The sequence below is a fragment of the Citrobacter sp. MGH100 genome (assembly GCF_001034465.1).
Lineage (GTDB): Bacteria > Pseudomonadota > Gammaproteobacteria > Enterobacterales > Enterobacteriaceae > Citrobacter > Citrobacter youngae.
In genome coordinates this window covers 2,442,395-2,492,828 of the sequence record NZ_KQ089800.1, presented here as the reverse complement: position 1 = coordinate 2,492,828, position 50,434 = coordinate 2,442,395, and the positions used below count along the sequence as shown (strand labels likewise).

50 protein-coding genes, 3 tRNA genes and 3 pseudogenes (1 of these 56 only partly in view) are annotated in these 50,434 nt (G+C 49.6%); 28 read left to right on the top strand and 28 right to left on the bottom strand.

Features of this window, described 5'->3' with window-relative positions; genetic code table 11:
• Positions 1–11 precede the first annotated feature (11 nt).
• Together SK32_RS11735 and dkgB are read left to right on the top strand one after the other, a co-directional pair.
• Positions 12–88, top strand: a tRNA-Asp gene (locus tag SK32_RS11735).
• Between the two features lie 164 nt (positions 89–252).
• On the top strand, positions 253–1,056 hold the full coding sequence (dkgB, locus tag SK32_RS11730; protein ID WP_048212547.1) for a 2,5-didehydrogluconate reductase DkgB: 804 nt from the start codon (positions 253–255) through the stop codon (positions 1,054–1,056).
• 21 nt (positions 1,057–1,077) lie between these two features.
• On the opposite strand, the gene yafC is transcribed toward dkgB, so the two are convergent.
• Positions 1,078–1,992: a DNA-binding transcriptional regulator YafC gene (gene yafC, locus SK32_RS11725; RefSeq protein ID WP_048212546.1), complete on the bottom strand. Its 915-nt coding sequence runs from the start codon at positions 1,990–1,992 to the stop codon at positions 1,078–1,080.
• A gap of 104 nt (positions 1,993–2,096) precedes the next feature.
• Between yafC and SK32_RS11720 the strand changes: the two genes are divergently transcribed.
• From SK32_RS11720 to SK32_RS11710, 3 genes are all read left to right on the top strand, one after another.
• Positions 2,097–3,272 (top strand): MFS transporter, encoded by a 1,176-nt coding sequence (locus tag SK32_RS11720; protein WP_048212628.1) that lies wholly within the window; start codon positions 2,097–2,099, stop codon positions 3,270–3,272.
• Between the two features lie 131 nt (positions 3,273–3,403).
• On the top strand, positions 3,404–4,204 hold the full coding sequence (locus tag SK32_RS11715; RefSeq protein WP_048212545.1) for an endonuclease/exonuclease/phosphatase family protein: 801 nt from the start codon (positions 3,404–3,406) through the stop codon (positions 4,202–4,204).
• Between the two features lie 76 nt (positions 4,205–4,280).
• Positions 4,281–5,051 carry a class I SAM-dependent methyltransferase gene (locus SK32_RS11710; RefSeq protein WP_048212544.1) on the top strand — a complete coding sequence of 257 codons (771 nt, stop codon included), beginning with the start codon at positions 4,281–4,283 and terminating at the stop codon, positions 5,049–5,051.
• A 49-nt stretch (positions 5,052–5,100) separates the two neighbouring features.
• Here the strand turns inward: SK32_RS11710 and mltD are convergent, their stop codons facing one another.
• Positions 5,101–6,459, bottom strand: coding sequence for a murein transglycosylase D (gene mltD / locus SK32_RS11705; RefSeq protein WP_048212543.1), 1,359 nt, complete (start codon positions 6,457–6,459; stop codon positions 5,101–5,103).
• Between the two features lie 71 nt (positions 6,460–6,530).
• Positions 6,531–7,286, bottom strand: a complete 756-nt coding sequence (gene gloB, locus SK32_RS11700; protein WP_048212542.1) for a hydroxyacylglutathione hydrolase — start codon at positions 7,284–7,286, stop codon at positions 6,531–6,533.
• A gap of 33 nt (positions 7,287–7,319) precedes the next feature.
• On the opposite strand from gloB, the gene SK32_RS11695 reads away from it, so the two are divergent.
• Positions 7,320–8,042: a class I SAM-dependent methyltransferase gene (locus tag SK32_RS11695; protein ID WP_048212541.1), complete on the top strand. Its 723-nt coding sequence runs from the start codon at positions 7,320–7,322 to the stop codon at positions 8,040–8,042.
• On the opposite strand, the pseudogene rnhA reads toward SK32_RS11695, so the two are convergent.
• Positions 8,039–8,617, bottom strand: a pseudogene (gene rnhA, locus SK32_RS11690) (ribonuclease HI). The gene SK32_RS11695 and the pseudogene rnhA overlap by 4 nt on opposite strands.
• Between rnhA and dnaQ the strand changes: the two are divergent.
• Both dnaQ and SK32_RS11680 read left to right on the top strand, forming a co-directional pair.
• Complete coding sequence (dnaQ, locus tag SK32_RS11685; protein ID WP_075551413.1) at positions 8,571–9,299, top strand: DNA polymerase III subunit epsilon; 729 nt, start codon at positions 8,571–8,573, stop codon at positions 9,297–9,299. The pseudogene rnhA and the gene dnaQ overlap by 47 nt on opposite strands.
• 134 nt (positions 9,300–9,433) lie before the next feature.
• Positions 9,434–9,510: transfer RNA gene (locus SK32_RS11680), tRNA-Asp, on the top strand.
• Positions 9,511–9,609: 99 nt separating this feature from the next.
• Here the strand turns inward: SK32_RS11680 and SK32_RS11675 are convergent.
• The 3 genes from SK32_RS11675 to fadE all read right to left on the bottom strand — a co-directional run bounded on the left by SK32_RS11675 (position 9,610) and on the right by fadE (position 13,522).
• Complete coding sequence (locus tag SK32_RS11675; RefSeq protein WP_048212538.1) at positions 9,610–10,020, bottom strand: Spy/CpxP family protein refolding chaperone; 411 nt, start codon at positions 10,018–10,020, stop codon at positions 9,610–9,612.
• Between the two features lie 180 nt (positions 10,021–10,200).
• Entirely contained in the window at positions 10,201–10,968 is a 768-nt protein-coding gene (locus SK32_RS11670; RefSeq protein WP_048212537.1) for an amidohydrolase, read from the bottom strand.
• A 109-nt stretch (positions 10,969–11,077) separates the two neighbouring features.
• Complete coding sequence (gene fadE, locus SK32_RS11665; RefSeq protein WP_048212536.1) at positions 11,078–13,522, bottom strand: acyl-CoA dehydrogenase FadE; 2,445 nt, start codon at positions 13,520–13,522, stop codon at positions 11,078–11,080.
• 239 nt (positions 13,523–13,761) lie between these two features.
• On the opposite strand from fadE, the gene lpcA reads away from it, so the two are divergent.
• Together lpcA and SK32_RS11655 are read left to right on the top strand one after the other, a co-directional pair.
• Positions 13,762–14,340, top strand: coding sequence for a D-sedoheptulose 7-phosphate isomerase (lpcA, locus tag SK32_RS11660; RefSeq protein WP_016151815.1), 579 nt, complete (start codon positions 13,762–13,764; stop codon positions 14,338–14,340).
• Positions 14,341–14,552: 212 nt separating this feature from the next.
• On the top strand, positions 14,553–15,320 hold the full coding sequence (locus SK32_RS11655) for a class II glutamine amidotransferase (protein ID WP_044702507.1): 768 nt from the start codon (positions 14,553–14,555) through the stop codon (positions 15,318–15,320).
• Here SK32_RS11655 and dpaA read toward each other — a convergent pair.
• Complete coding sequence (dpaA, locus tag SK32_RS11650) at positions 15,291–16,031, bottom strand: peptidoglycan meso-diaminopimelic acid protein amidase (RefSeq protein WP_003843847.1); 741 nt, start codon at positions 16,029–16,031, stop codon at positions 15,291–15,293. The two genes, SK32_RS11655 and dpaA, sit on opposite strands and share 30 nt — an antisense overlap.
• 349 nt (positions 16,032–16,380) lie before the next feature.
• Here dpaA and SK32_RS11645 point away from each other — a divergent pair, with 349 nt between their 5' ends.
• Positions 16,381–17,142 carry a C40 family peptidase gene (locus SK32_RS11645; protein ID WP_048212535.1) on the top strand — a complete coding sequence of 254 codons (762 nt, stop codon included), beginning with the start codon at positions 16,381–16,383 and terminating at the stop codon, positions 17,140–17,142.
• Positions 17,143–17,180: 38 nt separating this feature from the next.
• Here SK32_RS11645 and SK32_RS11640 read toward each other — a convergent pair.
• Positions 17,181–18,899: pseudogene (locus SK32_RS11640) on the bottom strand (flagellar biosynthesis protein FlhA); the annotation flags it as partial.
• On the opposite strand from SK32_RS11640, the gene lafU reads away from it, so the two are divergent.
• From lafU to dinB, 3 genes are all read left to right on the top strand, one after another.
• Positions 18,811–19,725: a putative lateral flagellar export/assembly protein LafU gene (lafU, locus tag SK32_RS11635; RefSeq protein ID WP_197081314.1), complete on the top strand. Its 915-nt coding sequence runs from the start codon at positions 18,811–18,813 to the stop codon at positions 19,723–19,725. The pseudogene SK32_RS11640 and the gene lafU sit on opposite strands and share 89 nt — an antisense overlap.
• A gap of 55 nt (positions 19,726–19,780) precedes the next feature.
• Positions 19,781–20,428, top strand: a complete 648-nt coding sequence (locus tag SK32_RS11630) for a hypothetical protein (RefSeq protein WP_048212533.1) — start codon at positions 19,781–19,783, stop codon at positions 20,426–20,428.
• 66 nt (positions 20,429–20,494) lie between these two features.
• Positions 20,495–21,550: a DNA polymerase IV gene (gene dinB, locus SK32_RS11625; RefSeq protein WP_048212532.1), complete on the top strand. Its 1,056-nt coding sequence runs from the start codon at positions 20,495–20,497 to the stop codon at positions 21,548–21,550.
• Positions 21,551–21,651: 101 nt separating this feature from the next.
• Here the strand turns inward: dinB and pepD are convergent, their stop codons facing one another.
• A complete protein-coding gene (gene pepD, locus SK32_RS11620; protein ID WP_048212531.1) occupies positions 21,652–23,109 on the bottom strand; it encodes a cytosol nonspecific dipeptidase in 1,458 nt (485 codons plus the stop codon).
• 261 nt (positions 23,110–23,370) lie between these two features.
• Here pepD and gpt point away from each other — a divergent pair, with 261 nt between their 5' ends.
• The 3 genes from gpt (at position 23,371) to crl (ending at position 25,631) form a co-directional block, all read left to right on the top strand.
• Complete coding sequence (gene gpt, locus SK32_RS11615) at positions 23,371–23,829, top strand: xanthine phosphoribosyltransferase (RefSeq protein WP_048212530.1); 459 nt, start codon at positions 23,371–23,373, stop codon at positions 23,827–23,829.
• A gap of 98 nt (positions 23,830–23,927) precedes the next feature.
• Positions 23,928–25,172 carry an esterase FrsA gene (gene frsA, locus SK32_RS11610; RefSeq protein ID WP_048212529.1) on the top strand — a complete coding sequence of 415 codons (1,245 nt, stop codon included), beginning with the start codon at positions 23,928–23,930 and terminating at the stop codon, positions 25,170–25,172.
• Between the two features lie 57 nt (positions 25,173–25,229).
• The gene (gene crl / locus SK32_RS11605) at positions 25,230–25,631 is read left to right on the top strand and encodes a sigma factor-binding protein Crl (RefSeq protein ID WP_005133595.1); all 402 of its coding nucleotides are present in this window, start codon (positions 25,230–25,232) and stop codon (positions 25,629–25,631) included.
• Positions 25,632–25,687: 56 nt separating this feature from the next.
• On the opposite strand, the gene phoE is transcribed toward crl, so the two are convergent.
• Positions 25,688–26,743 carry a phosphoporin PhoE gene (gene phoE / locus SK32_RS11600; RefSeq protein WP_048212528.1) on the bottom strand — a complete coding sequence of 352 codons (1,056 nt, stop codon included), beginning with the start codon at positions 26,741–26,743 and terminating at the stop codon, positions 25,688–25,690.
• 289 nt (positions 26,744–27,032) lie between these two features.
• On the opposite strand from phoE, the gene proB reads away from it, so the two are divergent.
• From proB to SK32_RS11575, 5 genes are all read left to right on the top strand, one after another.
• A complete protein-coding gene (proB, locus tag SK32_RS11595) occupies positions 27,033–28,136 on the top strand; it encodes a glutamate 5-kinase (RefSeq protein ID WP_003031373.1) in 1,104 nt (367 codons plus the stop codon).
• Between the two features lie 11 nt (positions 28,137–28,147).
• Positions 28,148–29,401 (top strand): glutamate-5-semialdehyde dehydrogenase, encoded by a 1,254-nt coding sequence (gene proA / locus SK32_RS11590; RefSeq protein WP_048212527.1) that lies wholly within the window; start codon positions 28,148–28,150, stop codon positions 29,399–29,401.
• Between the two features lie 114 nt (positions 29,402–29,515).
• Positions 29,516–29,591, top strand: a tRNA-Thr gene (locus SK32_RS11585).
• 163 nt (positions 29,592–29,754) lie between these two features.
• On the top strand, positions 29,755–30,960 hold the full coding sequence (locus SK32_RS11580) for a tyrosine-type recombinase/integrase (protein WP_023303126.1): 1,206 nt from the start codon (positions 29,755–29,757) through the stop codon (positions 30,958–30,960).
• Between the two features lie 225 nt (positions 30,961–31,185).
• Entirely contained in the window at positions 31,186–32,121 is a 936-nt protein-coding gene (locus SK32_RS11575) for a hypothetical protein (protein WP_023303127.1), read from the top strand.
• Between the two features lie 75 nt (positions 32,122–32,196).
• On the opposite strand, the gene SK32_RS11570 is transcribed toward SK32_RS11575, so the two are convergent.
• The 3 genes from SK32_RS11570 to SK32_RS11560 are packed head-to-tail and all read right to left on the bottom strand — an operon-like array spanning position 32,197 to position 35,104.
• Complete coding sequence (locus SK32_RS11570) at positions 32,197–33,900, bottom strand: DUF2326 domain-containing protein (protein ID WP_023303128.1); 1,704 nt, start codon at positions 33,898–33,900, stop codon at positions 32,197–32,199.
• The gene (locus SK32_RS26725; protein WP_350029641.1) at positions 33,901–34,173 is read right to left on the bottom strand and encodes an ABC-three component system middle component 6; all 273 of its coding nucleotides are present in this window, start codon (positions 34,171–34,173) and stop codon (positions 33,901–33,903) included. It lies immediately after the preceding gene.
• Positions 34,157–35,104, bottom strand: a complete 948-nt coding sequence (locus SK32_RS11560; RefSeq protein WP_032649950.1) for an ABC-three component system protein — start codon at positions 35,102–35,104, stop codon at positions 34,157–34,159. Before SK32_RS11560 ends, SK32_RS26725 begins: the two co-directional genes overlap by 17 nt.
• Positions 35,105–35,189: 85 nt before the next feature.
• On the opposite strand from SK32_RS11560, the pseudogene arsR reads away from it, so the two are divergent.
• A pseudogene (gene arsR, locus SK32_RS24730) lies at positions 35,190–35,444 on the top strand (As(III)-sensing metalloregulatory transcriptional repressor ArsR); the annotation flags it as partial.
• A 140-nt stretch (positions 35,445–35,584) separates the two neighbouring features.
• On the opposite strand, the gene SK32_RS11555 reads toward arsR, so the two are convergent.
• The 13 genes from SK32_RS11555 to SK32_RS11500 all read right to left on the bottom strand — a co-directional run bounded on the left by SK32_RS11555 (position 35,585) and on the right by SK32_RS11500 (position 45,277).
• Positions 35,585–36,025: a YgiW/YdeI family stress tolerance OB fold protein gene (locus SK32_RS11555; protein WP_135702047.1), complete on the bottom strand. Its 441-nt coding sequence runs from the start codon at positions 36,023–36,025 to the stop codon at positions 35,585–35,587.
• Between the two features lie 162 nt (positions 36,026–36,187).
• The gene (locus SK32_RS11550; RefSeq protein WP_023303132.1) at positions 36,188–37,324 is read right to left on the bottom strand and encodes a nickel/cobalt efflux protein RcnA; all 1,137 of its coding nucleotides are present in this window, start codon (positions 37,322–37,324) and stop codon (positions 36,188–36,190) included.
• 12 nt (positions 37,325–37,336) lie between these two features.
• A complete protein-coding gene (locus tag SK32_RS11545) occupies positions 37,337–37,606 on the bottom strand; it encodes a metal-sensing transcriptional repressor (RefSeq protein ID WP_023303133.1) in 270 nt (89 codons plus the stop codon).
• 104 nt (positions 37,607–37,710) lie between these two features.
• On the bottom strand, positions 37,711–38,997 hold the full coding sequence (gene nirA, locus SK32_RS11540) for an MFS transporter (RefSeq protein WP_023303134.1): 1,287 nt from the start codon (positions 38,995–38,997) through the stop codon (positions 37,711–37,713).
• Positions 38,998–39,232: 235 nt separating this feature from the next.
• Positions 39,233–39,991 carry a hypothetical protein gene (locus SK32_RS11535; protein ID WP_023303135.1) on the bottom strand — a complete coding sequence of 253 codons (759 nt, stop codon included), beginning with the start codon at positions 39,989–39,991 and terminating at the stop codon, positions 39,233–39,235.
• A 53-nt stretch (positions 39,992–40,044) separates the two neighbouring features.
• The gene (locus SK32_RS11530) at positions 40,045–40,965 is read right to left on the bottom strand and encodes a class I SAM-dependent methyltransferase (RefSeq protein WP_023303136.1); all 921 of its coding nucleotides are present in this window, start codon (positions 40,963–40,965) and stop codon (positions 40,045–40,047) included.
• Positions 40,966–41,028: 63 nt separating this feature from the next.
• Positions 41,029–41,400 carry a hypothetical protein gene (locus SK32_RS11525; protein WP_023303137.1) on the bottom strand — a complete coding sequence of 124 codons (372 nt, stop codon included), beginning with the start codon at positions 41,398–41,400 and terminating at the stop codon, positions 41,029–41,031.
• Positions 41,401–41,540: 140 nt separating this feature from the next.
• The gene (locus SK32_RS11520; protein ID WP_023303138.1) at positions 41,541–42,230 is read right to left on the bottom strand and encodes a hypothetical protein; all 690 of its coding nucleotides are present in this window, start codon (positions 42,228–42,230) and stop codon (positions 41,541–41,543) included.
• A gap of 13 nt (positions 42,231–42,243) precedes the next feature.
• Complete coding sequence (locus tag SK32_RS11515; RefSeq protein ID WP_023303139.1) at positions 42,244–42,981, bottom strand: HupE/UreJ family protein; 738 nt, start codon at positions 42,979–42,981, stop codon at positions 42,244–42,246.
• Positions 42,982–43,025: 44 nt separating this feature from the next.
• Positions 43,026–43,391: a hypothetical protein gene (locus SK32_RS11510; protein ID WP_029463789.1), complete on the bottom strand. Its 366-nt coding sequence runs from the start codon at positions 43,389–43,391 to the stop codon at positions 43,026–43,028.
• 152 nt (positions 43,392–43,543) lie between these two features.
• Positions 43,544–43,846 carry a putative zinc ribbon protein gene (locus tag SK32_RS24725; RefSeq protein ID WP_237767850.1) on the bottom strand — a complete coding sequence of 101 codons (303 nt, stop codon included), beginning with the start codon at positions 43,844–43,846 and terminating at the stop codon, positions 43,544–43,546.
• A 192-nt stretch (positions 43,847–44,038) separates the two neighbouring features.
• Positions 44,039–44,683: an inovirus Gp2 family protein gene (locus tag SK32_RS11505; protein ID WP_023303141.1), complete on the bottom strand. Its 645-nt coding sequence runs from the start codon at positions 44,681–44,683 to the stop codon at positions 44,039–44,041.
• Positions 44,684–45,040: 357 nt separating this feature from the next.
• The gene (locus SK32_RS11500) at positions 45,041–45,277 is read right to left on the bottom strand and encodes a helix-turn-helix transcriptional regulator (RefSeq protein ID WP_023303142.1); all 237 of its coding nucleotides are present in this window, start codon (positions 45,275–45,277) and stop codon (positions 45,041–45,043) included.
• A 429-nt stretch (positions 45,278–45,706) separates the two neighbouring features.
• Between SK32_RS11500 and SK32_RS11495 the strand changes: the two genes are divergently transcribed.
• The 3 genes from SK32_RS11495 to SK32_RS11485 all read left to right on the top strand — a co-directional run bounded on the left by SK32_RS11495 (position 45,707) and on the right by SK32_RS11485 (position 48,613).
• Entirely contained in the window at positions 45,707–46,972 is a 1,266-nt protein-coding gene (locus SK32_RS11495) for a hypothetical protein (protein ID WP_023303143.1), read from the top strand.
• A gap of 308 nt (positions 46,973–47,280) precedes the next feature.
• Positions 47,281–47,715 (top strand): hypothetical protein, encoded by a 435-nt coding sequence (locus SK32_RS11490; RefSeq protein ID WP_048212526.1) that lies wholly within the window; start codon positions 47,281–47,283, stop codon positions 47,713–47,715.
• A gap of 58 nt (positions 47,716–47,773) precedes the next feature.
• Positions 47,774–48,613, top strand: coding sequence for a hypothetical protein (locus SK32_RS11485; protein ID WP_023303145.1), 840 nt, complete (start codon positions 47,774–47,776; stop codon positions 48,611–48,613).
• 511 nt (positions 48,614–49,124) lie between these two features.
• On the opposite strand, the gene SK32_RS26595 is transcribed toward SK32_RS11485, so the two are convergent.
• Positions 49,125–49,247: a hypothetical protein gene (locus tag SK32_RS26595; protein WP_255740893.1), complete on the bottom strand. Its 123-nt coding sequence runs from the start codon at positions 49,245–49,247 to the stop codon at positions 49,125–49,127.
• Between the two features lie 55 nt (positions 49,248–49,302).
• Here SK32_RS26595 and SK32_RS11475 point away from each other — a divergent pair, with 55 nt between their 5' ends.
• Positions 49,303–50,124, top strand: coding sequence for a DUF932 domain-containing protein (locus tag SK32_RS11475; RefSeq protein ID WP_023303146.1), 822 nt, complete (start codon positions 49,303–49,305; stop codon positions 50,122–50,124).
• 65 nt (positions 50,125–50,189) lie between these two features.
• A protein-coding gene (radC, locus tag SK32_RS11470) for a RadC family protein (protein ID WP_023303147.1) crosses the window boundary here: on the top strand, positions 50,190–50,434 show its 5' portion. It continues 226 nt past the right edge of the window; only the first 245 of its 471 coding nucleotides appear in the window; its start codon is at positions 50,190–50,192; its stop codon lies off the right edge, out of view.

Below are 50,434 nucleotides of genomic sequence, written 5' to 3'. Positions count from 1 at the left end.
AGAAATTCGGTGGAGCGGTAGTTCAGTTGGTTAGAATACCTGCCTGTCACGCAGGGGGTCGCGGGTTCGAGTCCCGTCCGTTCCGCCACTTATTAAGAGCCCTGAGCATTTGCTCAGGGCTTTTTCTTTGCCTGTAACTTTATTATTGCTGAATTCGCAAAAATCCTCTGCATTGTTCGCTCTTTTTCTATAAAGAGCAGAAGGTCATAATCCCCTCAGTTAACGAACATTGTGATTAAAAAGAGGAATTCTATGACAATCCCTGCATTTGGTTTAGGTACTTTCCGCCTGAAAGACGACGTGGTTATCGCTTCTGTTAAAACGGCGCTTGATCTGGGCTACCGTGCTGTCGACACTGCACAAATATATGATAATGAAGCGGCTGTTGGTCAGGCGATTGCCGAAAGTGGCGTACCGCGTAATGAGTTGTACATCACAACTAAGATCTGGATTGAAAATCTTGGCAAAGATAAGCTGATCCCAAGCCTGAAAGAGAGCCTGAAAAAACTGCGCACAGATTATGTTGATCTGACGCTGATCCACTGGCCATCACCAAGTGATGCCGTCTCTGTTGAAGAGTTTATGCAAGCATTGCTCGAAGCTAAAGAGCAAGGGCTGACTCGTGAAATTGGTATCTCTAACTTCACTATCCCATTGATGGAAAAAGCTATTGCTGCTGTGGGTGCAGAGAATATTGCGACTAACCAGATTGAGTTATCTCCATATCTGCAAAGCCGTAAGGTTGTTGACTGGGCGAAAGAGCACGGTATCCACATCACCTCATACATGACGCTGGCTTACGGTAAGGCGCTGAAAGATGAAGTGATTGCTGGCATTGCGGCTAAACATAACGCGACGCCGGCCCAGGTGATTCTGGCATGGGCGATGGGGGAAGGTTACTCTGTGATCCCTTCTTCTACCAAGCGTGAAAACCTGGCAAGCAACCTGCTGGCGCTGGAACTGCACCTTGATGCGGAAGACAAAGCGGCAATCGCTGCTCTGGATTGCAACGACCGCCTGGTTAGCCCGGAAGGTCTGGCGCCTGAGTGGGATTAATTGCCTGACCCCTCTGGGCCTTTAACCCTCTTTTACAGCTCCTTCGGGAGCTGTTCTTATATATTCACTTAAAAAATCGATGAATGCCCGAATACGAGTACTGACGGCACGATCGCTGTAATACACCGCGCTGAAAGGCATCTCGACTGGCAGTCGTTTATCCGCCATCAATTCGACCAGCTTACCCTGAGCGATCTCCTTATCAATCATATAATCTGAAAGACAAGCAATACCGTTGCCGTTCAGGCAAAGCTGCTTCAGCGTTTCGCCACTGTTCGAAGACAGGCCGCACTCAACCTCATGTAATTGTCCGTCACTACAGGCAATGGGCCATGTATTGAGCGAAATGGGTTCAGAAAACCCCAGACACAGATGCTGCTTTAACTCTTCAGCAGTCTCTGGCTTACCGAAGCGGGCAATATAGTCAGGTGAAGCAATAATCTTGCGGTAGCTGGTAAAGAGTGGACGTGCGCGCAGACTTGAGTCAGTCAAGGCACCGGCACGTATCGCAACATCCACTTTTCGTTCAATAAGATTGATAAATGTCTCTGAGGAAACCAGCGACAACGTCATCTCGGGATAGCGCTCACGGAAAGGTTTGATCAGGGGCATCAGGAAATGCAACATCACCGGTGTTGCCGCATCGATACGTAGCAGACCGCGCGGAGTATTACGCGACTCGATGATTTCCATTTCTGCAGCTGCCATTTCCTGCAGTACCTGCTGCACACGTCTGAAGTAACGCTCTCCTTCTTCGGTCAGGCTTAGCTGTCGGGTTGTGCGATTCAGCAAACTGACGCCCAGTTTCATCTCCAGCTTTTTTACTGCCCGACTGACCGCGGAATTGGCTTGTCCAAGCTGTTCTGCCGCCCGGCTAAAGCTACCGCTTTCAACTACGGCTACAAAAATCGCAAGTTCATCGGATGTCGCTTTCATTTTTGCACCTGAAGCAAAATTATATTGAGATTTTGAATATTTTTGTCATTAAAACATCCCGGCATACTACGTGTCATCTGATTATTGATGATATGGAGCTATTTATGCCTCTCGCTTTATTTGCACTCACAATAAGTGCCTTCGCTATTGGCACGACTGAATTTGTGATTGTCGGCCTGGTGCCGACCATTGCTGAACAACTGGCGATCTCTTTACCTTCTGCCGGGATGCTGGTTTCAATCTATGCGCTGGGTGTCGCGATCGGGGCGCCAGTATTGACTGCCCTGACCGGACGTCTGCCACGTAAGCAACTGTTGGTTGCGCTGATGGTTCTGTTTACGGCGGGGAATTTGCTGGCATGGCAGGCACCCGGGTATATGACACTCATTGTCGCCCGCCTGCTGACAGGCCTGGCACACGGCGTATTCTTCTCGATTGGTTCTACCATCGCGACAAGCCTGGTGCCAAAAGAGAAAGCCGCTTCCGCCATCGCCATTATGTTTGGCGGCTTAACGGTGGCGCTGGTGACGGGCGTGCCGTTGGGTACGTTTATCGGTCAGCACTTTGGCTGGCGCGAGACTTTCCTTGCTGTATCTCTGTTGGGTGTGATTGCACTGATTAGCAGCCAACTGCTGATCCCGGCCAACATTCCGGGTCGGGAGGCCGCCAGCATTCGTGATCAGGTAAAGGTTTTAACCCATCCGCGCCTGTTGCTTATCTACGCGGTTACGGCACTGGGTTACGGTGGTGTCTTCACTGCATTCACCTTCCTGGCTCCTATGATGCAGGACCTGGCTGGCTTTTCGCCGGCAGCGGTAAGCTGGATCTTACTGGGCTATGGCGTATCGGTCGCTATCGGTAATATCTGGGGAGGTAAGCTGGCGGATAAACATGGTGCTGTCCCGGCGCTGAAATTTATCTTCGCCGCGCTGTTTGTTCTGCTGATGGTTTTCCAACTGACGGCCTCCACGCAGTACGCCGCGCTGGCTACCATTTTGGTGATGGGGATCTTTGCCTTTGGTAACGTACCGGGGTTGCAGGTTTACGTGGTACAGAAAGCGGAACAATTTACCCCAAATGCGGTGGATGTGGCATCAGGTCTGAATATTGCTGCGTTTAATATTGGCATTGCGCTTGGCTCTGTAATTGGCGGACAAACGGTAGAGCATTATGGTTTAGCACAGACTCCGTGGATTGGCGCGCTGATTGTTCTGGTCGCTTTTTTACTGATGAGTATCAGCGGTCGCCTGGATAAACCGGCGCGGGTAGTATTGGGATAATTCATTGATGTAAGTACCCACTTACAAAACAAACTGTAATTGTTCGTTGAAAGTGAGTGCTAAAGTCCCTATAACAGAAGAACCAGTCCGGCTGCGGGCTGGTTGACGTTACAGAGGTTTGAAAGTCTAAAGTGCGAAAAAACACCTATGCCATGCGCTATGTTGCCGGACAGCCCGTTGAGCGGATTTTACCGCCTGGGTCATTTGCGCATATCGGCCAGGCATTACCTGCAGGCGTGCCGTTAAGCAGTGAAGATCGCATTCGCGTGCTGGTGTGGAATATTTTTAAGCAACAACGGGCAGAATGGCAGTCGGTGCTGAAGAATTTTGGCAAAGACGCGCATCTGGTGTTATTGCAGGAAGCGCAAACCACGCCAGAACTGGTGCAGTTTGCGACCGCTAACTATCTTGCTGCCGATCAGGTTCCGGCCTTTGTGCTGCCTCAGCATCCCTCTGGCGTCATGACGCTTTCCTCCGCCCACCCCGTTTACTGCTGCCCATTGCGCGAGCGTGAGCCGATTTTACGGCTGGCGAAATCGGCGCTGGTGACGGTGTACCCATTGCCTGACACTCGGCTATTAATGGTGGTGAATATCCACGCGGTTAACTTTAGCCTTGGCGTTGATGTCTATAGCAAGCAGTTACTTCCGATTGGCGATCAGATTGCTCATCACAGCGGTCCGGTGATCATGGCCGGCGATTTTAATGCCTGGAGCCGTCGACGGATGAATGCGCTGTACCGCTTTGCGCGTGAAATGTCACTGCGCCAGGTACGCTTTACTGACGATCAGCGCCGCCGCGCGTTTGGTCGTCCTCTCGATTTTGTGTTCTATCGCGGTCTGAACGTGAGTGAAGCCTCTGTGCTGGTCACCCGCGCATCTGACCACAACCCGCTACTCGTTGAATTCAGTCCCGGCAAACCTGAACAATAACGGTGTGTCAGGTCTGCCGTAGGGCAGGCCTGTGATGGTTGCCCTTCATATTTCACAACAACCGAAGGACAACACAATGACAACACGCTCCCACCATGACAACGTCGAAAAGCAGTTTGGCTCTCAGGCTAATGCCTATTTAACCAGCACCGTACATGCTACGGGTCGTGATTTACAACGACTGGCGGAAAGGCTGTCTGCTTTTCCACAGGCACGGGTACTGGATATGGGATGTGGAGCGGGGCACGCCAGCTTTGTGGCTGCGCAACACGTACAACAGGTTGTGGCTTATGATTTATCGTCTCAAATGCTTGAGGTGGTCGCAGAGGCTGCAAAAGAGAAGGGCCTGGATAATATCACCACGCGACAGGGATACGCAGAGAGCCTGCCGTTCAGCGATTGCGCTTTTGATGTGGTGATTAGCCGCTATTCCGCGCATCACTGGCATGATGTCGGGCGCGCGCTGAGGGAAGTGAACCGCGTTCTGAAGCCCGGCGGTGTGCTGATTGTGATGGATGTGATGTCGCCAGGCCATCCTGTACGTGATATCTGGTTGCAAACTGTCGAGGCGTTACGTGATACCTCGCACGTTCGCAACTATTCCAGCGGAGAGTGGTTGTCGTTAATCAATGATGCCAATCTGATTGCCGATACGTTGTTAAGTGACCGTCTGCCGCTGGAGTTCAGTTCGTGGGTGGCGCGGATGCGCACGCCTGCAGCGTTGAGCGGTGCGATTCGTGTTTACCAACAGAGTGCTTCTGTTGAAGTGAAAACCTACTTTGCGTTGCAGGAAGATGGCTCGTTTACCAGCGACACGATCATGGTTGAGGCGCATAAAGCGGGATAAATAAAAAAGGCACTGGGGGGAAGCCAGTGCCTTCATTTCTACAATGCTATCAGGAGTCCGGCATGCCGTTGTTTTTCACAAACAACGTGAGCTGATCGCCTGGCTGCAGATTGTCCGTATCGTTGTTCCAGCGCATCACATCCTTGATGTTAACCCCGTGGCGTTTGGCAATGCTCGACAGCGAGTCGCCTTTACGCACACGATAGGTGATGCTATCGCTGTTATTAGCCAACCGCTGCGCGCTGGTACCCGCACCTACGGTCAGGCTTTGGCCCACTTTCAGCGATGATCCACGCAGATTATTCCACTGCTGCAGATCCTTCGTGCTCACGCCAAGACGTGCAGCGACGCCGGAAAGCGTATCGCCAGAGCGAACTTTGTAGCTACGGCTGTTCAGCGGCGTGTTATCCGCAACCAGCGTTGACTGTACGGCTGCAATTTCGCCGGAAGCCAAAGACTCACGCAGCTTCTCTGCATGCTTCTTTGGTACCATCACGTATTGCGGACCGCTGGCACCCAACGTGGAGCCTTTCACACCTGCATTGAAGGTCTTCAGCTTGCTGACGGAAATACCCGCCATATCGGCAACCTGAGCCATCTCAACCGGGCTACTCAGGCGAACACGTGCCAACGCGCGGCTTTCATCTGTTGTTGGCAGACGTACGCCATAGCGTTTGCTGTTTTTGAGTATATCGCTCAATGCCAGCATTTTGGGCACGTATAGCTTCGTTTCCTGAGGCAATGGCAACGACCAGAAGTCAGTGGGTTTACCACGAGCTTTGTTCGTTTTGATTGCCTTCATGACACGACCTTCACCGCTATTATACGCGGCAACAGTCAGCAGCCAGTCGCCATCAAACATCTTGTTCAGACGCTGCATCATGTCCAGCGCGGCAGTGGTGGAAGCCACAATGTCGCGACGTGCATCATAATTGCGGGTCTGTTTTAAACCATAATTGCGCCCCGTGCTCGGAATGATCTGCCAAATACCTGCGGCATTGGCGCCAGACGTTGCGTGAGGATCAAAAGCGCTCTCCACTATGGGTAGTAGTACCAGTTCCATAGGCATGTTACGTTTCTTAACTTGCCCGGCTATCCAGTACATATACGGCTCTGCCCGTAAAGTTACATCGTGGAGATAGCTCTTATTGCGTAAATACTTCTGTTTTTGTTCGCGAATCCGGTTGTTTTCCGGAATTCCCATCTTTAGCTCGTCACCAATGAAAGCCCACAAATCCTGATCAGCAGCGATAGATGTTCCATCGTCCATCCATCGCGCCTGACTTGTAAACTTTCCTGCTTCCCCTTGACCAGCTGCAGAAAGGCTCTGTGCGTGCTGTTGGACGTTACCAGTATTCTGGCACCCAACAAGCAGGACAGAGGCGAGTAATATCGCTTTTGCCTTCATGTGTGTGTCAATAGTTGCTTAAAAGACGACCGATCATAACGGCGAAGTTTTCAAAAGGCAACCCGGAATTGTCAGAACGTATCTTTCTTTGACCTTAACCAGGCAAAACGCTCTTCAGGTTGTTGCAATATTGTTTCTTTGTTTATTTCGTTAATTAAATCAATATCTTCTGTTCTTAAAAAAAGATTATTTCGTCGCTCATTTTTCAGAATTACGGGTAGCGTCATTTGTTTTTTTACCCGTAACTCATTAACTTTACGATAATAATCATTAATAAACGAATCGTGCGGCAGAATGCTTAAGGCGAACTTCATGTTTGCTAATGTGTACTCATGGGCGCAGCAGATCAATGTATCATCAGGAAGCGCACTTAATTTATTAAGTGATTGATACATCTGTGAAGCTGTACCTTCAAATAGTCTGCCACAGCCGCCTGAAAAGAGCGTATCGCCACAAAATAGGTAAGGTTGGCTAAAGTAACAGATATGTCCTAAAGTGTGACCCGGCGTGGCAATTACTTTAAATTCATGCCCTAAAACGAGTGCAATATCGCCATCTTTGACTATATGGGTCGTTCCCTTATCTTGCGTTTCAGCCGGTCCGTAAACCACTAATTGTGGGAAATGTTGCAAAAGTTCTTTCACACCGCCGACGTGATCCTGATGGTGATGGGTGAGGAGAATGGCCTCTGGCACCCAGTGATATTCTGCAATGGCTTTCAAAACGGGAGCGGCTTCGCCCGGATCAACAATCAGGCAACGATTTTCATTATTTGTCAGGACCCAGATGTAATTGTCCTGAAATGCGGGAATACTGTTAAGATTCATAAATTACCTCTCAATGCGTAACGGAAGGTTGTGATGAAACCGGCAAGGATCCCTCAAACTGTCGTAGCGCCCATTAGCTGGGATGATTTACCCTGGGGTGAGCACTATCGTGAGGCGCTGGAACATCAGCTTAATCCGTGGTTCGCAAAAATGTACGGTTTTCATCTGCTTAAGATTGGTAATTTAAGCGCAGAAATCGATTCTGAAGCGTGCGCGGTTTCTCATCAGGTAAATGTTTCTTTGCAAGGTTCGCCCATGCAGGTCACAGCCGATCCTTTACACCTTCCTTTTGCCGATAAATCCGTGGATGTTTGCCTGTTGGCGCATACACTACCGTGGTGCGCCGATCCGCATCGCTTATTGCGTGAAGCCGACCGGGTACTGATTGATGATGGCTGGTTAATACTGAGCGGGTTTAACCCGGTTGGCCTGATGGGGTTGCGTAAGCTGGTGCCAGTGCTACGTAAAACACCGCCTTACAACAGCCGGATGTTTACCCTGATGCGCCAGTTGGATTGGCTCTCTTTGCTGAATTTTGAGGTGCTGCACTATAGCCGGTTCCACGTACTGCCCTGGGCGAAGCAGGGCGGTAAAATGTTAAGTGCGCATATTCCGGCACTAGGCTGTTTGCAGTTGGTTGTCGCGCGCAAGCGAACAATTCCGCTTACGCTCAATCCGATGAAACAAAGTAAGAGTAAGGCACGCATCCGCCAGGCCGTTGGGGCCACCCGACAATACCGCAAGCCAGATGCTTAAGACTCTGCCTGATACCCAACATCATCCTGGGTGGGACTCATTGCCGCAGCACGAGCAAGCTCATCGCAGCGTTCGTTTTCCGGATGACCCGCGTGCCCTTTGACCCATTCCCATTTGATTTGGTGCGGCCCCAGCGCGGCATCCAGACGTTTCCACAGATCGACGTTCTTCACCGGTTTTTTATCTGCGGTTTTCCAGCCGCGCTTTTTCCAGTTGTGGATCCACTGCGTAATGCCCTGACGCACATACTGGCTGTCCGTGCTGAGTATCACTTCACACTGTTCTTTCAGGGCTTCCAGCGCAACGATTGCCGCCATCAGCTCCATGCGATTATTGGTAGTGAGGTTGTAGCCTTCGCTAAAGGTTTTTTCGCGCCCGCGATAGCGTAAAATCGCCCCGTAACCACCTGGCCCTGGATTTCCCAGGCATGAACCGTCGGTGAAAATTTCTACCTGTTTAAGCATCTCTGGTAGACTTCCTGTTTTAGCAAATCGAAATCAAACGATAAGTCTGACATAAATGACCGTTATGAGCACTGGAATTACACGACAGGTAGTCCTCGATACCGAAACCACCGGTATGAACCAGATTGGCGCCCACTACGAAGGCCACAAGATCATTGAGATCGGTGCGGTTGAAGTGGTGAACCGCCGCCTGACCGGAAATAACTTCCACGTTTACCTGAAGCCGGATCGGCTGGTGGACCCGGAAGCGTTTGGCGTACACGGAATCGCCGATGAATTCCTGCTTGATAAACCCACGTTCGCCGATGTTGCCGATGAGTTTCTCGACTATATCCGTGGCGCGGAGCTGGTTATCCATAACGCATCGTTTGATATCGGCTTTATGGATTACGAATTCGCGAAACTCCATCGCGATATCCCGAAGACGAACACCTTCTGTAAAGTGACCGATAGCCTGGCGTTGGCGAGGAAAATGTTTCCTGGCAAGCGTAATAGCCTTGATGCGTTATGCTCGCGCTATGAGATAGACAACAGCAAGCGTACCCTGCACGGCGCATTGCTCGATGCCCAGATTCTGGCCGACGTTTATCTGATGATGACCGGTGGGCAGACCACCATGGCGTTCTCAATGGAAGGTGACAGTCAGCAGCAGAATGATACGGGGATCCAGCGCATTGTGCGTCAGTCCAGTAAATTACGCGTTGTTTTCGCCACTGATGAAGAGCTGGCAGCCCATGAGTCACGCCTTGACCTGGTACAGAAGAAGGGCGGAAGTTGCCTCTGGCGGGCCTAGTTCTGGTATTTACAGTACAGAAATGGTCATTCGGGTGATTTTTGCAGCAAACGATTAAAAAACGTGAGAAAAAGCGTTGACGAGGCGCGAGGCAATCCGTAATATTCGCTTCGTTCCCAAGCGGAACACAACGCGGAGTGGTAGTTCAGTTGGTTAGAATACCTGCCTGTCACGCAGGGGGTCGCGGGTTCGAGTCCCGTCCATTCCGCCACTATTCAGAAAGCCTGAATCAGAAATGATTCAGGCTTTCGTCGTTTTTACTGCCCAAAAAATAAAAGCCTGCAACCATATGTTATTGCAGGCCTTGCTGTTACTCGCTCAGCGTCTGTGCGATATCTTTTTGCACCTGCTGGCGCTGTTCTGGGGTCAGCACTTTGTTCAGGTCAAAGTAGTATTTCACGCGGTAATAACGCGCCTGTTGTTCGATGTTGCTGAACGCCGAAAGCTGTTTTTTGACGGCTGCTTCATCCCATTTCCCGGACTTGATGACGTCAATTAGCGCGCCGTCTTTAACGTCTTTCACTGAAATCTGACCGACATTGGTTTCAAGCTGCTGGTGCAGTTTTTTAATCTGCGCCACCTGGTCGTTGGTCAACTTAAGGTGTTGAACGACCGGATCCTGGGCCGGAGCCGGAACATTAGATGTGGTTGCTGCAAGCGTGCTAAAAGAAGCGCCAGCCACGGTAACTGCCAGCAAAGTCATGCGTACGAAGTTTTTCATTATTGAAATCCTGATAAGGGAATTATCGACATTGTCTGCCACTCGCTGGTGACGAGTGATTATCCCTTGCAGAATACGTTGCCCGATGCATGTCGCCACGCGAATTTGTTTTGCGGTTGGTTACGGAGTGAAACAATCCCGCCGTGGATACATGGTCCGTGGCGGGAGGGAAGGCGAACTCTACAGGATGAAAGCGTCAGCATCCTGCCAGGCGGGAAACTTCTCGCGATACTCGCGCAGCGCCGAGAGTGACAACTCAGCGTCAATACGTGTGGCCTGATGCGGCTCGGCGGTGGCAATAATCTCACCCTGCGGATTAATCACCCGGCTGTCACCGCGATAATGATGGCCGTTACCATCGGTTCCCACACGGTTACATCCTGCTACATACGCCTGATTTTCAATTGCCCGTGCGGTGAGCAGAATCTGCCAGTGCAGCGAGCGCGGTGCGGGCCAGTTAGCCACATACAAGGCGAGGTCGTAGTCGTTGCGGTTACGCGACCACACCGGAAAACGCAAGTCATAACAGACTAACGGCAGAATGCGCCAACCACGCCATTCAAAGATGATGCGCTCTTCACCTGCCTGATAATGCTGATGCTCATCCGCCATGCGGAACAGATGGCGTTTGTCATAGAGATGCACGGTGCCTTCGGGTTCAACCAGCAAAAAACGATTCACCGGCCCCCGTTCAGACTGTATCGCCGCGCTACCTGCTATCAGGGCATTCGTCTGCTGCGCTTTGCTACGCATCCAGCTTACAACTTCCTCTTGCGGCAACGATTTGTTTGCCGCTTCCATCGCAAATCCGCTGGTAAACATCTCGGGCAACACAATAACGTCACGCCCGGTGACGGTTTCCAGTTGGCGGTCGAAATGGCGCAGGTTGGCCGGGCCATCCATCCAGATCAGCGGTTGTTGCAGCAGCGTAATTTTTAAACCTGGCACGATCGAGGCTCCTCGTTGAACAGCATTTTGACACTGTAGCATGAGCCTTAACGAAAATGTGGCAATAAAAAGCCCCGCATTGAGCGGGGCTGAACGTTGTGCGTTAGCGTTATGCTGCTTCGACCTTACGCACCTTCTCTGGCAACTTTACCGGCTGAGTCGCCAGCGCCTCGGGTTCAAAGTCATCCACGTTGATGCTGCGCAGACGACTCGCCTCGGCTTTCACCAGAATTGCGGCTTCGTCTTTATCAATCAGCCCTTTGGCCAGCGCATTGTGCGCCAGTTCATCCAGGCGGGTAAACGGCAGGTTTTTACCCAGCTCTTTGCAGATCCGCTGGTGGATAGGGTCGGCTGCAATCACATCCAGCAGCGCCTCTTCCAGTAAGCCAACCGGGTTGTGTTCGCTTGGCGTCAGGTACTGACCGCGACCAAGACGAGAACGGGTGGCGCTCGGAACCTGCAAAATCTTCGCGACTTTATGATCCAGCTTGTCAGACGGTGCATGGTAGTGGCGACCGGTAGGGAAGATAACCACATTCAGCAAGCCTGCGACCAGACGGTTCGGGAAGTTTTTCAGCAGATCGTCCATCGCCTGTTCCGCTTTGTACAACGCATCCTGAACGCCCCAGTGGACCAGCGGCAGGTCTGCTTCATTACGGCCTTCATCGTCATAACGCTTCAGCACCGCGGAGGCCAGATACAGCTGACTTAACACATCGCCCAGACGCGCGGAGATACGTTCACGGCGCTTCAGGCTACCGCCCAGTACGGCCATGGACACATCCGAAAGCAGTGCCAGGTTGGCGCTCAGACGGTTCAGGTGCTGGTAGTAACGTTTGGTCGCATCGCCGGTTGGCGTGCTGCTGGTTAAACCACGCGTCAGGCCAAGCCAGAAGCTACGCACTTTGTTACTGCCGACGTGACCAATGTGTTTGAACAGCAGTTTGTCGAAGGCATTCACATCGTTACTCTGCGCCGCCGCCATCTCTTCGAGAACATACGGATGGCAGCGAATCGCACCCTGACCGAAGATCATCATGCTACGGGTCAGAATGTTGGCACCTTCAACGGTAATGGCGATTGGCGCGCCTTGATAAGCACGGGCGAGGAAGTTGCTTTCGCCAAGCATAATGCCTTTACCGCCAGTGATATCCATTGCATCGATGATTGACTGCTGCCCACGGTGAGTACAGTGATACTTCACGATGGCCGACAGCACCGCCGGTTTTTCACCCAGCATAATACCGTAAGTTATCAGCGACGCCGCAGCGTCCATCACGTAGGCGTTACCCGCAATACGTGCCAACGGCTCTTCAATACCTTCCATCTTACCAATAGAGATTTTGAACTGGCGACGAATGTGCGCATACGCACCGGTGGCCATTGCGACCGATTTCACACCGCCCGTCGAGTTAGACGGCAGGGTAATACCGCGTCCTACGGACAGGCATTCCACCAGCATGCGCCAGCCCTGACCGGCCATTTTTGGGCCGCCGATAATGTAATCAATTGGAACAAAGACATCTTTGCCCAGCGTCGGGCCGTTCTGGAACGGCACGTTCAGCGGGAAGTGACGACGTCCAATTTGTACGCCTGGCGTTGAGGTTGGGATCAGCGCACAGGTAATGCCAAGATCTTCTTCGCCACCCAGCAGTTTTTCCGGGTCGGAGAGTTTAAATGCCAGACCCAGCACGGTAGCGATAGGCGCCAGCGTGATATAGCGTTTGTTCCAGGTCAGGCGCATCCCCAACACCTGCTGCCCCTGCCAGTCGCCCATACAAACCACACCGGTATCAGGGATCGCGCCTGCATCGGAACCCGCTTCCGGACTGGTCAGGGCAAAGCATGGGATCTCCTGACCACGTGCCAGACGCGGCAGGTAATGGTTCTTCTGCTCTTCGGTGCCGTAATGCTGCAGCAGTTCGCCTGGGCCTAATGAGTTAGGTACGCCAACGGTGATCGCCAGGATACCGGAAACGCCGGAGAGTTTCTGCAGAACGCGAGCCTGAGCATAGGCGGAGAATTCCAGCCCGCCGTATTCTTTCTTAATGATCATTGCGAAGAAGCGGTGTTCTTTCAGATACGCCCACAGCTCCGGCGGTAGATCCGCGAGTTCGTGGGTTATCTGGAAGTCGTTCGCCATGCGGCAGGCTTCTTCCACCGGGCCATCAATAAACGCTTGTTCTTCAGCAGTCAGATGCGGCTGAGGATAGTTATGCAGTTTTTTCCAGTCTGGCTTGCCCTGGAACAGGTCGCCTTCCCACCAGGTCGTACCGGCATCAATCGCTTCTTTCTCGGTGCGTGACATCGGCGGCATGACTTTACGGAAACCGCGGAACACCGGCGCAGAGATCATGGATTTGCGCATCGGCGTAAAGTTAAACGGTACGAGGATAATGGCCAGAGGAACCAGCAGCCAGACTGACCACAGGCCAGCCACGCCAAGCGCGGCCGTCCAGGCGAGCAAAATTAAGCTGCTGAGGAATAAGCTCACGCGGTGATAAAACAGAACGCTGAGCAGAACAACCGTAGCGATAATACTCAAAATCATCATAACGAAAAGCTCCCTTGCTTGTAGGAGGTCTGACCACTTGTGATGATATGGTTGTAGTGGATGTGAATTCTTTTAGCAATGTGTTTACAAAATAATTACAACAAAGCTCACATTGTTGTTGTTTTAACCGGCACAAAAAATCAAAAGCGACAGCCATTCCTGTGGCTTGTACTTCTCGCTGGTAGCGCTATCCGGTACACTGCATCTTGTCATTTACATTCATGCTGAAGGATATCCTCATGTACCAGGATCTTATTCGTAACGAACTGAGCGAAGCGGCGGAAACGCTGGCTAATTTTCTTAAAGATGACGCCAATATTCACGCCATTCAACGCGCGGCGGTCCTGTTGGCAGACAGCTTCAAAGCCGGCGGTAAGGTACTTTCTTGCGGTAACGGCGGCTCCCATTGCGACGCGATGCACTTCGCCGAAGAGCTGACCGGACGCTATCGCGAAAACCGTCCGGGCTACCCGGCGATCGCTATCTCTGACGTCAGCCATATCTCCTGCGTCAGCAACGATTTCGGTTACGATTATGTATTCTCCCGCTACGTGGAAGCCGTGGGCCGCGAGGGCGATGTCCTGTTAGGCATCTCCACTTCGGGTAACTCCGGTAACGTGATTAAAGCGATTGCTGCGGCGCGTGAGAAGGGAATGAAAGTCATCACCCTGACCGGCAAAGATGGCGGTAAAATGGCCGGCAGTGCAGATATTGAAATTCGCGTGCCGCACTTTGGCTACGCTGACCGTATTCAGGAAATTCATATCAAAGTGATTCATATCCTGATCCAGTTAATCGAAAAAGAGATGGTTAAGTAACTCTACCCGTCATACTTCAAGCTGCAGGTGCGTTGGTTTCACTCAGAAACCCCAGTCACATAGTTATCTATGCTCCTGGGGATTTCATCCCTTACCGCCTTCCTGCAACTCGAATTATTTAGGGTATAGCATATTGTTTTATCTGCTATTTTAAGTTTTCATTGGCTGTAACAATTACGCCTTCCCGCTTAAGGCGTTTGTGGAGGTGATGTATGTGCGAACTGCTCGGGATGAGCGCCAATGTGCCAACCGATATCTGCTTTAGCTTCACCGGGCTGGTTCAGCGCGGCGGAGGTACCGGTCCGCACAAAGACGGCTGGGGTATTACGTTTTATGAAGGTAAGGGCTGCCGTACGTTTAAAGATCCGCAACCCAGCTTTAATTCGCCTATCGCCAAACTGGTACAAGACTATCCCATCAAATCCTGTTCTGTGATTGCCCATATTCGTCAGGCGAACCGTGGCGAAGTGGCATTGGAAAATACCCACCCCTTTACGCGAGAACTGTGGGGACGTAACTGGACATACGCCCATAACGGCCAGCTCAGCGGCTATAAATCGCTGGAAACCGGTAATTTCCGTCCGGTCGGCGAAACCGACAGCGAAAAAGCGTTTTGCTGGCTGCTGCATAAGCTGACCGAGCGTTATCCACGCACGCCTGGTAATATGGCGGCAGTATTTAAATATATCGCGATGCTGGCAGGTGAACTGCGGGAGAAGGGAGTCTTCAACATGCTGCTATCTGATGGGCGTTATGTGATGGCCTTCTGTTCGACCAACCTGTTTTGGATCACGCGGCGTGCGCCATTTGGCGTAGCGACGTTGCTGGATCAGGATGTGGAGATTGATTTTAGCTCAGAGACCACACCCAATGATGTGGTCACCGTGATTGCCACGCAGCCGTTAACCGGCAATGAAACCTGGCAAAAGATTATGCCAGGCGAGTGGGCATTATTTTGTCTCGGGGAGCGCGTAGTTTGATGCCAGCTGCGGCTGAACGACTTCGTGACTCAACGGCTTGCTGATAACATAACGGCCATCGACGACGGAAACAGTTGGTGGCTTACGCGTTTGTTCGAAGTAATCGTATCCCGGTTTTAGCTGTGACCAGAACTCTTTGTAATACGAGAACTTATGACGCTGCATGTTGGCGTCGGTCATACGGAACGGATAAATGCTGACCTGCACACTGGACTGCCCAAACACCAGCGCGCCGGTGACAAACTGGAAAATCTCATCAATGCCGTTATCGGTCATCGCGTAGCAGCCGACGGAAACGCAGGCACCGTGAATCATCAGGTATTTACCTTCATAACCGTGTGCGCGGTCGTAGGCGTTAGGGAAACCAATGTTAATCGCTTTATAGAAGCGGCTATCCGGTTTCAGCTGTCCACGCTGAACGCTGTAAAATCCTTCCGGACTTTTGAAATCACCCTGACGCTGTTTCGGCCCTAAGCCACCGGAATAATTGCAGATCTTATAGCTGTCGAGCAATTGATACTGTTCGCCCATCTTGACGTACAGATCCAACGTTCGCTCTTCTTTGAAGATCTGAATATAGACAGGGGAGCCCATTAATTGCTGCTTATATTCTTTGCTGACAGGCGTGGTCGGGCTGCTGCTGCTCAGCAAACCGGCAAACGAAACGCACGGCAATAAAAGCATCGCAAGAAAAAATGCGATTTTACGCATACTGCTTATTCCTTGATAAAACGATTACACACGCCAGGACGGCAAAAAGAGTCCCCAAATCGGATAAATCTGGATCTGGAGCGCTCACATTATCACCCAGAGAGTTTTTCGCAAGTCTCTCGTGCTGCGTTTACACTTTAGATTTTCTTTATACGGAAAATTGTGCTTAAAGTCTGTCAGACACCGGCGTATTTTGCAGGTTAGCGAACGTCATTGAGTCTTTTTAGTGCAGAATTTCTAATGTATTGAATTTAAAAAATTAATAATTTAATAATCGAATATTAAAATGGAATACCCGGCAATAGCGGTAGACTGCGCCGAACGTGTTTGATTAGGTATTTTTGTTTTCATGTCTTTTGTCTCTGCACCCCGACGCTTTTTGCCGGGTCTGCTGTCTTTGTGTGTTGTGTTGTCATCACCGTCTGTCGCCAAAGTTCAGCCCCTCTTATCTGACGCCCATCTAAGCTATGCGGCGCAAATGCGCATGCGTAATCGTGCCCGGCTGCTGAAGCAATACCACGCGCAGGTAAAAAAGCAGGCAAGTTATGTGGTGGTAGGTAATGCGCAAAGTAAAAGCGCGCTGCGCCAGCAGAACAGGACGCTGATTAAACAGCACCCGGAGTGGTTCCCTGGGCCGCTGAAAGCGAGCGATCATCGCTGGCAGGAGCTGGCGGAGAATGACCATTTTCTCAGCAGCGACCATCTGCACAACATGACCGAAGTGGCAATCCACCGTCTTGAGCAGCAGTTAGGTAAACCCTATTTGTGGGGCGGGACCAGCCCGGATCAAGGCTTTGACTGCAGTGGGCTGATTTTTTATGCCTACAACAAAATCCTGGCGGCAAAATTGCCGCGTACGGCGAATGAAATGTATCACTACCGGCGGGCGACCATCGTCGCCAATCGCGACCTTCGTCGTGGTGATTTATTGTTCTTTCATATTCACAGCCGGGATATTGCCGATCATATGGGGGTCTACCTGGGACAGGGGCAATTTATTGAATCGCCGCGTACGGGAGAAACTATTCGGGTGAGTCATTTATCCGATGACTTCTGGCAGGATCATTATCTCGGCGCCCGTCGTATTCTGACGGAAAATACCATTCTGTAATCAATAAGGCGGTGCGAATGGCACCGCCTTGCCACGGGTTAACTCAGCGCCCCCATGATTTTTAATTCCAGCTCATCCGGAACTTCGTTATAAGACAGTACCTGCAAACCCGGTGCAAACAGGCGGGCATAACGCGCGAGCAGAGGACGAAGCTGCGGTGCGACCAGCAGCACAGGTTCTTTTCCCGCCGCTTTCATCTGTTCTTTAATCTGCGGCATATTGGTCTGGAACTGATTGAGCATATTCGGATCGACCGGTACGCTATCGAGCACTACTTTGCCGCTTTGCTGCGCCTGATTCACCACATTAGCCAGCAGATTCTCCAGCTCATTATTCAGCGTGTACACCGCCAGTTCATCTTTGCGCACAAACGGATGGGTAATACTGCGACGAAGCGCCAGACGCACATCGGCCGTTAACAGAATATGATCTTTGGTGACGGCGCTACTGGCGACCAGGACGGTGGCAATGGTGACGATATCGCGCAGCGGCACGCCTTCAACCAGCAGTGCCCGGTAAACCTTCAATAGCTGGCTGTAATTCAGCGCTGCGCTCAGATCTTCCGCCAGGCGAGGTGCCATTGAAGAGAGGCGGTTATGCAGTTGCGTAATATCATCGTAGTTAAACAGGTCGGGAATATAGCTGCGAATGACCTTATTCACATGCGTCGCAATAACGCTGGCGCTATCGATATCCTGGTACCCCATATTTAACGCTTTGGCTTTTTGCGCCGGGACAATCCACGTGACCGGCATACCATAGGCCGGATCGTGGCCTAAAACACCATCGATCTCACCGTAGGTTTCACTGGAGGGCAGTGCCATCAGCTTATCTGAGGGAATATCGGCCTCATCAGCCTTGATCCCATTGATAAAAATGGCGTACTGGGTCGGTTTCAGACGGAAGTTTTCGCGGATGCGAATTTCCGGCAGCAGCACGCCGTTGGTGTCTGAGATAACCTGTCGCACTCCGCGAATACGTTGAGTGAGCGGATTCCCTTTGGACTTGTCCACCAACGCCACGAGTTTGTATCCCAGGCTCAGGCTGATTGGCTCAATTAAGGGGATGGTTTCCCAACTGACCTGTTGCTCGGTGGTTTCAACGATGGTTTTGGTCAGCGTCTCAAGATTTTTTTCTTCGGTCTCCGCCACCTTCGGGCGCTTGCTCATACGCCAGGCGGTAAACCCCAGCAGGGCGCTGAATACCAGGAACGGGAAATGTGGCATTCCCGGCACCACTGCCAGCACAAACATGATGCTGGTGGCGGTATAAAGTACGGAGGGGCTTGCCAGCAATTGGCTACGAACGTCGGTGGCGATATCGCCGCTGTCGCTCACGCGAGTAACGATAATTGCCGCTGCCGTCGATAGCAGCAGAGACGGGATCTGGGCGACCAGACCGTCACCGATGGTCATCAGGACATATTGCTGGAAGGCGGCTTCAGCGCTTAAATCGTATTTAAAAATACCGATACAGACGCCGCCGATCAGGTTGATGGCCAGAATCATCATCCCGGCGATGGCATCACCGCGCACGAACTTCGACGCGCCGTCCATTGCGCCATAGAAATCCGCTTCGCCCGCCACATCTTTACGTCGGGCCTGCGCCTGGGCCTGATTAATCAGCCCCGCGTTCAGATCGGCGTCGATCGCCATCTGCTTGCCGGGCATGGCGTCCAGCGTAAAGCGGGCCGAAACTTCGGAGATACGCTCGGCACCTTTGGTCACCACGATAAAGTTGATTGTGAACAGCGTCAGTAAGGCCGATCGTGAAAACATCGTCGCGGCGCTGCATGGACAGTCTATTTTTAACGGTGGCGGCATGGCACCGTTAAACAAGCTCGGCAAACAGCCGATAGCGCCAGGCGCGCAGAAGAAAAACGTCACGCGCAACAAGCTGGATAAAACGGTTAACCCGCAAGAGACGGCGAAAATCACCGAAGATAACGCCAAAAAAGCGCTGGATGTGAATGAAAAAGCGGTGCTGCTGAAGCAAAAATCAGCCCGTGAATTGGGTGAGCTGGCGACCGACATTAACGTCATTGCCCGCAATGCGCATATGGAAACCAACCTTGAGATGGAAATTGTTCCTCAGGGGCTGCGCGTGCTGATTAAAGATGACCAGAACCGGAATATGTTTGAACGCGGCAGCGCCAAAATTATGCCGTTCTTTAAATCGCTGCTGGTTGCGCTGGCCCCCGTGTTTGACTCGCTGGATAACAAGATCATCATCACCGGCCATACGGATGCGATGAGCTATAAGAGCAACATTTACAACAACTGGAACCTCTCTGGCGACCGTGCTTTGTCAGCACGACGCGTGCTGGAAGACGCCGGCATGCCGCAGGATAAAGTCATGCAGGTTAGCGCCATGGCGGACCAAATGCTGCTGGATGCGAAAAACCCGGAAAGCGCAGGCAACCGCCGTATTGAGATCATGGTGTTAACGCAAAGTGCTTCCGATACGCTGTATCAATATTTTGGTCAGCACGGCGAGAAAGTGGTTCAGCCACTGGTTGATAAGCTGGACAAGCAAAAGCAGGTGACTTCTTTACGTCAACCCTCTGCTCCCGCCACGCATTAATTCTGTTCTCCGCCCCCACGCAATGTGGGGGCAAATTATCCCGCAGGAAGGCAATATGATAGATATAGCCCATATTATTCCATTGGATATTCATACTGATAACGTCACCGATGTGGCTTGTCAGGGGGCGCATTTCGACCCGGTTTCAGGTATCTGGTACGCCGAACCTCATGAGTTAAATGAGACGCTGCGCGAGCATGTTTACGCGACGGACAATTTTAATATTGTGGCTCCTTATTACCTGGTTATTACGTCGAAAATGCAATGCTGGAATTGCCATCAGCCCACGTATATTCATGGTGTGATGCTTACCCGGTTTATCAAACAAAATCAGGATGATAAAAGATGGGTGTCCGTGCGGCGCAATACATTTTTGTTCCATATCAACACGCTGCCGGAAGAGATAAAAAAGAACATCAAAGCCAGCAATTACTACCTGGATAAAAGTAAAACGACCGGACTACGTTATTGGATGAACCACTGTGAAATCTGTGGAGAGCGCCTGGGTGATTACGAGTTGTTCTGTGTCGAAGATGATGCATTTCGTCTGATGACGATTGAAAAAATTTTGCGGGCAAATGTGCGCAAAGTGAATAAGTTGTTTGTCAGTACGGCAGGAAATCCCGCCGACCATGCGCCAAAAGACATTGTGCGTTATCTGTGTGATGCGCGCTTTGTGATGAATGGACCCGCAGTGACGTAGCAGAGGTACAGGCTTCTCATATCGTAAAAATACTGTATACTTAAACAGTGTTATGAGAGGTGAGTCATGCGCAAAATCATACATGTCGATATGGACTGCTTTTTCGCGGCGGTGGAAATGCGCGACAACCCCGCCCTGCGTGACATTCCCATTGCCATTGGCGGTAGTCGTGAACGCCGGGGAGTTATCAGCACGGCCAATTATCCGGCGCGTAAATTTGGCGTGCGCAGCGCTATGCCAACCGGAATGGCGTTAAAGCTGTGCCCGCATCTTACCCTGTTACCCGGTCGTTACGAGGCTTACAAAGAGGCCTCTCGCCAGATTCAGGCGATCTTCTCCCGCTACACCTCACTCATCGAACCGCTTTCGCTGGATGAAGCCTACCTGGATGTCACCGACAGCATTCATTGCCACGGCTCCGCGACGCTGATCGCCCAGGAGATCCGCCAGACGATCTTCAACGAACTACAGCTCACCGCCTCTGCCGGAATTGCGCCGGTTAAATTCCTGGCAAAAATCGCCTCCGATCTCAATAAACCCAACGGGCAATATGTGATAACCCCTGCTGATGTCCCTGAATTTCTCAAAACGTTGCCGTTGGGGAAAATTCCCGGCGTCGGCAAAGTCTCCGCCGCTAAGCTGGAATCAATGGGATTGCGTACCTGCGAAGATGTTCAAAAATACGACCTGGCTACGCTGCTCAAACGTTTTGGTAAGTTTGGCCGCGTGTTGTGGGAGCGCAGCCAGGGGATTGACGAGCGGGACGTCAACAACGAGCGGCTGCGTAAATCCGTCGGCGTCGAGCGGACGCTGGCGGAAGATATTCATCAGTGGTCAGAGTGCGAAGCGATTATTGAGCGGCTCTATCCTGAACTGGAACGGCGTCTGGCAAAGGTCAAGCCGGATCTGCTGATCGCCCGCCAGGGGATAAAACTCAAGTTTAATGATTTTCAGCAGACCACGCAGGAGCACGTCTGGCCGCGCTTAAATAAAGACGACTTAATTGCGACGGCACACAAAACCTGGGAAGCGCGTCGGGGAGGGCGAGGCGTGAGGCTGGTGGGATTACATGTCACGCTGCTCGATCCACAAATAGAAAGGCAGTTATTGTTGGGGCTTTGACGTTGATGTATTGCCGGATGGTGGCGTTAAACGCTTTATCCGGCCTACAAATCTGCTTGTAGGCTGGATAAGCACAGCGCCATCCGGCATTTAGCGCAGACTTACTTCGCCGGAATAGACTTCAGCAGTTCAGTCAGAAGCCGCCAGTAGTGGCCGACGCTTTCGATATGAACCTGCTCATCCGGGGAGTGTGGACCGGTGATGGTTGGACCGATGGAAACCATGTCCATTTCCGGATACGGTTTTTTGAACAGGCCACATTCCAGACCAGCGTGAATGATCTGAATGTTTGGCGTTTTATTGAACAGACGCTGATAGGTTTCACGAACCAGGTGCATAACCGGAGAGTTCGCATCCGGCTGCCAGCCTGGATACGCGCCTTTGGCTTCGGTTTTGGCGCCAGCCAGTTTACCCAGTGAATCCAGCATGCTCACCACGTAGTCTTTACCGCTGTCGATCAGCGAGCGAACCAGGCAGTGGATCTGAACATTATCGTCAGTCATGGTTACCACACCGACGTTCAGCGAGGTTTCTACCACGCCTTTGGCGACGTCAGAATTGCGGATCACACCGTTCGGGGTGGCGTTCAGCAGACGAATGAAGCTATCGCGAGACGAGGTAGTCAGCGCGGCTTTGTCGTTAGTCACGGCATCCAGCAGCAGCGCCAGGTTTTTCTCTTTGGCTTCCAGTTCGTTTTTCAGGATTTCCTGGTAGGTGCTGACCAGCGCTTTTAACGCATCAACTTTATCGGCAGCCACGGCGAGGGTAGCGAAGGCTTCACGCGGAATCGCATTGCGCAGCGTACCGCCGTTGAAATCAACCAGACGCAGATCTAACTCTTCAGCGTGGCCTGCCAGGAAACGTACCAGTAGCTTGTTCGCGTTACCGAGACCCACATGGATTTCGCCGCCGGAGTGGCCGCCTTTCAGGCCTTTTAACGTCAGCTTAAAGCTCTGGAAGCCAGCCGGGATTGCTTCACGGGACAGCGGCAGGTTAGAGGTAAAGTCGATCCCGCCCGCGCAACCCATATAGATCTCACCTTCTTCTTCTGAGTCGGTGTTGATCAGGATATCCGCTTGCAGCCAGTTCGCCTGCAGACCAAATGCGCCGTCCATGCCCGCTTCTTCGGTCATGGTCAGCAGCACTTCCAGCGGACCGTGTGCCACATTGTCATCAGCCAGTACCGCCAGTGCGGACGCCATACCGATGCCGTTATCTGCACCCAGCGTGGTACCACGGGCTTTTACCCACTCGCCATCAATATAAGGCTGGATCGGATCTTTGGTGAAGTCGTGCACGGTGTCGTTGTTTTTCTGCGGGACCATATCCAGGTGCGCTTGCAGAACGACCGGCTTGCGGTTTTCCATGCCTGCGGTAGCGGGTTTGCGAATCAGGATATTACCAACCTGATCGCGCTCGACGTGGAAACCTTTCTCCTGGGCCCAGCTCAGAATGTGTTCAGCGAGTTGCTCTTCATGGTAGGACGGATGAGGAATAGAACAGATTTTGGCAAAAATATCCCACAGCGGTTGCGGGGATAACTGAGACAGTTCAGACACGTTGAGTCTCCTTGGCGATGTCCTGCAAAATTGACTTGCAGGCCACGGGGTTAGCGGAATTAAAAACACCACAAGTCAGGCTTGCGCGATGCGATTGAGAATACCACTTTCTTCGCTGACGGCTAGTATAAAGCATGCAAAAAGAGGCGCGGATTCCGCGAAACACTGGTTTTTAGTGCGTCAGATCTCTATAATCTCGCGCAACCTGGTTCACCCTCAATTTATTAATTAGCCGTAGATAAACAGGCTGGGACACTTCACATGAGCGAAAAATACGTCGTCACCTGGGACATGTTGCAAGTCCATGCACGTAAACTGGCAAGCCGCCTGATGCCTTCTGAACAATGGAAAGGCATTATTGCCGTTAGCCGTGGTGGTCTGGTGCCGGGCGCATTGCTGGCGCGTGAATTGGGTATTCGCCATGTCGATACCGTATGCATCTCCAGCTACGATCACGACAACCAGCGCGAACTGAAAGTGCTGAAGCGTGCGGAAGGTGACGGTGAAGGTTTCATCGTGATCGATGACCTGGTAGACACCGGTGGTACCGCCGTTGCTATCCGCGAAATGTATCCTAAAGCGCATTTCGTCACGATCTTCGCTAAGCCGGCTGGTCGCCCGCTGGTGAATGACTATGTGGTTGATATTCCGCAGGATACCTGGATTGAGCAGCCGTGGGATATGGGCGTGGTATTTGTTCCGCCGATCTCTGGTCGCTAATCTAAAAAGTTTTCAACGCCCGCACTGTCGGGCGTTGTTCTTTTTGTGCGGTGTCAGGTTACACTATGCCTTAGTGAGTACTCATGGAGGCCGTAATCATGTCGCAGGCTAACCTCAGCGAAGTTCTGTTTAAACCCCGCTTCAAACATCCTGAAACGTCAACGTTGGTTCGTCGTTTTAACCACGGCGCGCAGCCGTCTGTGCAGTCCGCTCTGGATGGTAAAACAATCCCGCACTGGTATCGCATGGTGAATCGCCTGATGTGGATCTGGCGTGGGGTCGATCCGCGTGAAATCCTTGAGGTGCAGGCGCGTATCGTCATGAGCGAAGCCGAACGCACGGATAAAGATCTCTACGATACGGTCATTGGCTATCGTGGTGGAAACTGGATCTACGAGTGGGCGAAGCAGGCGATGGACTGGCAACAGAAAGCGTCTATAGAAGAGGATCTGCAGGTGAGCGGACGCCACTGGCTGCATGCTTCCACGTTGTACAACATTGCAGCATACCCGCATTTAAAAGGTGATGAGCTGGCAGAGCAGGCGCAGGCCCTGGCCAACCGCGCTTACGAAGAGGCGGCCCAACGACTGCCAGGTACATTGCGCGAGATGGAATTTGCCGTTGCCGGCGGCGCGCCAATCACTGGCTTCCTGCACATGCCAAAAGGCGACGGCCCGTTCCCGACGGTGCTGATGTGCGGTGGTCTGGATTCTATGCAAACCGACTACTACACCCTGTATGAGCGCTATTTCGCTCCGCGTGGTATCGCCATGCTGACGCTGGATATGCCGTCGGTTGGGTTCTCGTCAAAATGGAAACTGACCCAGGATTCCAGCCTGCTGCACCAGCACGTATTAAAAGCGCTGCCGAATATTCCCTGGGTGGATCACACCCGTGTGGCGGCATTCGGTTTTCGCTTTGGCGCTAATGTCGCAGTACGCCTGGCCTATCTTGAATCATCGCGCCTGAAGGCTGTGGCCTGTCTGGGACCGGTGGTTCATGCGCTGCTTAGCGACCCACAGCGTCAGGCTTCAGTACCGGAAATGTATCTTGACGTTCTGGCCAGCCGTCTGGGGATGCACGATGCGTCCGATGAAGCGCTACGCGTCGAGCTAAACCGTTATTCATTAAAGGTACAAGGGCTGCTGGGGCGACGCTGCCCGACGCCAATGCTGTCGGGGTTCTGGAAGAACGATCCGTTTAGCCCGGAAGAGGAATCTCGCTTAATTACGTCGTCATCTTCTGACGGTAAGCTGCTGGAGGTTCCGTTCAACCCGGTGTATCGCAATTTTGACAAAGCGCTGCAAGAAATTACCGGGTGGATCAATCATAGATTGTGTTAATAGATTGCTAAATTTTATTGGTTTGGTAAAACAGTTGCTTCACCTAAGGAGATCGCAATGACGTTACCGAGTGGGCACCCGAAAAGTAGATTGATCAAAAAATTCACCGCGCTTGGCCCGTACATCCGCGAAGGGCAGTGCGAAGATAATCGATTCTTTTTCGATTGTCTGGCTGTTTGCGTCAACGTGAAACCGGCACCAGAGAAACGTGAATTTTGGGGCTGGTGGATGGAGCTGGAAGCGCAGGAGAAACGCTTTACGTACAGCTACCAGTTTGGTTTGTTCGATAAAGACGGCAACTGGACCGCCGTGCCGATTAAAGAGACTGAAGTGGTAGAGCGACTGGAATACACCTTACGCGAGTTTCATGAAAAGTTGCGTGGGTTGTTAACGACGCTGAATCTGGCGCTGGAGCCGGCTGACGACTTTAAGGATGAGCCGGTTAAATTAACGGCATAATGAACAGCAAAATGCCGGATGGCGGCGCAACCCCATCCGGCATTTTTTATGTTACATCAGAACTGATAAACCATACCGACGGCCACGATATCATCATCGTTGATGCCCAGTTTATTATCGCTATCGAGCTGGTTGATTTTATAATCAACAAACGCTGACATATTTTTGTTGAAGTAGTATGTTGCGCCCACGTCGATATAATTCACCAGATCCTCATTACCTACGCCTTCAATATCTTTACCTTTCGACAGCACATAACCCAGGGATGGACGGAGACCAAAGTCAAACTGGTACTGAGCAACCACTTCGAAGTTCTGAGTTTTGTTAGCAAAGCCACCGGAAATAGGTGTCATATTGCGCGTTTCAGAATAGAACGTTGCCAGATAAATGTCGTTGGCATCATATTTTAAACCTGTCGCCCAGGATTCTGCTTTATCGCCAGTACCCCGGTTTTGCAGGTTCTGCTGATTGGTACGGTCGGAGTTGGTATATGCACCACTGATGGCGAAATCGCTGCCGCCAAAGTCATACGTCACGGAGGTACCAAAGCCGTCGCCGTTCTGTTTCTTCACATCGCGGTCCTGGTTTTTGCCCTGATATTGCAGGGTAAGATCCAGACCATCGACGACGCCGAAGAAGTCGGTATTACGGTAGGTCGCCAGGCCGCTAGCACGTTTGGTCATAAAGTTATCGGTCTGCGCGGAAGAGTCACCGCCGAATTCCGGGAACATATCCGTCCAGGCTTCCACGTCATACAGCGCACCCAGGTTACGACCATAATCAAACGAACCAAAATCTTTTAATTTCACACCGGCGAAAGCCAGACGTGTCTTTTGCTGATTGGTTTCGTTTTCCGCTTTATTCCCTGCGAACTCAGCTTCCCAACGACCATAACCGGTCAGTTGATCGTTAATTTGTGTTTCGCCCTTAAAACCTAAGCGGATATAGCTCTGGTCGCCGTCTTTGCTGTCATAATCAGTCATGTAGTGCATCGCTTTGACTTTGCCATACAAGTCCAGTTTATTACTGTTCTTGTTATAGACTTCTGCCGCCTGTACGGACGCCGATGCAACAATTCCCATCACCACTAATGCCAGAGTGCTCTTTTTCATTTTCATTCCTGATTTAAAGTACGCGCTAATATTTACTGGGTGTGATCCCCGTTAAAAGACAGGAGGGTTTTTAACGTCTGGCAATGAACGTTTTATGACAAAGTAAGAATATTTTTAAAAAAGAATGTTTTTTTGTGTCTGTAATAAATGCGTCAAAGTCTGCCGCTACGCTTGCTGATCCTGCGCAATAAAATTTCATGCTTTGTGCGCTGGCTGTTGGCAACCGGGGCCAGTCCTGCTAAAACGTTCGTTTGATATCATTTTCCCCAATTTTGAATGGCAGAGAATCATGAGTGACAGCCAGACGCTGGTGGTAAAACTTGGCACCAGTGTGTTAACGGGCGGATCGCGCCGCCTGAACCGCGCCCATATCGTAGAACTGGTTCGCCAGTGCGCACAGCTCCACGCTGCAGGACATCGTATTGTTATTGTTACTTCGGGCGCGATTGCCGCCGGACGTGAGCATCTTGGTTACCCTGAGCTCCCGGCAACGATAGCTTCGAAACAGCTGTTGGCGGCGGTAGGGCAGAGCCGATTGATTCAACTGTGGGAACAGCTGTTCTCGATATACGGTATTCATATCGGGCAGATGCTGCTAACGCGTGCGGATATGGAAGACAGAGAGCGCTTCCTCAACGCCCGCGATACGCTGCGCGCGCTGCTGGATAACAACATTGTTCCGGTCATCAATGAGAACGATGCGGTGGCGACCGCTGAAATTAAAGTCGGTGACAACGACAATCTTTCGGCGCTGGCGGCGATCCTTGCCGGAGCCGATAAGCTGCTGCTGCTGACCGATCAGCAGGGGCTGTTTACCGCCGATCCGCGCACCAATCCGCAGGCGGAGCTTATCAAAGACGTGCACGGTATTGATGATGCGCTGCGCGCCATTGCCGGAGACAGCGTCTCTGGTCTGGGAACCGGCGGGATGGGAACAAAATTACAAGCCGCCGACGTGGCCTGCCGCGCCGGCATCGACACCATAATTGCCGCAGGCAGCAAACCGGGCGTGATTGGCGACGTGATGGAAGGCGTTTCCGTTGGGACGCGTTTTCATGCTCAGGCTTCTCCACTGGAGAACCGTAAACGCTGGATCTTCGGCGCGCCGCCTGCCGGGGAAATTACCGTTGATGAGGGTGCTACCGCAGCGATTCTGGAGCGCGGCAGCTCATTACTGCCAAAAGGGATTAAAAGCGTGACAGGCAACTTCTCTCGTGGTGAAGTGATCCGCATCTGCAATCTGGAAGGGCGCGATATTGCCCACGGCGTCACCCGCTATAACAGCGATGCGCTGCGCCGTATTGCCGGACATCACTCACAACAGATCGACACCATCCTGGGCTACGAATACGGTCCGGTTGCTGTCCATCGTGACGATATGATTACCCGTTAAGGAACAGGCATATGCTGGAACAAATGGGCATTGCTGCCAAAGCTGCGTCATATAAGCTGGCGCTACTCTCCAGTCGCGAAAAAAACCGCGTGCTGGAAACCATTGCTGATGAACTGGAAGCGCAAACGGAAAGCATCCTCAGCGCGAACGCACAGGATGTTGAACAGGCGCGTGAAAATGGCCTGAGCGAAGCGATGCTTGATCGCCTCGCACTGACGCCAGCGCGTCTGAAAGCGATTGCTGACGATGTACGCCAGGTGTGTAATCTCGCCGACCCGGTCGGGCAGGTGATTGACGGTGGACTGCTGGACAGCGGTCTGCGTCTGGAGCGTCGTCGTGTCCCGCTGGGCGTAATTGGCGTAATTTATGAAGCGCGCCCAAACGTCACCGTTGACGTTGCCTCCCTGTGCCTGAAAACCGGCAATGCCGCGATCCTGCGCGGTGGGAAAGAGACCTACCGGACGAACGCCGCCACCGTGGCGGTTATCCAAAAGGCGCTGGAAGCCTGCGGTTTACCCGCGGCAGCCGTACAGTCGATTGATAATCCGGATCGTGCGCTGGTCACTGAAATGCTGCGGATGGATAAGTACATCGATATGCTGATCCCTCGCGGTGGCGCAGGGCTGCACAAGCTGTGTCGTGAACAGTCGACTATCCCGGTTATCACCGGTGGTATTGGCGTATGTCATATCTATGTAGATGACACGGCGGAGATCGCCCCGGCACTGAAGATTATCGTTAACGCCAAAACCCAGCGTCCGAGCACGTGTAATACTGTCGAAACACTGTTGGTGAATCAGAGTATCGCTGAGCGCTTCCTGCCTGCTCTAAGCCAGCAAATGGCAGAAAGCGGCGTGACGCTTCATGCAGATGATGCTGCGCTGGCCGCATTGCAGGCCGGACCGGCAAACGTCATGGCGGTAAAAGCGGAACAGTATGACGATGAGTTTTTATCGCTGGATCTGAACGTGAAGATTGTCGCCGATCTGGATGACGCCATTGCCCATATTCGTGAGCATGGTACTCAGCATTCCGATGCGATTCTGACGCGTACGCTGCGCAACGCCGACCGTTTTGTGAATGAAGTCGATTCTTCCGCTGTGTACGTAAACGCCTCTACCCGTTTTACCGATGGCGGTCAGTTTGGACTCGGTGCGGAAGTCGCCGTGAGCACGCAAAAATTACACGCCCGTGGCCCAATGGGGCTGGAAGCACTGACCACTTACAAGTGGATTGGCTTTGGTGACGACACGATTCGTGCGTAATTGAAACCGGGTGATGCAAAAATAGGCGTTTGATTCACAAGGCCATTGACGCATCGCCCGGTTAGTTTTAACCTTCTACCCCGTGTTCGCATTCGTGGACATGTCCTTATCAGGGCCGATATAGCTCAGTTGGTAGAGCAGCGCATTCGTAATGCGAAGGTCGTAGGTTCGACTCCTATTATCGGCACCATTTCAAACTCTTCTCAAGTCTACCGAAATCAACTTAAAGCCCGTATAATGCGGTTTCTAGCCCGTATCTTATCTCCTGTTATCAACTGGACTCAACCGGAATCAAGTTACAGTTGGGGGCATAAGTGGGGGCATTCTGTGTTCGGTCCAGGGAGATGCCCCCAATGAAGCTAAATGCACGGCAGGTAGACGCCGCTAAACCCAGAGAGAAGGCCTACAAGCTGGCAGATGGTGCTGGCTTGTATCTTGAGGTTGTTCCCTCTGGTTCCAGATATTGGCGGATGAAGTATCGCTTCAATGGAAAAGAGAAGCGTATGGCTTTTGGTGTCTATCCAGCAGTGTCCCTTGCACAAGCGAGGGCACTACGAGATGAAGCCAAGAAAAAACTGGCCGAGGGTATCGATCCATCGTTTGCTAAGAAAGAAGAAAAGTTGGTTCGCGATGTCCAGCTCAATAATACGTTTCAGGCAGTGGCGCTTGAATGGCACGGAACGAAGGTGAGCCGATGGTCAGAAGGGTATGCTTCTGACATTATCGAAGCCTTCAATAAAGATATTTTCCCCTATATCGGCCAGCAGCCGGTGAATGATATCAAACCTTTGGTTCTGCTGAATGTGCTACGTCGAATGGAAAACCGTGGCGCGACAGAGAAGGCCAAGAAGGTTCGCCAGCGCTGCAGCGAAGTTTTTCGTTACGCCATCGTCACCGGTCGTGCGGAATACAATCCTGCAGCGGATCTAACCAGCGCGATGTCAGGGCATGAATCGAAGCATTATCCCTTCCTTACTGTTGAGGAGTTACCAGACTTCTTTAAAGCTCTCGCAGGCTATACAGGAAGCCCGTTAGTTGTTCTTGCAGCACGTCTGCTGATTCTTACGGGAGTACGCACCGGTGAGCTCCGAGGTGCTTTCTGGAGTGAGTTTGATCTTGAAAAAGCGGTGTGGGAAATTCCTGCCGAACGAATGAAAATGAAGCGGCCCCATCTTGTGCCTCTCTCTACCCAAGCGCTGGAAATCGTACAGCAACTCAAAGTTATGTCAGGGCAATATCCGCTGGTGTTCCCAGGGCGTAATGATCCCCGCAAGTCGATGAGCGAAGCGAGTATTAATCAGGTATTCAAACGGATTGGGTATACGGGGAAGGTAACGGGGCATGGTTTCCGTCACACGATGAGTACGATTTTGCACGAGGAAGGGTTCAATACGGCATGGATCGAAACCCAGCTTGCGCATGTTGATAAGAACGCGATTCGAGGGACGTATAACCATGCGTTGTATCTAGAAGGGCGAAGGGAGATGATGCAGTGGTATGCAGATTTCATCGGTCAAGTAGGCAAATTCCAGCTAACCCCTAGCTTATGCAGCTATTAGCTTGATTGCTTGATAGAGTGGTAAGGGGCAAGTAGAGCCTCTTCTCATCGAAGAGGCTGAACCAACGTGAGTTTATTTTTTGCCTTCGAAGTTAATGCTTTACGCAAATTTTTTGTTGTACCGTAGGATGTGAAGATCTGCGGAGGTTAGAGATGAAAATCATGCTATGTTAGTCACTGAGGAGTGAGTCAAAATGTTATAACTTTTTCAAAGAGGCGTTGTATCGTGAAAGTTGTCTTTAATGTTAATGGTAAAAAAGTCCCGCTCGAATCTCTGCAATATATAAGTAAAGCAAATCAACTTGAAGTTATGCGGAATTGGTTTTTTGAAAATTTCGAAGATCCCGCAAACTCTTGTCCGTATGAATCCCGTGAAGGCGGATATGCTTACATTTATGGTGGCCCATACGAAGCAAGTGAAGAGTTGCAAGCGATGTTTGAAGGGTACGTGAAATTTGATTATATCCAAGAACTAGTTAATGATTTACAAGAACAGTGCTACGAGTGGTCAGGTAATTCAAATAATATTAATGATTGGTACGACGAAGACTTGTACGATGCTGTTACATCTTCCGAACAACCCTTTTCTAAGTTCGTTGAAAGCATTGATGGAATAAAAATGCTGGCTAAAGGCGAATTTAAAGATAAGCAAAAAGAACATCTGCTTAGCATCTTATACATTAACGTCATTACAGCTTTGGAAACTCTTTATGTTGAGTTGTTTATTAACTCCATAGATAAAAATGACTCATACCTTAAAGATTTCATAGAAAAAGGTAAGACGGAATTTAAGGTAAGTAAAGAAATATTGGCTTTGCCATTCAAAGGAGAATCTATTGAAAACATGAGGGCGGAATTGATTAAAGCAATCAAAGAACATCTGATTAGTGCAAGTTGGCATAGTACAAACAAAGTTGTAGGTCGTTATAAAGCTACATTTGATATTAATGTACATAAAGAGTGGCCAATAGATGCGATAGAAATAGCTACACAAAAGCGTAATCATTTAGTCCATCGTGGCGGAAAAGATAAAGAAGGTAATTCGGTAGTGATCACCGAACAAGATTTAGAAATGTTGCTGGATCACGCACAAGCTCTTGGAGAAAAATTGTTTGATAGCCTTGGTGTGGCATTACAGAAAAAAGATGAGAGTGAATTTTGAGTCTCGAGGTCGGTTAATACTGCTACCGATAACGAGCAAGCAACTGATACTCGGCAGGCAGTGCCTGCCTGAGGATTACTTTTTACTTCCAAATTGAATGCCGAGAAGTTTATTCTCTGCTTTATCACCACGAAGAGTAAGGACAATTTTTGATTTCAGTTCTAACATTTCGATTTCAGATAAAGTTGTTTCCATAGCATTAAAGTTTTCAGTATTTAAAGATGCTATATATTGCTTTCCGCTTCGTTTTAATGACTGATTGACAAAAGAGAACCATCTTGCGCGAACACCTGGATCTATATCGGCAAAAAGACGATTATCATGCCATAGCATATCCATGGCATGGTTTTCGCCACATGTAAATACTAACCAGTCAAAGCATAATATCCTAGCATCATTGATCCCATCCGAATCATCACCCTCGATTTGGATGCTTAGATCATAACGGATTTTGTTGTCACCAGTATTAACATCTAAAACTATTCCTGCTGGTACCCTCGGGTACATTATTTCTGCGAGTTCAGCAAAAAATTTATCATATTCTGAAAGAGGATTTGTAGAAGCATAGTTCACCGCTAATCTGTCTTGTTCAACTTTTCTTTCTCTTAGATTTTGAGCTTTCTTTTGAAGGTTAATAGAGAAATTTAAATAATCATGCAGCCTTTCTTTTTCTTCTTTAAATTCAGCCAGTTGTCTCGCTATGACTGCGTATTCATCAAATGCTTTCTTGCCTTGCAGGGATTCCAAATATGAATCACGTAATGCCGAAATATCATTAATGTCAATTTTAAGAGATTCAATTTCTAACAAAAGTTTTATTTTATCATTTTCAAGTCTTTTCTTTCTGTTAAAAGATAATGATTTGTGAAAATTTTCAACTGACTCAAAATGGGCCAATGTTTCTGGCTTGAAAATCTCTTGTAAGCCATTGTACAGTTCAAGAAGATCTTCTCTTGAAATATCAGGGTGTGATAATAAAGTTTTTTCTATATTACTAACTTTAAATTCAGCTATATTTTTATTTTTTTCAACTTCTCGTAATTTTATAGTTAAACTGTTTGTTTCATTCTCAATAGCTCTGTATTGCTCGTGAACTTGAAATGTATTAAGTTCATCTTGCAGTCTTGGGATCTCTCTTTCTAGCCATTCATAGCGTACTTTAGGTTGAGAGCCTGCTCTAAACATGTCTTTAAGAATATCATCGTCTTGCCAATTTTTTAGGGATTGACTTACTTTATCCAGTTCTTGCTTATTATTTCTTTTGGATAATATTAAATTATGATCTATGCCGAGAAGAAATGCGGTGCGAAGCAATGCTTCAAAGTCTTGCTCCTTTTTTGTCCTAGTTGGACTGATGCAGTCATCTCTGGTATATCGCGAAAAACGCTTAAATAAAGATCTAAATGATAAATACGGAATGTTATTCTCAAGATTAAATATCCCTATTTTGTCTAATAGATCTTTAAATGCTTTTAGAGATATTGTTTTGTCATTTAATAATAATTTTTTCCCATTTCCCGTTCTAGATATTAAGTATTCAACTCCATTATGAGAAAAAAGTAACGAGAACCACCAATCTGGAACTGCTGAAGTTAATTTTTTATCAGCATTAGCGCCTAAGCAATGTTGAACGAGGCCGAGAATAAGTGTCTTGCCGACTCCGTTACTACTGCCTTCTTTTTCTTTAGAGCTATCACCAATAATCAACGTTAGCCCTGTGTCATTGAAATGCACTGGATGAAAGGTTGGCTGATCGCAAGTTAAGCGAATTAACTTCATTTAACTTTCCTTATTTTGTAATTTGTCATCAATGCTGCATATTGGCATTATTCTGTTTTCGTTATCTAGCATTATTTGTTTGATGCAAAAAAGAATGTCTACGGCAAGCATAAATTGTGTAAAAGAGGGCGTGATTATCGTTGATTTATTTTTTCGCTCTACTTTTGTCCATAGTTCTTCTATGGATACCGGTCCATCAATTAACGAACGGGTGTATCCTGCAATCGCAATTAGGGAGTTACTAAACCTAACATGCTTATGTGGCAGAAGCATTGCTTGGATGTTCATAAGCATCACATGTCTCAAAATATTTAGCTAAAATTAACTCTGCTGCAAATCGATAACTCGCGACCGCACTTGTGGTAACTTGAGGGGGAAGGAGTTTATCTATCATCCAAGTGTATCTTAAATCTGCATAATTGTGGTTATCTTCAGTTATCGCCAATTTGCTTTTTGCATAAGTTTCTTTAACTTCTTGAGCTATAGTTTGTTCAAGACCGCTATCAACAGAATCTAAAAATTCATTTATCAAATATAGTTGATAACTAAAAGATTCCAGCCTGCTCTTTATTGGTTTTGTAATACCATTTATTTTTATTTTATCTTCGAAGTCCGGGGCGGTTTCACTTAAAAAATTTATGGGTGAAGAAGATTTTTGTGCTAAAAAAGTCAACACTTCGCCAACAGCTCGACTATCTGTAAAATCCAAATCAACCTCAGGAATGAAACCTACAATATCTTGCTTTTCACCCTCAGATAATGACATAAATTTTTGAAGGAGCTCCATCCCGCCCATTGCACCTGCGTGATTAAGACTTTTACTGATTGCAAGCGAATTTAATGAAAGTCCAACAGGTGCTGGAATACCCTTAAAATAATCATTCATTACAAAAGTATATTTTGATACTTTCCCCCATTTGGCGACTAATTTATCAAAGTCGCCAATCGATTTATTAACAGCTTCTAGCTCTTTGGTTTGATTTGAAGGTTTAGGCCCATAAACTTGGAAGTAATGAGCTTCATGAGCAATCCACCCATCATTCCCGCCATCTCCCCAGTTTCCCCAAGGGGAAACAGCTTGAAAGCCAGGAGTTGCGTATTGCATAACCTTCGAAAAGAGCGCCTGAAAACTGTCTCCCATACATTCGTGTACTTTTAACCGAAAGAACTGTCTGTAGAGGTAATCTTGCTGTGTCGAACTCATTTTCCTCTCATCCATGATGAACACTCTTAGTGATAATATCCTCTCATTCATTGTTGTAAACCTATGATTAGCAAAATTGGAGATGATTTCACTTTGCACGGCGCTGGAACAGTCGCAGCCTAAGATCTCTCGTCATCTGGCGATGCTTCGGGAAAGTGGCCTATTGCTGGATCGCAAGCAGGGCAAGTGGGTTCACTACCGCTTATCTCCGCATATTTCTTCTTGGGCTGCTCAGGTAATTGAGCAGGCTTGGTTAAGCCAACAGGACGACGTACAGGCCATCGCCCGTAAGCTGGCATCAGCAAACTGCTCGGGTAGCAGTAAGGCTGTTTGTATTTAAAAAATTTGCCTGTACATATGTGTTTATTCAAATGTGAGGTATTAGAATGAAAGCGTTAATGGTATTTGAACTGGCATATGCTGCTATAAAGATAGCGTTCCATCGACCCGTTGAACTCACAGTTCTAATGACTCTTCACATTAAGGCTTTTTAATCACTTCAACATTAACGCTCGTGGTGCCATTCTCACGGCTTATCTGCCCGCTCACCCGCACCAGATCCTGCGCATCGAAGTGCTGCCCGTTCCAGACTTTCTGCGGAATACGAACTTTGATGGTTCCGGTTGGATCGCGGAAGGTGTACCACTCTTCCTGCTGCTGGCTGATGACATTGCCTTCCAGCGTGATCCACGCCCCTTCGTGCATTGACGACACGGCCTGAATGCGGCTTTGACTGTTTTCCTGCTGAACCTTATGACCGGCATACATGCGCTCAGTGGCGACTGGATCTTTCTCTGCGGAGAAACCGCCTTGCGCTGCCAGGGCTGGAATGGCGATGGATGAAGCGAGCAATACGCCGGTGACGTTGACGAACTGGCGACGAATATGACTGAAGTATTGTTTTTGCATAGCAGGTTCCATTTATGATTTCACATCCTCCCAGGGGGGATAACTTAATCATAAATGAGCGTCTATAAAAGCTCAATTGCTATCCCCTGCGGGGGGATAAAAATGTGACAGGCTTCAGAGATAAAAAAACCCACCGGTCGGTGGGTTCAGGCATGTGGCTTTTACAAGAGAAAATCAGCGGGTAACGCCGATCCAGCCATGGTAGCCCATGTAAATGCCGACAAGGGCAATCAGTACGCTTGAGAAGTATGGGGCTCGGCGTGCCAGAGTATCCAGACCGCTCCAGCGTTTGGTTGCCTGGCGAACGCTAAACGCCGCCGCTGCACCCACAGAAACCAGCGTAATCGCCAGGCCGATACTGAAACACAGTACCAGTGCAGCGCCGAGCGTAAATTCCTTCACCTGGATGCACAGCAGCAGAACGGTGATGGCCGCCGGGCAAGGAATGAGTCCACCGGTTAGCCCAAACAGGATAATCTGCCCTGTGGTTACGCTGCGATTGGCAAAACGTTTTTTGATGTCGTTAGCATGGGCTTTTTCGTGAGCGTCCTGGTATTCGCGGGAATTAACATCCAGCCCCTCCAGCGCGGAGTGGTCATGGTCGTGACCGTGCTCATGCTCGCGAAACTCCACATCATAATCGTGTACATGCCCACGATGGCCTAAAGACAGGCGCACATCGAAACTGTGTGGCTCAGGGATTGCCAGGACTGATTCCATAAACCCGTCTTTTTCAACGAAGTCGAAAACCTGAGAATACGTTCCAGTCCCCCGCCTTGTGGCCACAGAGATATTGCTGGCTTCCCATTTCCTGCCGCTGAGTGTGCGTAAACGCCAGTGAGGCGGTTGCCCTTCCTCGAAAATAGAGAGTTCAACGCTGCCGTGGCCGGTATCGATTATGCGGGTTTCGTCATGTTCGTGATGGCCGTGGCCATGTTCCTCTTCCTGCTCCATTTTCCACAGTTTTTCACCGCGCCAGGTGCGCCAGAACATCCATGCCGCCGTGACAAGAATGATGATGGCTGAAATCAGCTGGAACCAGGGTTCAGCGGACTCGGCGGTGAATTTCTGACTGATGTACATCCCGCCCATAGCAATGAGCCAGACCACAGACGTATGAGAAATGGTCGCGGCAAGCCCCAGTAATACGGCTTGTTTCACCGTTCCCCTGATAGCCACAATAAACGCGGCCATCATCGTTTTGGAGTGTCCCGGCTCCAGTCCGTGAAGCGCACCCAGCAGGATCGCACTGGGGATGAACAGCCAGGCATTCGCCACGCCTTGCTGTAAAAGAGCAGAAAAATCAGTCATGTTTCGCTTGCCTTAAAGATATTTAGTTATCTCTTTAAATTCGCTAAGCGTGTTATCAGACTCACTGTGGTCGGCATGAAGGGCGTCCTCCAGGCAGTGATCCAGATGGTCATGAATTAAGGTACGCTTCGCATTCGTTATCGCCTTTTCCACTGCGTGCAGTTGCTGGGCGATATCCAGACAGGCTCTTTCATCTTCGAGCATCTGGATGGTACTTTTCAGGTGCCCTGCGGCACGTTTAAGTCTTTTAATAATGTCAGGGTGTGATGCGTGAACGGTCATGATTTATCCTCTCCAGGTGGAGGGGATAAGATAATGTGTATCAACGCCAGGGTCACACTTTTTATCGGCTTATCCTCTCCTGATTCTTTGTCTTTTTGGGTTAATTACTTATCTTTCTTCGGCCATGACGGATGTTCATCGTCGATGACGAAATCATGCTCATGGGTTGTGTCTGAATCGGTATGACGGTGAATCTGAGCGTAAGCTTCATGCTCAGGACGCCAGATCAGTACGGCGGCAAGCAGCGACAGCACGGCCACAATAGTCAGGGCGACAAACGAAGCCTGTGTTCCCCATGTGGCACCTACCCACCCGGCCAGCGGATAAGTGACCAGCCAGCAGGAATGCGACAGTGCAAACTGGGCAGCAAACAGCGCAGGTCTGTCTTCAGCCGTTGATGAGCGGCGCAGCAGGCGACCACTTGGCGTCTGAGAAAGCGAATAGCCCACACCCAGCAGCGCCCACAGCACAACCAGCGTGACGTAATCCTTCAGGAAAATACCCAGCCCAAGTCCAATCACTAAAAGCGCGGTCCCCACAAGCATCGGCATGCGGTCGCTCATTTTGTCGAGGAGTTTTGGGAGAACCAGCGCCGACACCATGGAACCCACACCGAAGAAGGCCAGAGCAATGGCGGTAGATCGCTGTGAGAAACCAAAATCAGCCTGAACCAGAACAACGGTGTTGACGATAACCATCGCGCTCGCCGCTGCTACGGCCATGTTGAGTGCCAGCAGGCCACGCAGTCTTGGTGTTTTCAGGAAGATACGCATGCCTCGCGTCGTTTTGTCATAGATGCTGCGTTTAACCGTTAACGCTTTCATCTTTGGTAATGTGACGGAAACAACCAAAGCCGCAGAGGCGAGGAACCCGACCGCCGTCCCGGCAAACAGATTGTGGAAGCTCATGACCGTCAGCAGCGCCGCCGCCAGCATTGGGCTGATAACGCTTTCCAGATCGTAGGCCAGACGCGACAAAGACAGCGCCCGCGTATATTCGCGTTCGTCAGGAAGAATATCCGGGATAGTTGCCTGGAAGGTTGGCGTGAACGCCGCCGAGGCAGACTGAAGTACGAAGATCAGAATATAGATTTCCCAGATCTGGGTGACGAACGGCAGCGCAATAGCCACCAGAGCGCGAACCAGATCCAACGTCACCAGCATAGTGCGACGCGGGAATTTGTCGGCAAAGGCTGCCGCCACCGGCGCAACCAGAATATAGGCGCTCATCTTGATCGCCAGCGCGGTACCCAGCACAGCACCGGCCCTGTCTCCGGCGAGATCATAAGCTAACAGACCCAGCGCGACGGTCGCCAGACCGGTGCCGATAAGGGCGATAACCTGTGCCATAAACAGGTGGCGATAGGTACGATTAGATAGAATATTGAGCATCAGGAATTCTCTTGGCTTAAATTTATATCCCCCTGGGGGGGATATTGAAAGCATAGAGCGACCTGAAAAAAATGACAAGCATTATCCTGGTGGGGAGGATAGGAAGTTGACCAATCATCTGATATTTAGAATAAAAAAAGCTTCAGGTATCCCAGCGTTATACCTGAAGCAGCATAAAGAGTGTCGAAGGTGTTATCACCGCTTCCTTGCGAAGCCCCTTCTGACGAGAAAGGTGTTAACTCAGAAGTCCCAGGCAGGTTTTCAGACTCAGCCGCGTGGCTTCAACATCGCTATGGACGATGGTGCACCAGTCATCACGGTTAGCCCGAACGTCGTCCAGCCAGCTATTCAGCGCCTGATTGAAGGCCATGGTTTTCTCGCGCTGAGGCCAGCTCATCTGGTTAGCGCTGTAAATATCCTGACCGGGCTGTGGCATCTGTACGGTTTGCTGCGTCGACATCCGGGAGGTCACCGACCAGGTATCAGAGTTGCCATCCCAGGAAGGCATCACCGGGAAGCCCGCGCCGCGCAGGGCGATATCCCAGGTGGCATCAAACAGGCAGGTTTTCCCGTTTAACTCAAAAGTTACTGTGTCATGAAATCCCTGGGTTTGCGGCAAAATAGCCAGTATTTCCGGAGGAACGGGTAAATCAGCCCAGTCAAACTGCACCAGTTTTCTCTTCGCCGTAATCCCACCGGCAACCAGCAATCGTTCGGCCGCGGCGGCTTTATGACGACAGTCGCCAAAACCCTGCTCAAACAGGCTCATGCTTTGGTTATTCCATGACCCAAGCTGATAGGGCACGCGCCTGACCAGTTCAAAAATGGCTCTCCGCAGTTCCGTTGAGCCCGGCTGAAGCCCGAGCGACTGCAAAATCCAGCCCGGCGTTATCGTCTCCTTAGCAGTGCGGCGAGCAATAATTCTTTGCCATGTATCACTGACTTTTTCGGCCAGAGAGGCTGCCAGGGTTTCCCCCGGCAGTAATGTTGTCATCAGCAACGCTCCTGTGGTGGTGAGAAAATGTCTGCGCGTCAACATATCGGGCGTTACACCTCCACGCTGCGACGAAGTGCCGACATAACCAGTGATTCACAGACCACTTCATCGTCCTGTTCCCGGTTTACGCCGGGGAAAACCATTTGACTCACTGGGGATGAACGAAGCCGGTGATAACGGGCAATCGCGCCATTCATTCCGCCCATTTGCTTACGTCTGACCAGCCGCAGTCCGTGCTCCCACGCGACTTCATCCATCGCGCTCGCCAGAACAGGATCATGGTTGAAGATTAAGACGCCATCCCCTTTCAGCAGACGGGCTGCGCTGCGAAGGAACGTTGTGTAGTCCTGCTCGAAATAGGCTGCGGCCTGGGAATAAATAATATCGACCCCACCGGCCTGAACGCCGCGATTTTCCAGTGCGCAGAGACCGGCTGCCGTCACGTAGGGATGCTCAGTCACCCCCTTTGGCAGCGATTCGTGCCATGGCGTGAGATTGGTGAAATGCAGGAATGCACTCTCCCCAAGCTGCTCCCTGAAACTCTGGGCAAGCCCGGAAATCGTCGCCTGATGGCTGGTCGCTTCTTCAGCACGAAAACCTGCCCAGGCAGCACCAATTTCAAGGAAGGTGACGGTACCGTTTTTGTGGTGAATATTTTTCGCATGGTGGGCAATGTCGAACCCAATTTCTCGCGCCAGACGAAAAGAACCACCGCTGGAGGTCCAGGGACCATCGAAACCAAAAGCAAGAATAGCTTTCAGCATCGAACCCGTTTCTTTGTGCATCATTTTCAGGAACGGAATGACCTTACGCCGCGAAGGAACAGGGACGTTCGGACGCAGTTTTTTGGCCTGGAGATCGCGATTCACGCCCATGCACAGTGTCTGCCAGTGCAGAGGGTTAATGCGATAATTAAGTTCAGTAAAATTACGCGCAATCTCACGACGCGCCTGTATGGAGTCTGTGTACATAGCTTCTCCGCTAAATCTGAAGTTGGTAAACGCCAGGCAGCAAACTGCTACCGGCAACAGCGATCAGATCTTGCGGGTGCTTGGAGGGCGGTAAATTATGTCCGTAGCCTTAACCGGGCTGCGAAGATCGGCGAGCGGCAACCATCTGTCTGCTATAGGAGAGAGGGTGATCTCCACAGAGGGCGGCTGCTGAGGGGTTTCATGGAAATGGTCTGTCTGATGATGGCCTGCGTGACCAGACTGAGGGATATCCGAGTCGTGGGAGTGATCCTGCACTGTCATGGTGACTTCTGCATCATGCAGATTCATCTCGTAACCTGTCAGGCCGTTGGTACCGTGTGACGCAAACGTGCCCATCGACGACATCATCATGCCAACGGCCATGATGACAATCATCAGAATATAACGGGGTGAACGTTTAAACATCAGGTACATCGCTGAGTGCTTCTCTCAATGGACAGTGACAACGGTTTAAAAATATTAGCATCCCCCTGGGGGGGATGTAAGAGGCTGGAGTGTAAAGTCTTGTATTGCCGAAGTGTGTAAAAAGGCCCGCATAATGCGGGCCTGATTAATCAGATTACGCGCTTAATGCTCTGGTATTCGCCATTGGTATCAAGCTGGATAGTAATCGTTTGTGAACCACGATTTCGCCAGAACCAGCCGTGCTTACCGTCAAAGGCGGCCTGCAACACACCATCCCTTGAGGTTATCTGCCGGTCCTTACCATAGCCGTGGTAAAACCCTTTCGGTGCGTTAACCGGATCGCCGTGTGCATCCACGTTGACAGGTCCAGAGCTTGTCCACTGGTAAGTCACCCGGGCATCCTTACGCATTTCCATCTTAACTTCAGCCGCCTCATTCGGTTTCAGAGTAATTAACAGCTGATTGCGCTGAGAACCGGCAGTTGGGGCTTCTGGCGCACGAGTTGTCGCCGGAACGCTCAGCTCCGGATAGTTGTTTTGCGTGATTGTCGGCGGGTTATCCGGCACCGGACGTTCATTCACCGGAGTGGTTGACTGTCCCCACTGGCTCGTACTCGCCTGTTTGTCCGTGGCGGCTTCCTCCGCCAGCTGCGTTTTGATTTCGCCCATCTGTTTAAGGCCCAGCAGACGGCCAACGCCCGTTGGATCGATACCGTATTCTGAAGGCATCACGATGGTTATCAGCAGCGTCAAAGCGACGATAGCCGCCAGAATAGTGGACTGCATCAGCTTCATCGCAGACGGCAGCTCTGCGCGGGTCGGTAAATCGGTGTTATACATTCTCTTTTCTCCCTCAGGCTAAAATGTAGCCACAAATCTGGTAACTCATTAACAGGAAACCGGCGCTCATCATCACTACGTTGGCGGTGTAGGCATGGCGGAAAAAGCTCGCCGTCTGCCGCCAGTAACTCATGATGATAAGGATGGCGCTCAGCGCCAGAAGCTGACCTATCTCGACCCCGACATTGAAGGCAATCAGGTTGACGAAAAGGCCATCGGGGGAAATTTCGAACTCCTTGATTTTGGTCGCCAGGCCAAAGCCATGGAAGAAACCAAAGATAAGCGTAGCCATCTTCGTATTAGGCTGAAAGCCAAACCAGCGCTGGAATGCGCCAAGGTTATCAAGGGCTTTGTAGACCACGGACAGTCCGATAATGGCATCAATGAGATAGGCGCTGACGCTGATATCAAAGAACGTACCAATAAGCAGCGTCGTGGAGTGCCCGATAGCAAACAGGCTGACGTACAGCCCGATATCACGCATTTTGTAGAGAAAGAAAATCACGCCGAACAGAAATAGCAGATGATCGTAGCCGGTGACCATGTGCTTCGCGCCAAGGTAGATAAACGGGATGATGTTAATCCCGGTGATTTCCTGAATGTACCCTTTGTCGCCTTCGGCTACGCCATGTGCGGCCGCACCCTGGCTGTAGAAAAGCAATAACAATAAGAAAAACAGACAAGCCGAACGCGCCTGAGTCGAAAACAGGCCACCGCTCAACCGGCCTTGTAAATTAAGGCAGGTGTTCATACAAAATCCTTACAGTTTGAATAATAACGAATTAACAGCAGTTATTACGCAGACAGGGATCTCGGAGGGCGTTCGGGGGTGGCCTGTGGCATTCGCAGAATTTGTTCTGAACTCAGTGCAAACGTCGCGCGCATACCTGCGTTCCAGGCCTGCAAGGCAGTCAGAGTGAAGAGCTTGTTCAGATCGTGGGAATGATCGGCATTGAGGTGATGCACATTACCGTGCGAGTGGAACAGTAGCGGATCGTGTTCATTCAGCGGCTCATCGCTGTCGTGCTGATGCTCACTGACAGACGTTGTATCCTGAACGTTATACATAGCCTGTGGTTTTGCCATAAGCGAACTGCTCAGCACGGCAACAGCCATGATGATAAGCACGATTCTGGAAATGACTTCACGGCTAAAAAACACAGTCAACGACATCCTGGTGATACAAGGTAACAACGTGCGTAATGTATCTGTTTTGCTGACCGCATTTCAATAGGTCTTTTGGAGCCGGATGTTGTTTTAATAATTACTTGGCATAACTTCCGCTTTTTGGCGTCAAGCAATCGATACAGCTCTTACACATCAGTTGCATAGATCCAGTCAGCACATTGAGGACATATCTTCTCTCCATGCCAACAAACATGGCACCAGCAGCATCGCCATTGCCTTATCTTCGTGTTGGTAGGTCGAATGGGCTTTTCCGAAGTTGGGATGATTTTTAGCGAGGTTTGCTCTGGTGCTGTTTGTAGCTTGTTAAATCGACATGTTTTGAGCCGAGCAACATTGTTGATATGTCCCGGTAGGTGCACAAACGTTTTTGTAGATGTCAGTGGATCAACTTGAACGCCGATCTGCAGTTTGCAGTAAATACAATACATTGAATCAAAATCAACCTGTTGAACAGATTCTGGTGTAACCCATTCGCCCTTTGCGGTGACGGCATGAGTGGCTAAAACGAAGTAATTCATCATGAACTCCGGAGAAAAATAAAAAAGCCAGCATGGTTAGCTGGCTTTGTGTTTGGTTGAGAGATGTGGCTGGCGGTAACACCCTGACCAGCCCCTGTTCGATCAAGACTGGCTACAGCCAAATGACCGTTCCTCATTGCTGTATACTTTCGTACGTTCCTTTGCCAGATAGCTAAGGCGGTACATTAAACCGTTATATGACTCAGAGTAGGCTGGAGGATTATTGATATTCAGGTGATAACAGGGATTATCAGGGAAGTGAATCAGCGTTAAATATTCAGTAGCTAAAGGTAGCTTTAAAGCGCTCAACCATGCAGCCTGAATCATAGAGGCCACGTTATAATCATTCCCCGTATAATCACCGAGACCGAGAAAGGCATCCTTATTGAGGAATAACACCACATGCCAGTGTGGTTTATCACTTTTATCTTTATCAATTTCTTTAACCCAGGCGTAGCGTAAATGGCACGGATAGACTCTCATGCCATTTTTACTTTTGTTCTTCAGGAATATCTGTATACGGGCATCAAGTGCTTCAATAAAACGGGACATGAGTCCTTTATTCATATCGATGATGCAAGAAATGCTATCACCGGTATCTTTATAATTGGGTACATGAAGGTCAACACGAATGGCTGTTGTTCTTGGATGTTCACGCACAGCGTTATGAATGACATTCGACAATCGATGTAAGTAATGAGTGTTGAATGGTGCATGGTTCATATTGAGTGTATAGATATTATTCATTGTTTCTTTTCTCAGAATGAAGAGCATCATTGCTGATGCCATAATGTTTTAAAGGATGGGAGTGATATCACTTCAGATTGTTAGAGTGTAGATGCCATGTTTAACTGATAAACGTATCGGACATATATCACTGATGTGATATTAATGAAGTTTATGTGGTAATTATTGTTGCTTATTTTAGTGTGATACTTGGTGTTGATGTTTATATTACGCATGTATAGCAGGTATGTACTGATGAGTATATATTACCATACCAACACAACTGGTGTATTAAACGACCGCTGAATTCCAGGAGATATTCACATTCTATATTTAGAATTCACTCCGAAGTTAGCTGGTTTTTCATAAGGAAAGGGCTTACTTGTTTTCCTCATTAAAGATTACAATAGAACCAGAACGCGATAATTTAATCCTCTCCTCGATCCACTCTTTTACTTCACTTTCAATCCAGCGGGAGCTGCGACCAAACTTCACCGGCTTTGGAAACTTACCTTCATGCACCAGCTTATAAAACCATTTATCAGATAACCCTGTCAGTTCAGTAATGAACTGCATGCTAACGAATTTATCTTCGTGAATATTAATAGTGCTCATGACATGTTTCCGTAATTTATCAGGAGGACACCGGTCGGCATCCTTTCATGTCATTGGTCGCGTATGTACGATTTTACATTCCCAGTGATCTGGGCAGCATTTGAAAAGCTGCAACCTTTTACTGCAGATGCTCAGAAGTCACCCTGTCGTCACACTTTGATAAACTGGAAGCAGAAATCCATGCTGAAATCACATCCATAAATATGGTAAAAGCCCTGACGTTACGAGACTTACAGGCCAGTCATGTACTACATTTTTTACTACATAAAAAACTACGTTTATAGCTATGAAAATAACTAGTTTTCACTCTTCTTTTTTGACTATTTTTATACCTGACCTTATGATGATTGAAATTTAATCGAAACGTATTACAGGACGTAACTTGTGGAAAATTCACTGCACAGTGCAATAATAAATAACAGGAGGGCCATGAGATTATTCTTGTGGTATCTATCTGATCAGGATCTGGCCATACTGACCAATAAACTGGCATCAACTAAAAACATTTACAATGCAGATGACATATTTGGCAGTAATATTGAAATCGCTGAAGAGGCAATTAATCAGGCTGTGCGACTGATAAAAGATAATGAGGTTAAGAGGATCTACACAATAGATTTTAATGAGTTTAAATCACTCCAGATACCCGCATCTGAATTTTCTTGGGTAAAAAAATCACCTGATGCTTGCTACTTCACATGGCTGTTTATCAAAAGCCAGATACACGATTCATTCAAATTGCTTGAGTTGGACGTTTTTATAGTTGGTAGAATAAGGAACCAACGCTATCCCAATATACATGATTCCCTTTACAATAAACTGGAACTGGATGCTTACCCTGTCGATAATAAAGAGCGTCTATCAGTTATAGAGGATTTTTTTGACCGTGCACCTGCGACCCTTAAAGCCAGGCTCGATCTGATGCGCCAGATTCGTAACAAGTGGGAGGAAATTTATCCTTCGAGTATAAATTTCCCTCTTTCACCAAAAAGCAAGAAAAAATGCGACTGGGCATGGAAATACATTCAGAAAGATAGAAGTCGAATGAATACCCGGAGAAAAGACCGTGAGGGGCATTATACAGGAGAAACCAATCCGGCACCTTTTACTAACAGCAGTATGCTGTCCATGCTGAGGCCGTCAGGCTCCTTTGAAAAATACATGGCTGTTAAGTTTTATTTTTTGTTCATTTATTTGTTTTTAAAAGATGAACTATTTATGCAACGTTTTAAAAAGGCATGGCAGGTACATCAGTACAGAGCAACTTCTGATACCAGAGAAAGAAAAGCATCTTTGCGTGCCCGGATAAAGAATAAAACATCCGCGCCCAATCCCGTTTCTGAACCATTTACAGTCACAACACTTACCGAGCTTGCTACTATCAGTAACATGTCCTTCATACCGGAAATACAGTCCTATAGCCAATATGCTCCGGTCAATGAAATAACGGAAAAGGAAGAAAAGGACTGTCAAACTCATAATGCAACGGTACTGCACGCCTCTCCTACTGATAATTCCAGCGATGGCCAGGTTACGCATATTTCCATTGGGGAAGCTCTGAAACGTATGGGGAAATTACCTCGCAGTGATGAACACTCAGCACCGATGCCAGATAAAAATCCGGGCTCAACCTCAAAAAAAATCTGGACGAGGTTGCAAAAAGCGATGATGGAAGGTGACAAGGACGAAGACTGAGCATCCCCGCGTTCTGACGCATCCCATTTTTTTTCAGACCTGTATTACCACGGTGAGATCATTCCGGACAGATTCTGGAGTGTCTCACCGCATTGATCTGCAACACCGATCGATACTTCAAATAATGATAGTCACTACCTATCGATAGTGAATTATTGATCGTTATTTGCATAGATAATAACGATCAATTCCTGGTAACTGATCAGTAATAACGATTATCCCGCCCCGGACAAAATGCATACGATCGAATGGCCCTTTGTACTACAAAAGGCCATTTTTCGTTTGTAAAACAATAGTAAGGAATTTCTATGTTGAAGATCACATCTGTACTTCTTTTCGGTGCAACATTGTTTAGCTGTGTTGTGCACGCCATGGGCCAGGAGCAGCAATGGGGCAACTGGTTTGGCACTGTCAATGCGATGGAGTTTGAACTTAACGCCGACAATAGCGCCGGAGAACGTATGACGATCACCTGCCGGGACAGCAATTTGATAGTGAGCTACAGCGGGTCTGATAAGGAGCCAATGGATATACCAGATAATGGACAAGAATCCATGGGAATCAATATCAACGCTGTTCATTACCCGCTAGATGAGACGGCTTTTATAGCGCTCAAAAACACAGGCAACCATGGGCAAATTGAAATCACCCGGATGAATAAACCCGTATCTCACCCGTTCAAAACCGCAGGGCTCAGGGACGCTCTGTCGGACCTCAACTGGGAAGACTGCATCAGCCATTAATCACCCCTTCCAGTAACTCATGCTCCCACATTGTTAATCATCAGTAAGGATATCTTTTATGGCGACATTCATTTCACGCCTGGTTTTAGTCTGCACCCTTTCGCTCCCGGCATTCAGCTCTGCTATCACTATTCAGGGGAACATTCATCCTGAGCGCTATACCTTCTTTCTGACAGAAAAAGGCGGCGAAATGCTGCGGGACATGAACAACGAGGCCGTGAACGTAAAACATAGCGGAAAGGCCAGTGCTTCGGTTGATGCGCAAAATAAGGCTGCGGCTGCAAACATATCGCCCCTGCTGTACCCGGGTGCACCGCTGGAGCAAAACTTTATCCGCTACGACGGTAAGCCAGTGAAAGCTCTGACCTGCCTTATTACCACCCGCACCATGCCGGGCCAAAATAAAGACTATGCATGGGAGGAAACTTACTGCCTGGATGAAACTGGTGCAGCCTACATTGGCACTAAAGGCTGGCCGTCTCGTACTATTTTCAGTAAGAGCTGTGCAGTGGGCGCTGCTGACTGCCCTGTTTACCTGAGCATGAACAACGACCCGCCAACCATGCGTAACGACGCTGTTCAATATGTTCCTTACAGCCGCGAGCGCGTAAGTGGGCAGACAGGACGTAGCCCTGAGCCAAAACTAACGACGACTGAAACCGTCGCTGAGCAGGACGGTTATGTAGTGAGTTTTGTTAAAGCCAGCAACTGTGCAGACAATAAACTGATTGTGAAAAATAAAAACTCAGGGAAAACTGCTGCAATTGCAGGATTAAATGGTTGCACTTTTGATCCGAAGAATAATGCAGTAATTATCTTCCCTCTAAATGAATACGTCGGCGTTTACAGTGGTCCCACAAACGCTTCTGAGGAAATAGCTTCCGTCGATCTCCCCTAATTATTTACCCGGTCCGGTATACGCTACCCGCGATACCGGACGTATTATGGACAGTCCTATGAAATACCCGAAATTCCCTGACGATATAGATACACAATCACTGGATCTGACCTGGCCCGTTGTTTTTAGCGTTGCAGGACTCACTCTGCTAAGGAGTAAGTCGGTCGTATGCCAAACATTGGGAGCCAGCCTGATGACCCTTAGCCTGATAAGGCTCATAAAAAAACTCGCCACTCTTGCCTGAAAAAGCCCCTATCTGGCAACACGGTTTGTGTGCAAGCTCCTGGATCACACGTACTATCGCCTTCCGACGTTCACCTGAAAGCTAATTCTCGACAAAAGCTGAAGCGCTCCTTTATCAAAGGGCTGGCTGCAATAGCAGAGGACAGAATTAATGATGATGCCTTTGTTTTATCGGTGTGCAGCAAAGCGTATGAACGCTTGCCTCTGATCATAAGGCGAGTCGTGAAGTACGAATGGTGTCTTCGATACTTCCAGTACAGTAAACCCTTTATTCTGCAGCGATTACAACATTACCAGATCGACAAGCTAACTCCGCCGACATTACCTGACAGTGAACTGTCGCCACAGCAAGACCAGCCACCAGCTTCTCCCTGAATAATTTATCTTCCATCCGAAGCCACTCCAGTGGAGTGGCTTTTTTATGCCCATTTTTAAAGGAATTAACTATGACACGTTTAGCCAGCCGCTTTGGTGCAGTCAACCTTGTACGTCGTGACCGCCCATTAACCCGCGACGAACTGGCCCATTATGTGCCAAGCGTCTTCAGCGAAGAAAAGCATGAATCCCGGAGCGAACGCTACACCTACATTCCCACTATTACTTTGCTGAATAACCTTCAACGTGAAGGGTTTCGTCCGTTCTTTGCCTGCCAGACCCGCGTCCGGGATGAAAGTAAACGAGAGCACACGAAACACATGCTTCGTCTGCGCCGGGAAGGACAAATTACCGGCAAACAGGTGCCAGAAATTATCCTGTTGAACAGCCATGATGGTTCCAGCTCTTACCAGATGCTGCCGGGGTTATTTCGTGCCGTATGCCAGAACGGGCTGGTATGCGGGGAGAGTTTCGGTGAGGTGCGGGTGCCGCACAAAGGCAACGTAGTCGAGAAAGTCATTGAAGGAGCCTACGAAGTACTGGGGATATTTGACCGCGTAGAAGAGAAACGCGATGCCATGCAGTCGCTTTTGTTGCCGCCACCCGCACAGCAGGCAATGGCGAAAGCAGCATTAACCTATCGCTTTGGTGAAGAGCATCAACCGGTGACGGAATCGCAGATACTTTCGCCACGTCGCTGGCAGGACGAGAGCAACGACCTGTGGACCACTTACCAGCGTATTCAGGAAAACCTGATTAAAGGTGGTCTTTCGGGGCGCACGATCAGCGGTAAGCGTGCTCATACCCGTTCGGTAAACGGTATCGACGGAGATGTGAAGCTCAATCGTGCTCTGTGGGTGATGGCCGAGAATATGTTGCATCTCGCGTCATGAAACTTTTTATCATTCTTCAGGCCCCGCTAAAAAACCAGCGGGGCCTTTTGTTTTAAGGAACCATTATGTCTGTATCCAATTTATCGCCGGTGTTTCCGGTAAACGAGCAGCGCGTAATGCGAAGGGCATTACGACTGGTTGAGAAATACCTGCGTCAACCGAGTGAGTCATTTACCTCCACCAGCCTCACAAAAACCTGGCTGCAACTGCAGATGGCGCACCTGGAGAGGGAAGTCTTCATCGTGATGTATCTCGATAATCAACACTGCCTGCTGGGACGAGAAACACTGTTTACCGGCACGCTCAGCCA

Excerpts from the sequence above, each read along its gene's own strand:
- phoE (WP_048212528.1), bottom strand. The coding sequence starts at position 26,743 with ATGAAAAAGAGCACTCTGGCATTAGTGGTGATGGGAATTGTTGCATCG.
- lpcA (WP_016151815.1), top strand. The coding sequence starts at position 13,762 with ATGTACCAGGATCTTATTCGTAACGAACTGAGCGAAGCGGCGGAAACG.
- SK32_RS11490 (WP_048212526.1), top strand. The coding sequence starts at position 47,281 with ATGTTGAAGATCACATCTGTACTTCTTTTCGGTGCAACATTGTTTAGC.
- gloB (WP_048212542.1), bottom strand. The coding sequence starts at position 7,286 with ATGAATCTTAACAGTATTCCCGCATTTCAGGACAATTACATCTGGGTC.
- SK32_RS26595 (WP_255740893.1), bottom strand. The coding sequence starts at position 49,247 with ATGGAAGATAAATTATTCAGGGAGAAGCTGGTGGCTGGTCTTGCTGTG.
- crl (WP_005133595.1), top strand. The coding sequence starts at position 25,230 with ATGACGTTACCGAGTGGGCACCCGAAAAGTAGATTGATCAAAAAATTC.
- SK32_RS11530 (WP_023303136.1), bottom strand. The coding sequence starts at position 40,965 with ATGTACACAGACTCCATACAGGCGCGTCGTGAGATTGCGCGTAATTTT.
- SK32_RS11550 (WP_023303132.1), bottom strand. The coding sequence starts at position 37,324 with ATGACTGATTTTTCTGCTCTTTTACAGCAAGGCGTGGCGAATGCCTGG.
- dkgB (WP_048212547.1), top strand. The coding sequence starts at position 253 with ATGACAATCCCTGCATTTGGTTTAGGTACTTTCCGCCTGAAAGACGAC.
- yafC (WP_048212546.1), bottom strand. The coding sequence starts at position 1,992 with ATGAAAGCGACATCCGATGAACTTGCGATTTTTGTAGCCGTAGTTGAA.
- SK32_RS11630 (WP_048212533.1), top strand. The coding sequence starts at position 19,781 with ATGATAGATATAGCCCATATTATTCCATTGGATATTCATACTGATAAC.
- dinB (WP_048212532.1), top strand. The coding sequence starts at position 20,495 with ATGCGCAAAATCATACATGTCGATATGGACTGCTTTTTCGCGGCGGTG.
- lafU (WP_197081314.1), top strand. The coding sequence starts at position 18,811 with ATGGCGTCCAGCGTAAAGCGGGCCGAAACTTCGGAGATACGCTCGGCA.
- SK32_RS11500 (WP_023303142.1), bottom strand. The coding sequence starts at position 45,277 with ATGAGCACTATTAATATTCACGAAGATAAATTCGTTAGCATGCAGTTC.
- dpaA (WP_003843847.1), bottom strand. The coding sequence starts at position 16,031 with ATGCGTAAAATCGCATTTTTTCTTGCGATGCTTTTATTGCCGTGCGTT.
- SK32_RS11515 (WP_023303139.1), bottom strand. The coding sequence starts at position 42,981 with ATGAACACCTGCCTTAATTTACAAGGCCGGTTGAGCGGTGGCCTGTTT.
- SK32_RS24725 (WP_237767850.1), bottom strand. The coding sequence starts at position 43,846 with ATGTATTGTATTTACTGCAAACTGCAGATCGGCGTTCAAGTTGATCCA.
- SK32_RS11675 (WP_048212538.1), bottom strand. The coding sequence starts at position 10,020 with ATGAAAAACTTCGTACGCATGACTTTGCTGGCAGTTACCGTGGCTGGC.
- gpt (WP_048212530.1), top strand. The coding sequence starts at position 23,371 with ATGAGCGAAAAATACGTCGTCACCTGGGACATGTTGCAAGTCCATGCA.
- proA (WP_048212527.1), top strand. The coding sequence starts at position 28,148 with ATGCTGGAACAAATGGGCATTGCTGCCAAAGCTGCGTCATATAAGCTG.
- SK32_RS11505 (WP_023303141.1), bottom strand. The coding sequence starts at position 44,683 with ATGAATAATATCTATACACTCAATATGAACCATGCACCATTCAACACT.
- frsA (WP_048212529.1), top strand. The coding sequence starts at position 23,928 with ATGTCGCAGGCTAACCTCAGCGAAGTTCTGTTTAAACCCCGCTTCAAA.
- SK32_RS11475 (WP_023303146.1), top strand. The coding sequence starts at position 49,303 with ATGACACGTTTAGCCAGCCGCTTTGGTGCAGTCAACCTTGTACGTCGT.
- dnaQ (WP_075551413.1), top strand. The coding sequence starts at position 8,571 with ATGAGCACTGGAATTACACGACAGGTAGTCCTCGATACCGAAACCACC.
- SK32_RS11580 (WP_023303126.1), top strand. The coding sequence starts at position 29,755 with ATGAAGCTAAATGCACGGCAGGTAGACGCCGCTAAACCCAGAGAGAAG.
- SK32_RS11710 (WP_048212544.1), top strand. The coding sequence starts at position 4,281 with ATGACAACACGCTCCCACCATGACAACGTCGAAAAGCAGTTTGGCTCT.
- nirA (WP_023303134.1), bottom strand. The coding sequence starts at position 38,997 with ATGCTCAATATTCTATCTAATCGTACCTATCGCCACCTGTTTATGGCA.
- SK32_RS11655 (WP_044702507.1), top strand. The coding sequence starts at position 14,553 with ATGTGCGAACTGCTCGGGATGAGCGCCAATGTGCCAACCGATATCTGC.
- SK32_RS11545 (WP_023303133.1), bottom strand. The coding sequence starts at position 37,606 with ATGACCGTTCACGCATCACACCCTGACATTATTAAAAGACTTAAACGT.
- fadE (WP_048212536.1), bottom strand. The coding sequence starts at position 13,522 with ATGATGATTTTGAGTATTATCGCTACGGTTGTTCTGCTCAGCGTTCTG.
- SK32_RS11560 (WP_032649950.1), bottom strand. The coding sequence starts at position 35,104 with ATGAGTTCGACACAGCAAGATTACCTCTACAGACAGTTCTTTCGGTTA.
- SK32_RS11555 (WP_135702047.1), bottom strand. The coding sequence starts at position 36,025 with ATGGAACCTGCTATGCAAAAACAATACTTCAGTCATATTCGTCGCCAG.
- SK32_RS11495 (WP_023303143.1), top strand. The coding sequence starts at position 45,707 with ATGAGATTATTCTTGTGGTATCTATCTGATCAGGATCTGGCCATACTG.
- SK32_RS11520 (WP_023303138.1), bottom strand. The coding sequence starts at position 42,230 with ATGTATAACACCGATTTACCGACCCGCGCAGAGCTGCCGTCTGCGATG.
- SK32_RS11535 (WP_023303135.1), bottom strand. The coding sequence starts at position 39,991 with ATGACAACATTACTGCCGGGGGAAACCCTGGCAGCCTCTCTGGCCGAA.
- SK32_RS11570 (WP_023303128.1), bottom strand. The coding sequence starts at position 33,900 with ATGAAGTTAATTCGCTTAACTTGCGATCAGCCAACCTTTCATCCAGTG.
- SK32_RS26725 (WP_350029641.1), bottom strand. The coding sequence starts at position 34,173 with ATGCTTCTGCCACATAAGCATGTTAGGTTTAGTAACTCCCTAATTGCG.
- SK32_RS11525 (WP_023303137.1), bottom strand. The coding sequence starts at position 41,400 with ATGTACCTGATGTTTAAACGTTCACCCCGTTATATTCTGATGATTGTC.
- SK32_RS11645 (WP_048212535.1), top strand. The coding sequence starts at position 16,381 with ATGTCTTTTGTCTCTGCACCCCGACGCTTTTTGCCGGGTCTGCTGTCT.
- mltD (WP_048212543.1), bottom strand. The coding sequence starts at position 6,459 with ATGAAGGCAAAAGCGATATTACTCGCCTCTGTCCTGCTTGTTGGGTGC.
- SK32_RS11695 (WP_048212541.1), top strand. The coding sequence starts at position 7,320 with ATGAAACCGGCAAGGATCCCTCAAACTGTCGTAGCGCCCATTAGCTGG.
- proB (WP_003031373.1), top strand. The coding sequence starts at position 27,033 with ATGAGTGACAGCCAGACGCTGGTGGTAAAACTTGGCACCAGTGTGTTA.
- SK32_RS11485 (WP_023303145.1), top strand. The coding sequence starts at position 47,774 with ATGGCGACATTCATTTCACGCCTGGTTTTAGTCTGCACCCTTTCGCTC.
- SK32_RS11720 (WP_048212628.1), top strand. The coding sequence starts at position 2,097 with ATGCCTCTCGCTTTATTTGCACTCACAATAAGTGCCTTCGCTATTGGC.